55 protein-coding genes and 1 pseudogene (1 of these 56 running past the window's edge) are annotated in these 57,671 nt (G+C 38.2%); 39 read left to right on the top strand and 17 right to left on the bottom strand.

The features are described 5' to 3' along the window. From B3P17_RS00750 to B3P17_RS00715, 8 genes are all read right to left on the bottom strand, one after another. Nucleotides 1-1,422: the 5' portion of a TonB-dependent receptor gene (locus tag B3P17_RS00750; RefSeq protein WP_252637226.1), read on the bottom strand. Its footprint begins 966 nt before the window's first position; the window shows 1,422 of its 2,388 coding nt (coding positions 1-1,422); it begins with the start codon at nt 1,420-1,422; its stop codon lies beyond the left edge, outside the window. Between the two features lie 143 nt (nt 1,423-1,565). Beyond that, nucleotides 1,566-2,255 carry a ComF family protein gene (locus B3P17_RS00745; RefSeq protein ID WP_252637228.1) on the bottom strand — a complete coding sequence of 230 codons (690 nt, stop codon included), beginning with the start codon at nt 2,253-2,255 and terminating at the stop codon, nt 1,566-1,568. Next, nucleotides 2,236-2,721, bottom strand: coding sequence for a regulatory protein RecX (locus B3P17_RS00740; RefSeq protein ID WP_252637230.1), 486 nt, complete (start codon nt 2,719-2,721; stop codon nt 2,236-2,238). Before B3P17_RS00740 ends, B3P17_RS00745 begins: the two co-directional genes overlap by 20 nt. Nucleotides 2,722-2,810: 89 nt before the next feature. Further along, nucleotides 2,811-3,650: a peptide chain release factor N(5)-glutamine methyltransferase gene (gene prmC / locus B3P17_RS00735; protein ID WP_252637232.1), complete on the bottom strand. Its 840-nt coding sequence runs from the start codon at nt 3,648-3,650 to the stop codon at nt 2,811-2,813. A gap of 26 nt (nt 3,651-3,676) precedes the next feature. Next, nucleotides 3,677-4,897, bottom strand: a complete 1,221-nt coding sequence (hflX, locus tag B3P17_RS00730; RefSeq protein WP_252637234.1) for a GTPase HflX — start codon at nt 4,895-4,897, stop codon at nt 3,677-3,679. Nucleotides 4,898-4,928: 31 nt separating this feature from the next. Next, a complete protein-coding gene (locus tag B3P17_RS00725; RefSeq protein ID WP_252637236.1) occupies nt 4,929-6,968 on the bottom strand; it encodes a glycoside hydrolase domain-containing protein in 2,040 nt (679 codons plus the stop codon). A 148-nt stretch (nt 6,969-7,116) separates the two neighbouring features. Then, nucleotides 7,117-7,479 carry a 50S ribosomal protein L19 gene (gene rplS / locus B3P17_RS00720; protein ID WP_135106807.1) on the bottom strand — a complete coding sequence of 121 codons (363 nt, stop codon included), beginning with the start codon at nt 7,477-7,479 and terminating at the stop codon, nt 7,117-7,119. 143 nt (nt 7,480-7,622) lie between these two features. Continuing rightward, nucleotides 7,623-8,531 carry a phosphatase PAP2 family protein gene (locus B3P17_RS00715; RefSeq protein ID WP_252637238.1) on the bottom strand — a complete coding sequence of 303 codons (909 nt, stop codon included), beginning with the start codon at nt 8,529-8,531 and terminating at the stop codon, nt 7,623-7,625. A gap of 224 nt (nt 8,532-8,755) precedes the next feature. Here B3P17_RS00715 and B3P17_RS00710 point away from each other — a divergent pair, with 224 nt between their 5' ends. Genes B3P17_RS00710 through B3P17_RS00695 form a run of 4 tightly spaced genes read left to right on the top strand, consistent with a single transcriptional unit; the run spans nt 8,756 to nt 14,072 of the window. After that, nucleotides 8,756-11,803 carry a glycoside hydrolase family 3 N-terminal domain-containing protein gene (locus B3P17_RS00710; protein WP_252637239.1) on the top strand — a complete coding sequence of 1,016 codons (3,048 nt, stop codon included), beginning with the start codon at nt 8,756-8,758 and terminating at the stop codon, nt 11,801-11,803. Then, nucleotides 11,775-12,620: a hypothetical protein gene (locus tag B3P17_RS00705; RefSeq protein WP_252637241.1), complete on the top strand. Its 846-nt coding sequence runs from the start codon at nt 11,775-11,777 to the stop codon at nt 12,618-12,620. The genes B3P17_RS00710 and B3P17_RS00705 overlap by 29 nt, the downstream gene beginning before the upstream one ends. Further along, on the top strand, nt 12,607-13,299 hold the full coding sequence (locus B3P17_RS00700; RefSeq protein ID WP_252637242.1) for a M15 family metallopeptidase: 693 nt from the start codon (nt 12,607-12,609) through the stop codon (nt 13,297-13,299). The genes B3P17_RS00705 and B3P17_RS00700 overlap by 14 nt, the downstream gene beginning before the upstream one ends. Before the next feature lie 53 nt (nt 13,300-13,352). Next, nucleotides 13,353-14,072, top strand: a complete 720-nt coding sequence (locus tag B3P17_RS00695) for a hypothetical protein (protein ID WP_252637243.1) — start codon at nt 13,353-13,355, stop codon at nt 14,070-14,072. A gap of 176 nt (nt 14,073-14,248) precedes the next feature. Here the strand turns inward: B3P17_RS00695 and B3P17_RS00690 are convergent, their stop codons facing one another. The 7 genes from B3P17_RS00690 to B3P17_RS00660 form a co-directional block, all read right to left on the bottom strand. Continuing rightward, nucleotides 14,249-14,962, bottom strand: coding sequence for a CDP-alcohol phosphatidyltransferase family protein (locus B3P17_RS00690; RefSeq protein WP_291102564.1), 714 nt, complete (start codon nt 14,960-14,962; stop codon nt 14,249-14,251). Nucleotides 14,963-14,966: 4 nt separating this feature from the next. Further along, nucleotides 14,967-15,632, bottom strand: a complete 666-nt coding sequence (locus B3P17_RS00685; RefSeq protein WP_252637245.1) for a phosphatidylserine decarboxylase family protein — start codon at nt 15,630-15,632, stop codon at nt 14,967-14,969. 148 nt (nt 15,633-15,780) lie between these two features. Then, nucleotides 15,781-16,719 carry a ribose-phosphate pyrophosphokinase gene (locus B3P17_RS00680; RefSeq protein ID WP_135106823.1) on the bottom strand — a complete coding sequence of 313 codons (939 nt, stop codon included), beginning with the start codon at nt 16,717-16,719 and terminating at the stop codon, nt 15,781-15,783. Nucleotides 16,720-16,800: 81 nt separating this feature from the next. After that, nucleotides 16,801-18,492: an alpha-amylase family glycosyl hydrolase gene (locus B3P17_RS00675; RefSeq protein ID WP_252637246.1), complete on the bottom strand. Its 1,692-nt coding sequence runs from the start codon at nt 18,490-18,492 to the stop codon at nt 16,801-16,803. A gap of 14 nt (nt 18,493-18,506) precedes the next feature. Further along, a complete protein-coding gene (locus B3P17_RS00670; RefSeq protein ID WP_289781677.1) occupies nt 18,507-19,331 on the bottom strand; it encodes a patatin-like phospholipase family protein in 825 nt (274 codons plus the stop codon). A gap of 151 nt (nt 19,332-19,482) precedes the next feature. Beyond that, nucleotides 19,483-21,057 (bottom strand): Rne/Rng family ribonuclease, encoded by a 1,575-nt coding sequence (locus B3P17_RS00665; RefSeq protein ID WP_252637248.1) that lies wholly within the window; start codon nt 21,055-21,057, stop codon nt 19,483-19,485. A gap of 307 nt (nt 21,058-21,364) precedes the next feature. Next, nucleotides 21,365-21,640, bottom strand: a complete 276-nt coding sequence (locus B3P17_RS00660) for an HU family DNA-binding protein (protein ID WP_006841412.1) — start codon at nt 21,638-21,640, stop codon at nt 21,365-21,367. A 158-nt stretch (nt 21,641-21,798) separates the two neighbouring features. On the opposite strand from B3P17_RS00660, the gene mutY reads away from it, so the two are divergent. The 20 genes from mutY (at nt 21,799) to B3P17_RS00555 (ending at nt 41,677) form a co-directional block, all read left to right on the top strand. Further along, a complete protein-coding gene (gene mutY / locus B3P17_RS00655) occupies nt 21,799-22,857 on the top strand; it encodes an A/G-specific adenine glycosylase (protein ID WP_291102557.1) in 1,059 nt (352 codons plus the stop codon). Between the two features lie 67 nt (nt 22,858-22,924). Then, nucleotides 22,925-23,851 (top strand): glycosyltransferase family 2 protein, encoded by a 927-nt coding sequence (locus B3P17_RS00650; RefSeq protein ID WP_252637252.1) that lies wholly within the window; start codon nt 22,925-22,927, stop codon nt 23,849-23,851. A 203-nt stretch (nt 23,852-24,054) separates the two neighbouring features. After that, nucleotides 24,055-24,408 (top strand): NADH-quinone oxidoreductase subunit A, encoded by a 354-nt coding sequence (locus tag B3P17_RS00645; RefSeq protein WP_252637254.1) that lies wholly within the window; start codon nt 24,055-24,057, stop codon nt 24,406-24,408. After that, nucleotides 24,399-24,974 (top strand): NADH-quinone oxidoreductase subunit B, encoded by a 576-nt coding sequence (locus B3P17_RS00640; protein ID WP_291102552.1) that lies wholly within the window; start codon nt 24,399-24,401, stop codon nt 24,972-24,974. The genes B3P17_RS00645 and B3P17_RS00640 overlap by 10 nt, the downstream gene beginning before the upstream one ends. Nucleotides 24,975-25,033: 59 nt before the next feature. Continuing rightward, nucleotides 25,034-26,665, top strand: coding sequence for an NADH-quinone oxidoreductase subunit D (locus B3P17_RS00635; RefSeq protein WP_252637256.1), 1,632 nt, complete (start codon nt 25,034-25,036; stop codon nt 26,663-26,665). A gap of 111 nt (nt 26,666-26,776) precedes the next feature. Further along, a complete protein-coding gene (nuoH, locus tag B3P17_RS00630; protein ID WP_252637258.1) occupies nt 26,777-27,883 on the top strand; it encodes an NADH-quinone oxidoreductase subunit NuoH in 1,107 nt (368 codons plus the stop codon). Between the two features lie 19 nt (nt 27,884-27,902). Next, on the top strand, nt 27,903-28,490 hold the full coding sequence (locus tag B3P17_RS00625; RefSeq protein WP_252637260.1) for a 4Fe-4S binding protein: 588 nt from the start codon (nt 27,903-27,905) through the stop codon (nt 28,488-28,490). Nucleotides 28,491-28,513: 23 nt separating this feature from the next. Then, complete coding sequence (locus tag B3P17_RS00620) at nt 28,514-29,017, top strand: NADH-quinone oxidoreductase subunit J (protein ID WP_135106841.1); 504 nt, start codon at nt 28,514-28,516, stop codon at nt 29,015-29,017. A gap of 20 nt (nt 29,018-29,037) precedes the next feature. After that, nucleotides 29,038-29,382, top strand: a complete 345-nt coding sequence (nuoK, locus tag B3P17_RS00615) for an NADH-quinone oxidoreductase subunit NuoK (RefSeq protein WP_006841403.1) — start codon at nt 29,038-29,040, stop codon at nt 29,380-29,382. A 21-nt stretch (nt 29,383-29,403) separates the two neighbouring features. Continuing rightward, nucleotides 29,404-31,341: an NADH-quinone oxidoreductase subunit L gene (gene nuoL, locus B3P17_RS00610; protein ID WP_252637262.1), complete on the top strand. Its 1,938-nt coding sequence runs from the start codon at nt 29,404-29,406 to the stop codon at nt 31,339-31,341. 23 nt (nt 31,342-31,364) lie between these two features. Next, the gene (locus tag B3P17_RS00605; RefSeq protein WP_252637263.1) at nt 31,365-32,843 is read left to right on the top strand and encodes a complex I subunit 4 family protein; all 1,479 of its coding nucleotides are present in this window, start codon (nt 31,365-31,367) and stop codon (nt 32,841-32,843) included. 41 nt (nt 32,844-32,884) lie between these two features. Next, nucleotides 32,885-34,309 (top strand): NADH-quinone oxidoreductase subunit N, encoded by a 1,425-nt coding sequence (locus B3P17_RS00600; RefSeq protein WP_291102544.1) that lies wholly within the window; start codon nt 32,885-32,887, stop codon nt 34,307-34,309. 89 nt (nt 34,310-34,398) lie between these two features. Then, a complete protein-coding gene (locus tag B3P17_RS00595; protein WP_252637267.1) occupies nt 34,399-35,106 on the top strand; it encodes a MotA/TolQ/ExbB proton channel family protein in 708 nt (235 codons plus the stop codon). A 31-nt stretch (nt 35,107-35,137) separates the two neighbouring features. Next, nucleotides 35,138-35,557, top strand: coding sequence for an ExbD/TolR family protein (locus B3P17_RS00590; RefSeq protein WP_135106850.1), 420 nt, complete (start codon nt 35,138-35,140; stop codon nt 35,555-35,557). A 118-nt stretch (nt 35,558-35,675) separates the two neighbouring features. Beyond that, a complete protein-coding gene (locus B3P17_RS00585) occupies nt 35,676-36,224 on the top strand; it encodes an RNA polymerase sigma factor (RefSeq protein ID WP_006841397.1) in 549 nt (182 codons plus the stop codon). A 2-nt stretch (nt 36,225-36,226) separates the two neighbouring features. Continuing rightward, the gene (locus B3P17_RS00580) at nt 36,227-37,489 is read left to right on the top strand and encodes a hypothetical protein (protein WP_252637269.1); all 1,263 of its coding nucleotides are present in this window, start codon (nt 36,227-36,229) and stop codon (nt 37,487-37,489) included. Nucleotides 37,490-38,442: 953 nt separating this feature from the next. Then, nucleotides 38,443-38,961: a mechanosensitive ion channel domain-containing protein gene (locus B3P17_RS00570; protein ID WP_252637271.1), complete on the top strand. Its 519-nt coding sequence runs from the start codon at nt 38,443-38,445 to the stop codon at nt 38,959-38,961. A gap of 62 nt (nt 38,962-39,023) precedes the next feature. Next, nucleotides 39,024-39,488, top strand: coding sequence for a single-stranded DNA-binding protein (locus tag B3P17_RS00565; protein WP_252637272.1), 465 nt, complete (start codon nt 39,024-39,026; stop codon nt 39,486-39,488). 127 nt (nt 39,489-39,615) lie between these two features. Beyond that, complete coding sequence (locus tag B3P17_RS00560) at nt 39,616-40,179, top strand: hypothetical protein (RefSeq protein WP_252637274.1); 564 nt, start codon at nt 39,616-39,618, stop codon at nt 40,177-40,179. A 7-nt stretch (nt 40,180-40,186) separates the two neighbouring features. After that, nucleotides 40,187-41,677 (top strand): glycosyltransferase family 39 protein, encoded by a 1,491-nt coding sequence (locus B3P17_RS00555; protein WP_291102531.1) that lies wholly within the window; start codon nt 40,187-40,189, stop codon nt 41,675-41,677. Between the two features lies 1 nt (nt 41,678). Here the strand turns inward: B3P17_RS00555 and B3P17_RS00550 are convergent, their stop codons facing one another. Continuing rightward, nucleotides 41,679-42,494 carry a hypothetical protein gene (locus B3P17_RS00550; RefSeq protein ID WP_252637277.1) on the bottom strand — a complete coding sequence of 272 codons (816 nt, stop codon included), beginning with the start codon at nt 42,492-42,494 and terminating at the stop codon, nt 41,679-41,681. 223 nt (nt 42,495-42,717) lie between these two features. Continuing rightward, nucleotides 42,718-43,350: an ExbD/TolR family protein gene (locus tag B3P17_RS00545; protein WP_252637279.1), complete on the bottom strand. Its 633-nt coding sequence runs from the start codon at nt 43,348-43,350 to the stop codon at nt 42,718-42,720. 133 nt (nt 43,351-43,483) lie between these two features. Between B3P17_RS00545 and B3P17_RS00540 the strand changes: the two genes are divergently transcribed. The 15 genes and pseudogenes from B3P17_RS00540 (at nt 43,484) to B3P17_RS00470 (ending at nt 57,571) form a co-directional block, all read left to right on the top strand. Further along, nucleotides 43,484-44,602: an LTA synthase family protein gene (locus B3P17_RS00540; protein ID WP_291102524.1), complete on the top strand. Its 1,119-nt coding sequence runs from the start codon at nt 43,484-43,486 to the stop codon at nt 44,600-44,602. Between the two features lie 29 nt (nt 44,603-44,631). Continuing rightward, nucleotides 44,632-45,288, top strand: coding sequence for an LTA synthase family protein (locus B3P17_RS00535; RefSeq protein WP_291102521.1), 657 nt, complete (start codon nt 44,632-44,634; stop codon nt 45,286-45,288). Nucleotides 45,289-45,383: 95 nt separating this feature from the next. Continuing rightward, nucleotides 45,384-45,854 (top strand): DUF4251 domain-containing protein, encoded by a 471-nt coding sequence (locus B3P17_RS00530; protein ID WP_252637283.1) that lies wholly within the window; start codon nt 45,384-45,386, stop codon nt 45,852-45,854. 123 nt (nt 45,855-45,977) lie between these two features. Then, complete coding sequence (lpxD, locus tag B3P17_RS00525; protein ID WP_252637301.1) at nt 45,978-47,018, top strand: UDP-3-O-(3-hydroxymyristoyl)glucosamine N-acyltransferase; 1,041 nt, start codon at nt 45,978-45,980, stop codon at nt 47,016-47,018. A 14-nt stretch (nt 47,019-47,032) separates the two neighbouring features. After that, nucleotides 47,033-48,418 (top strand): bifunctional UDP-3-O-[3-hydroxymyristoyl] N-acetylglucosamine deacetylase/3-hydroxyacyl-ACP dehydratase, encoded by a 1,386-nt coding sequence (locus B3P17_RS00520; RefSeq protein ID WP_252637285.1) that lies wholly within the window; start codon nt 47,033-47,035, stop codon nt 48,416-48,418. Nucleotides 48,419-48,428: 10 nt separating this feature from the next. Next, nucleotides 48,429-49,214, top strand: coding sequence for an acyl-ACP--UDP-N-acetylglucosamine O-acyltransferase (lpxA, locus tag B3P17_RS00515; protein ID WP_252637286.1), 786 nt, complete (start codon nt 48,429-48,431; stop codon nt 49,212-49,214). A 96-nt stretch (nt 49,215-49,310) separates the two neighbouring features. Then, nucleotides 49,311-51,112 (top strand): annotated as a pseudogene (gene typA / locus B3P17_RS00510) (translational GTPase TypA). 313 nt (nt 51,113-51,425) lie between these two features. Next, nucleotides 51,426-51,974: a DUF1599 domain-containing protein gene (locus B3P17_RS00505; RefSeq protein WP_252637290.1), complete on the top strand. Its 549-nt coding sequence runs from the start codon at nt 51,426-51,428 to the stop codon at nt 51,972-51,974. Nucleotides 51,975-51,982: 8 nt separating this feature from the next. Beyond that, entirely contained in the window at nt 51,983-53,326 is a 1,344-nt protein-coding gene (locus tag B3P17_RS00500; protein ID WP_252637292.1) for a BT_3928 family protein, read from the top strand. Nucleotides 53,327-53,358: 32 nt separating this feature from the next. After that, nucleotides 53,359-54,105, top strand: a complete 747-nt coding sequence (gene tpiA / locus B3P17_RS00495; protein ID WP_252637294.1) for a triose-phosphate isomerase — start codon at nt 53,359-53,361, stop codon at nt 54,103-54,105. 78 nt (nt 54,106-54,183) lie between these two features. Further along, a complete protein-coding gene (locus B3P17_RS00490; RefSeq protein WP_135106883.1) occupies nt 54,184-54,690 on the top strand; it encodes an SPOR domain-containing protein in 507 nt (168 codons plus the stop codon). A 15-nt stretch (nt 54,691-54,705) separates the two neighbouring features. Continuing rightward, nucleotides 54,706-55,269 (top strand): GTP cyclohydrolase I FolE, encoded by a 564-nt coding sequence (folE, locus tag B3P17_RS00485; protein WP_006841378.1) that lies wholly within the window; start codon nt 54,706-54,708, stop codon nt 55,267-55,269. A 74-nt stretch (nt 55,270-55,343) separates the two neighbouring features. Beyond that, nucleotides 55,344-55,997: a TatD family hydrolase gene (locus B3P17_RS00480; RefSeq protein ID WP_252637295.1), complete on the top strand. Its 654-nt coding sequence runs from the start codon at nt 55,344-55,346 to the stop codon at nt 55,995-55,997. Nucleotides 55,998-56,040: 43 nt separating this feature from the next. Beyond that, complete coding sequence (locus tag B3P17_RS00475) at nt 56,041-57,105, top strand: asparaginase (RefSeq protein ID WP_252637297.1); 1,065 nt, start codon at nt 56,041-56,043, stop codon at nt 57,103-57,105. Then, a complete protein-coding gene (locus B3P17_RS00470) occupies nt 57,092-57,571 on the top strand; it encodes a YkgJ family cysteine cluster protein (RefSeq protein WP_252637299.1) in 480 nt (159 codons plus the stop codon). Before B3P17_RS00475 ends, B3P17_RS00470 begins: the two co-directional genes overlap by 14 nt. Nucleotides 57,572-57,671: the final 100 nt, after the last annotated feature.

Below are 57,671 nucleotides of genomic sequence, written 5' to 3'. Positions count from 1 at the left end.
ATTAGCCAATACATCAATTGTATCTACGAGCATTGAGCCCAGGTTTGTTGTAGTGGCATCCGCAATTCTGTAGTCGAAGCCGACCTGGAATGTATGTTTTATAGAACCTGTGTATACATCCTTTCCAACAAAATCTAATTGGAAGGTTGAATTTTTATCGTCACGCAAATTACGTGAAATAGTCCGTTGTTTGATGTTGTAATCTGTAGGGCGACTTTTAACGGCACTTAATCCGGTGGAGGTGTTATCCACATTATAAGATGAATTGAAATAAGCAGCCCTTAAACTGATTTTATCAGCTAGTTGACGAGTGATACGTGCAGCATAACTTAAAGTTTTGCTGTTGGTATTATCTTCACTAAATCCTAAAAACTTACTGTAAGGCATATCATACAGAGCTTCTTTGTCCGCTCCTGCAAGATTTACTGTACTTGTTACCGGAGTTCTGTTTTCATTCATATAATCCAGTTCCAATGTTACAGTTGTTTTGTCATCCGGTCGCCATTCTAACGATGGATTGATATATACCTTGTTTGAAGATACTATTGCTCTGTAATTATCATCACGCTCATAAGCTCCGTTCAGACGGAAAGCGATTGTGTTTTTACTATCTAGAACAGTTTGTACATCGAATGTAGGACGAACCTGTCCCCAGCTGCCTACACGTACTCCAACTTCACCTCCATTTACAAATTTAGGTGTTTTAGTAACTACGTTTATAACACCTCCGGCATTACCTAAGTCAGTTATAACTCCTTGGGTGATAGCTGCAGACCCTTTTATCACTTGTATGCTTTCCACACCCATCATGTCAGTCTGTATCGAAGCGGTTTGGAACTGAGAGTCTGTTCTTACACCGTTCTTCAGAACCGGAATTCCGCGAAACCCGCGAAGTGACATACTTTCTTTTACGCCACCGTAAGAACCAAACAGTGTTACACCCGGCACATTTCTTACCGCATCTGTAATGGTAAGGGCTCCTTGTTCAGCAATTACCTTATCGGAAATTACAGATATACTTTGTATCTGTTCGCTAGGGCGCAATGGCATACGTGTGATAGCATCCAGCTTTTCAGGTTGCTTGTATCGTTCGCCGAATACTTCAATCTCGCTTAGGTTTGCATTCGAAATCATATCAAACTGGATATGAACTTCTTCATTATTTTTTAGGTCTACTTTCTTTTCATTGTTATTGTATCCTACAAAGCTTACTACCAGAGTAAGTTCCCTTTTAGGGAGGTTTGTAAATCTAAATTTTCCTGATTCGTCAGTAGATACGCCTTTTTGTAATTCTTTGATCGCTACAGTAGCAGATGCTATAGGATCTCCATTTTCGTCGAGTACCCTTCCTTTTATAACTTGAGCACTAACAATTGTAATGCCTATGATTAGAAAAAGAAATAGAGTAATGATCTTCTTCATAGTTGATATATATATAGTTTATACGTTAATAGATAAAATTATTCGAGGGCAAAGGTCTTTATAATTGTACTCTCGCACAATCACAATATATAATGAAATTTTAACCTGTATATAACAATAAATAGGGATTGAAGGCTCTGGGGCTAGTTGGCAGTTCCAACACTATAGATACTTATTTTACTATTTGTGCATTTCAAGATCTCTTTAGCACATGACTCTAGGGTCGAGCCTGTTGTAATAATATCATCCACTAATAGGATGTGTTTGTTGGCGAAGGTTTCCGGGGTTACCACGTGGAAGATGTCTTCTACATTCTTCCAGCGGTCGAAGCGGGCATTTTTTGTTTGTGAAGGATTATTTACTTTTCGTAGCAGAGTATCACTATTAATAGGTATCCCGGTAATGAGTGAAATCCCTTCGCATATTTCAAGCGATTGATTGTAGCCTCTTTCTTTTTGGCGCTTCGGATGAAGAGGAACGGGGACGAGCATATCTATAGAAGAAATAAAATCGCTGTTTTTTATATTTTCTCCACATAGCTCACCGATAAATCTGCCGATGTGAGGGTTTCGATTGTATTTCAATTCGTGAATAATATGCTGTATGCTGCCTCCTTTTACAAAATAGGCAAAAGCGGCAATATATTGGAAGGGAAAGCGTCCGGCAAAAAACTGTTCCAGGCGATTGTTGGGTTGCAGGTGGAAATTCGTTTTGGGTATGAGCAGCAGGCAGTCGGTGCAAATGTGCTGCTCCCCTTCGCTCAATCGCTCTTTGCAGACAACACAGAGGCTGGGGAAAAAAAGATCGAGAAAATTATGAAAAATTGTCATCATAAGTACCGCCTAAGATTTCATCTACACATTTAATACACAGATCCATTGAAAAGCCTCGTCCCAGAGCAAAGCGTATTAGCTTGGTTCTCTTATCATAGTCATTTTTTGCATTTACTGATTTCTCTTTTATGGAGAGGATGTGCATTAGTTGTTTTTCGAACTCGTCTCCCGCAAGGTCTTCCAAAATCGGGTTGTAGATAGATTCTGGAATATTAAGTTTTCTGAGTTCGAAAACAATTTTGGTCTTACCCCATTTGTTGAACCGTAATTTATCGTTGATAAAGCTTCTTGCAAAACGTGTGTTGTCAAGGTATTTCTCTTTCCTTAGCCTGTCCATGATTCGTTCTATAGCATCGGAGGATAATTCCCATGCAAGTAATTTTTTGCGTACGGAAAATTCAGATCGTTCGGCTCTGGAACAATAGGCTGCGACACGGTTGAGTGCTTGTGGTTCGGATAACTTCAATTTCTCTTGTTTTTAGAATAACACTCAAAAGTAGGAAAAATATTATCCTGAACGTAGTAAAGTTTTTTGTTTTGATAGAATCTAGTACATTATCTGTCTAGCTCTGCTCTTACCATCCTGTCGTTTTTGTTTAAATCTTGAAATAGGCAAACGTTTATAAAACCTTTGCTTTTGACTAATTGTACTGTATCCTCTCCTTTTCTCTGATTTATTTCAAAGTACAATTTACCGTTTGGTTCGAGTAAATCTAAGGCGATATCTGCAATTCGGTCATAGAATAAAAGCCCATTACTATCGGGGACGAATAGTGCGGTGTGTGGTTCATAATCCAAAACATTCTGATCCATTCTGGATTTTTCTTTTTCCAAGATATAAGGAGGATTGCTGACTATGATATCAAATTTAGTGTCTGTAGGATAATCTTTTAAAACATCCACATTTCTGAAAGTTATATCCACAGCATTTGATTCTGCGTTGAAGGTCGCAATCTTTAATGCCTCTTCTGATATATCCCATGCTTCGATATCTGCCTTTTCTAAATGCTTTGCTAATGCTATTGCAATAGCTCCGCTACCTGTGCCGATGTCGAGTACTTTTAGTCCAGATTTTTTGTTTTCGTTCAAAATTAGTTCCACAAGCTCTTCCGTTTCGGGGCGGGGTATCAATACATCCTTCGTCACATGGAAAGGAAGTCCGAAAAATTCGGTTTCACCAATAATATACTGTATTGGTTCGAACGTTTTTAAGCGATCTAGTATAGAGTGCAGCAGGATTGTTTGTTCTTCCGTCAACTTTGTGTCTGATATCACAGCCTGAGGATACGAACGCTTGGTTGTATGTTCTATTATAATACGTATAAATCCCGAAATTTCACTTTCGGGATAATACGCTTTTAGATATTCTTTTATATAAGAAATTGTTTTTTGCATCAGGCTGTACTATTTTCTTTTCTTCCTTATTCCATTTCTTCATCGTACTTCTGAAAGAGGAAATCGTTGTAAGGGTAGCGTTCTATATGGATCGCTTTTATCCTCTCATACAACTTTTGTTTCAACTCCTCGATATTCAATTTCTCTGTAGCCGAAATAAAAATACAATCGTTGTGCATTTTGTTCATCCACGAGTTTTTGAGTTCCTCCAAAGAAATGTTTTCCTTTGTTTTAGGAGTCAAGTCATCTTCATCTTTGGGTTTATAAGAAAAAGAGTCCACTTTATTAAAAATCAATATAGTTGGTTTTTCCTCTTTGTCTATCTCTAGTAATGTTTTATTCACTACCTTTATTTGTTCTTCGAAGTTTGGATGAGAAATATCCACTACATGTAATAACAGATCAGCCTCTCTTACTTCGTCTAATGTAGATTTAAATGATTCGACCAGATGAGTAGGCAATTTGCGGATAAATCCTACAGTATCCGACAATAGAAATGGGAGGTTATCGATAATAACCTTTCTTACGGTCGTATCCAGTGTCGCAAAAAGCTTGTTCTCCGCAAAAACTTCCGATTTGCTTAGCAGCGTCATGAGGGTTGATTTTCCCACATTGGTATATCCTACTAAGGCAGCACGTACCATTTTACCTCTGTTTTTTCTCTGAGAAGCCATTTGTTTGTCAATACCTTTCAGCTCTTCTTTTAGGAATGCTATCTTGGTAAGAATGATACGGCGGTCGGTCTCCAACTGAGTTTCCCCCACACCACGCATCATTACACCTCCCCCTCGCTGACGGTCTAAGTGAGTCCATAAACGGGTCAAACGTGGAAGCAGATATTGATATTGTGCCAGTTCTACCTGTGTCTTCGCATAAGCAGTTTGGGCACGCATGGCAAATATATCGAGAATAAGGCTTGTGCGGTCAAGAATTTTCACTTGTAATTCCTTCTCTATATTCCTTATCTGCTTGGGAGAAAGTTCATCGTCGAAAATGACTAGACCGATCTCATTTTCCTCCATATATTGCTTTATTTCCTGTAATTTTCCTGTCCCTACGAAGGTAACGGGATTTGCCTTTTCAAGCTTTTGTGTGAATTTTTTTACAGGAACGATACTCGCCGTTTCGGCAAGGAATGCAAGTTCGTCGAGGTACTCTTTTACCTGTTCTTCTGTTTGGTATTGAGTGATAAGCCCTACTAGAACTGCTTGTTCGTTTTTTGATTCTGATATAATAAAGTCTTTCATATAATCTTTTAATCTCTAAAGATTTTAAATCCTATTTGTACTCTAACTCCAAAGTTCCACCTTTGAGAATGTCATTGTGGTTTATTCTGAAATCGGAGATAATTTTTCCGTTATACTTCACCTGTCTAATTATAGCATCGGGTGATTTACGGTTCTTAGTTGTAATGTTTAATTTTTTCCCGTTATCCAACTGTATGGTAATATTATCATAAAGCGGAGAAACGATCTCGTACCACGGTTCGCCTACTACCAGAGGATATAATCCTATCGTAGAGAATACATACCATGCGCTCATTGTACCATCGTCTTCGTCCATTTCAGGCATGTATCCTTTCGGTTCTGTCTTAAAAGGCTTGCCATAATAAGGTGTCGGATATTCGGCATTCCCTCCATACAGGTGGTTCAAATCTTCTTTTATGATGCGTCTTACATTCGCCTGAGCTTTATCGTATTGTTGCAAGCGATTGAAAATATACGGAGCATGTATTCCCGGTTCGTTTCCTTGATTAAACAGATTGTTGTCAAAGAAATAGGTGAGCTGCTTCGCTAAGATGTCTTGTCCTCCTGCACTGTCAGCCATTTCGTTCAGGTATTGAGGCAGAGCCCAGCGGTATTGCCAGCGTGTACCTTGATAAAGCCCGCTGCCTCGCATCTTTGTAAAAGAATCGTCAATGTTATTAAAATCTGTATTCCATGTTTTTATAAATGTGCTTTTTGCTTTGTCGCTATAGTAATTAGCGTCATCCGTTTTGTTTAGTATCTCAGCTATCTGAGCCATAGCCCACCAGTCGATACAGCTTTCCAGTGTCTGATCGGGACGATTGGTAGGGAGATTGTCCATTTCCTTTTTTATTCCATTGTAAGCTTTAGCTAAATTGATATTGGTGATCCCTTTCTTGTACGCATCCAGTAACACAACTTGTGAATGCTCGGTACGCACTGTCGGGGTTGATTCGAAGTCTGTAGCCCAATCTTTTTTGCCGTATATATACAGATTACACAAAGAGTTTGCAATATCTCTCATCGATTTCGAATCGAGTAGGGTGATCAACGGAAATTTGGTGCGATATGTATCCCACATAGACCAGCAACTGTAATATGTATAATCCTTTTTTTGCTGTACTTCTCCATTTGTAGCCAAATACTTTCCGTCGATCGACGTCGTATTTGCCGGACTAAGAAATACTCTGTACAGAGAGGTGTAGAATAGTTTCTTTTCGTCTTCGCCAGCTCCTTTTATTTCTATTCGCGATAAGATATTTTCCCAAACATTACTGGCTTGTGATTTTATTTGTTCAAAAGAAAGGCTTTTTATCCCTTCGTTTTCTAAACGAGCTGTTTCTGTGCTAATCGGAGAAAGTGCAACTCTTACTTCTATCGGTTGATTATCAGTTCCCTCAAACGCCAGCTCTACATCTTGCTCATGCTTTGCATTTACTGTAAAGGGTTTACTTATGCTTATGTTGAAGTATAGTTTGTAAGCTCCATGATCGCATGTGTTGCCAGCATGTATATATCCTTGTATTTCCTTGTCTGAAACAATTTTGTAATCACAGCCTAATACTCTGGTGAAAGATGATGCAAAATTTATTGACATCTTTTGCGCCTCTCCCTTTGGGTAGTGATAACGTTCTATGGCTACATTGTGAGTTGCTGTCAATTCCGCTTTTATTCCATTGGTAAGAGTGGTGGTATAGTAACCCGGAGTAGCAGATTCCAGCTCTTTATTCATACTGATGCTAACGTCTTTCGCTACGGGTTTGATGCTTAAATTGCCTCCTGCGCCACTACACCCGATACCAGATATACGATTGACCGAGAACCCGGAAATCTTACTTACATCATAATCGTATCCGACATGAGTTCTGGGATCAGAATCGGGACAAACCCTCGCCATACCGTATGGAACACATGCGGCAGGATCTACTTGTCCGTTATCTCCGGCTGTACCCATAAAGAGATAAACATATTCGTTCTTTGACTTTCCTTGTTGAGCAAAGAGATTATTTGTATTTATTAGTGTCGAGCAGAATAGAATAATCAGAATGAGCGATGGTTTATAGAATCTCATAATTAAAGTTTTTCGCACAGAATTTGGTATAATGGGCTAAAGGTAAGAATAATCTGTAAGAGGTAGCAGTGCATAGATATTAAAAAAGAGCCTGCATTGTAGGCAGACTCTTCTGTATCTTTTTCGTACTTTGTTGTAGGATAAAGAATTAAGCTTTGTTAGACACAACTCTTTTTTCTTTGATTCTAGCTTTCTTACCTGTAAGACTACGAAGGTAATACAATTTAGCACGACGAACTTTACCCACTTTGTTTACAGTGATACTGTCAATAAATGGTGATTCGATAGGGAAAATTCTTTCTACACCGATGTTGTCAGACATTTTACGAACAGTGAAACGTTTTTTTGTTCCGTGTCCTGCAATTTTAATAACCACACCGCGGTACTGCTGAACACGTTCCTTGTTACCTTCTTTGATACGGTAAGCAATTGTCACTGTGTCACCACTTTTGAATTTAGGAAACTCTTTTCCTGTAGCAAATGCTTCTTCTGCAACTTTAATTAAGTCCATGATTATATATGGTTTTGTTGTTAATATACGCAATATACACGAGCACCTCCCGTCAGAGATTACGCAAAGCGGATGCAAAGATAACGATATTTCCGAAAATTGCAATACCTTAACCTCTATTTTTGAAACTATTAGGATGGGCGTCAGAAGGTGTATTCCATTCCTATTCCGTAGCAGTTATCTCCTATATTTGGAGCTATTGCCAGAGTATGTTTTGAATTTAAGTGATTCGGGTATAAAATTTTATTGATTGTTGGCAATAAAAGATAACTGGCTTCGACACTGAATATGCCTATACCGGCTCCCATTAAAACATCACTTACCCAATGCCTTTTGTTAAGTACACGCAATGCGCCTGTTGCAGAAGAGGCTATATATCCGCTAAAAGCTATGTAGGGTGATTTGCCTATATATTCACGGAACAGTATGTGTGCACCGACAAAACTTGTAGCTGTATGACCCGACGGAAATGAATTACGTGTCGATCCGTCCGGTCTAAGTACTCCGGTGCTGTTTTTTAGAATGTTCACAGTTCCCGCCATCAGAAGGTGAGACATAGCCATTATGATCGTTACATCTTTCAGATCGTGATTTCCTTTAATTCCCGCAAGATTTAGTGCATATACAGAAACGGCAGGGGCAAACTGTAGATAATCATCATATATCATCTTATTCTTAAAGTGCTCGCCTACCTCATTGTTTGTGCTTTTGTCCAGATCTTTAAGCATATGATTCTCGTGTGCCATGATGCCATAAGCAATAAATAGAGTAGGGGCTATTAATCTGGGATACGTTGAGTTAAAGCTTATTTGTTCAATATTTAATTCTGGAATTTTGTTTTCCCATTTGTCGGAGTCGATATTTAAAGGAACCTGAGGTGATGCAGATAAATCTATTTTAGGAAATAATGTCTTGTCGGGCAAAGAGCTGCTTTGTAATAATTTCGGTTTGGATGTAATTAACGGCTTATATTCTTGGGCATACAAGTATATAATACCTGTCTGCGTGAATAGTATAATGATAAAAAGACTTACTTTTCTAAGCGCATTCATATATGTCAAATTTGATAGTTTATTGATGATAAATATATAACGAAGAAGTTTTTATTTCGTTATTTGGTGGATATATTTTAAGGTTAAATAATCATAACACAAGGTATTATATCTTTGTTAATCTATGTTTAATTAAAGTTTTTTATTGGTTTTATAAGGCTTATTCGTTATACTTTTGTATGTATACAGGAGAAAAAGCCTTTTAATTTATTATCAAGTATAAAATGAAAATAAAATATATAGCAGCTGCAACTGCATTTTTTGCAACGATATGCCTCAATGTTGCTGCTTTAGGAAGTAAAACAACGACTCTCTACGATACGGTCGATAAAGAAAAAATGGGACATTGGGTCGACTCGGTTTATAATCAAATGTCGCTGGATGAGCGTATCGGGCAGCTTTTTATGCCTATTGTCAGCGGAGATAATACAGAATCGAATAAAACCACAATAAAAAACCTGATAACGAACCAGTATGTCGGCGGAATTTTGTTCTCTAAAGGCTCTCCCCAAAATCAAGCGGAACTCACCAATTATGCGCAACAAACAGCTAAAACTCCTTTGATGATCTCGCTCGATGGGGAATGGGGCTTGTCGATGAGGTTAGATAATACAACGCAGTTTCCTCGCAATATGATGCTAGGTGCAATTCAAAATGATTCCCTGTTATATTATTATGGTCTCGAAGTCGCTCGTCAGTGTAAGTTGATAGGCGTGCAAGTAAATTTTGCTCCTGCGCTCGATGTTAATAGCAATCCCAATAATCCTGTGATCGGGAACCGTTCGTTCGGTGAAGACCCCGATCGTGTGGCCCAACTTGGTGTTATGTATTCGAAAGGCTTGGAAGCAGGTGGGGTGATGGCCGTAGCGAAACATTTTCCGGGACATGGCGATACATCCACTGACTCTCATAAAACTTTGCCTACCATTACACATGACAAAGACAGGCTTGATGATTTTGAGATAAAGCCTTTCAGAAAATACATTGATGCAGGTTTGTCGGGAATGATGATCGGGCATTTGAATATTCCTGCTCTCGATCCCAAAAGGCAACCCAGCTCTCTGTCTGAACCTATCACTACGAAGCTGTTGCAAAACGATCTTGGCTTCTCGGGATTGATCTTTACAGATGGCTTACAGATGAAAGGAGTTTCAGGTGAAGATAACTATTGTGTGAGGGCTTTGTTGGCGGGCAATGATGTTCTTCTCGGGCCCGTTAATACAGCAAAAGAATTTAATGCGGTAAAGAAAGCGATAGCAGATACCTTACTCACGGAATCACAAATAGAGGTTAAGTGTAAGAAGGTATTGGCGTATAAATATATCCTGGGTTTGAATCATGTCACGACTATAGAAGCTTCGGGTCTTATTCAAAGCCTGAATAATACGAATGCCGAGTGGATAAACCGAAATCTGCATCGGGATGCGATGACATTGATAAAAGATGATGATAAAATCGTTCCGCTAAAGGGACTTGATAAGAGAAAAATTGCAGCGATATCAATAGGCGCTTCGGTGGACAATACATTTCATAATATTTTGAAAATGTATGGAGATGTTACCTGCTTCAATGTTTCGGATAGCGATGCTCTTCTGCAACTGAAAAAAGTCCTTGAGCCATATAATACAATTATAGTATCGGTGCACACTACAAGAACAAATTTTAGTACTGCTATACAAAATGTAATACAAGGAAAAGAAACTGTACTGACCTTTTTCATTAATCCTTATCGGGTAGCAGCTTATGCCTCTACAGTCAAAAATGCCGATGGAGTTTTGCTGGCTTATGAAGATACCGATCTCGCTCAGAACTATGCGGCTCAAGCTATATTTGGCGGAAATGCTATTACAGGAAAAGCTCCTGTGACAGTGAAAGGAGTGTTTAAAGAAGGAAAAGGGATCAATACTAAAAAAATAAGACTAAGCTATACTGTGCCCGAAGATGTAGGCATAGTAACAAGCCGACTGGATGGTATAGAGACTATTGTACAGGAAGGGATAAAATCTCAGGCTTTTCCGGGCTGTCAGATATTGATAGCCAAAGATGGAGAAGTTATTTATAATAAATCATTCGGTTCGTTCGAATATGATGGCAAGCAAAAGGTAACGAATACCGACTTGTACGACCTTGCCTCCATGACGAAGGCTACGGCTACCGTTCCTGCCGTGATGAAATTGTATGACGATGCTAAATTGAAACTCAATACACCTATCAGCAACTATGTATCTGCACTGAAAGGTACGGATAAATCGGATATAACAGTCCGCGATGCTCTCTTGCACGAAAGCCGACTTCCTGCCTTTATACCTTATTATATGAATGCGATAGACGATGATAGCTATGAAGGTAAATTATTCAATCGTACGCAGACTTCTCTTTATTCTGCTCAGTTTGATGCGAATACATGGGCTCGTACAGATTATAAATTTAAACCTTCGATAGTGTCTCAAACTCCTAAAGCAGGTTTCTTACCTTTGGCCGAGGGGTTTTACATCAACGAAACTTATTCAGATACTATTATTTCTGAAATTGCGAAGTCAAAATTGTCTAAAAGAAAACAATATGTATATAGTTGTCTCAACTTTATGCTACTGAAAGAAGTCGTAGAAAAAATATCGAAAGAGGATTTGAATACATTTGTACAGGAAAACTTTTTCAGCAAGCTCGGTGCTACAACCACCACTTACAAGCCCTTGACAAAATTCGATAAGCAGAGAATTGTCCCTACCGAGAAAGATGATTTTCTACGCAAACAACTCTTGCAAGGCTATGTACATGACGAAGGTGCAGCCTTTATGGGTGGAATATCGGGTAATGCAGGCTTATTTTCGGATGCGAATGATATTGCCAAGCTGTATCAGATGTGGCTGAATATGGGTACGTATGGCGGTGAGGAGTATTTGTCGCCAAAAACTTGTCAACTGTTTCTTCAAGCAAAGAGCGGAATTTCACGTCGTGGGCTGGGCTTTGACAAGCCGGAAACAACCACCGGCAAATCGAGTCCGACAGCGTTAAGCGCACCTGCCAGTACATACGGGCATACAGGATTTACAGGAACTTGCTTCTGGGTTGATCCCGATAATAATTTAATTTATATATTTTTGTCGAACAGAGTGAACGATAAGCGAACTCATAATGCGATATCTACTTTAAATATACGTACACGTATTCAGGAAGAGATATATTCGGCGATGAAAAAAGGAACTGTATCACAAGAAACAAATATAACTAATACTAATACCAATGACAAACAAAAGACTGACGCTGAATGACGAATTGAAACCATTTTTTAGTACCGAAAACCAGCTAATATGGGATTTGATAATAGAAAACAAAACCGAAGAATTGCACCCGATATTATCGGAAGAAGATGAGCATATAAATAAAATACTTGCCGAACTTTTTACAGAGGGTAAGAGCAATACACTTGATACATACGATTTTGTAACGATCAAAGAGCCGAATAGTCGTTTATTCAGAGATTTGGTTCGTTTCGTTTTTGCATCAGATATCAATGGGAATTATGATGAAATAAAAGAATCGATCTTGAATAAGATTTTCGATTTTACACCCGATATGATTGAGCAGTTGCAAAAGGAGACTCAAGGATATCCTATGAGGCCTGTTTCCGAAGTTGTAATCAAAGAAGCTTCATCGATTCGTATGTCATTGAATACATTGGCTTATTATTTTCGTGAAAAGGAAGATGTTGAAGGACTGCACTTTGCCACGGTTATGAGAACCAAGCTTACGCTGTCTATCATGAGTAACTACAAAAATATAGTGGGGCATGATATGATAGAAGCTGCTAAAATAAAGGAACGGGTGGGAGAGACTGAAGCCGCTCTTGTTTTTTATAATGCTGCCCGTGAGAACCTGAAAAATGAATTGCATTGGTTTGTTGAAAGTCCGGAGATGGGAGCTAGCGAAGATGATGTGATCATGCTGCAATCTCTTAAAGAAGCATATCAGTCTATCGACAGATTAAAGAATACAGAGGAGTTTGTGCAAACATGTGAAATTATCGACGAAATATTGAGCAGGGAATATGTTGAGTATGACTTCGATGAAGAGGATGAGGAAGATTAAAAAATATATATTTCTATATTGCTGTCTTTTGTTGTTGCCTTGTGCTTTATTTGCTCAGCAGCAAAAGACAGCATCTATTAGTCTCGAAGAATATTTGCAAACGCAGGAGCTGATAAATGTCAATGCTTTAGACAGTAGTATTCGTGTAGATCTAAAGTATGCAACAACAGATAACTTTACAAAAACAATCCTTTACGATTCGTTGGCAAATATATATCTGCATCCTTTGGCTGCAAAAAAGCTGGTGGCTGCACAGAAGTATTTGAAAACACTCCACCCTGATTATAGTTTATTGGTTTATGATGCCGTACGTCCTTTGAGTGTGCAGCATAAGATGTATCGGGTGGTGCAGAATACCAAATATGCGGCTTATGTCGCAAACCCTTCACGTACAGGTCTTCATAATTATGGAATGGCAGTAGATCTTACTATTTGTAATAAAAAAGGTGTACCTTTGGATATGGGCACTCCCTTCGATTTTTTTGGTGGTGCTGCGGGTATCAATAAGGAGGCTGAATTGGTGCAACGAGGGGTTCTTACAAAACAGCAAGTCGCAAATCGTGAATTATTGCGCAAAGTGATGAGGCATGCCGGTTTTTTGACTATACGTGGCGAATGGTGGCACTTCAATGCTGTACACCTTATAGAAGCCCGCAAGTTGTATAAGGTTATTGAATAAGGACTTTTCTTTTTCTTTCGAAGGATATTTTGTAACTCTATAATAATAAGCACATGAAAAGGATTTACACAGTTTTACTTGTATCATTTATTTTGAGTATGTGCGCACAGAACGTTAACGCACAATTTGTGGTGGCGCAAGACACCGTTCGCGGACGAATTGACTTTTGTCCTCGTCTTGGCGATTTGCATAATGCTGTAGAGATTCCCAACGATTCTGTTTTTTATATGCTGCCTATAGATCAGAGTACAGATCCATGGCGTCAGGTCTATCGCTATATGCCTGATAGAAGCGTGAGCGGCGGATATATACATGGAAGAAAACTGATGCGGGTGGATGATTATGATATAGTAGAAGTAGAACGTCTATCGGCTCATGGTAGTATATCGTTCAAGAATGCTGATGTGCGTGTTGTTGTTTCCATTGCACCCATCGGTTCAAAAGATACTTCAGTGAAAAAAGGTGCTGACGGTACCTACATGGTAAACGGTAAGAAGGCTTACGGTGTCTCAAGGTGGTCTTCTCCTCAGTTGCACTATAAATCTATTACGGTGTCTATAAAAGGACGGAATATTCCTGTTCCTCAGAAGATATTCGAGCATTTGCTTGAGCCAGATATTGAAGATATGGTTGTGTATTATAATCCCCGCAAACAAATCGTTTATATGCAAGTCAATAATGGTGGCACATCGGCATCTTATACCGCATTGTTTACTATTTCGACTCGGGGAGCTCTAAGTCCGTATATATTTTATCCATCTATGAATAGGTAAGAGCAGATTGATAGTCTTTTTATCCTTCTCTCCAATTTGAAAGATTTGAGTATATAGATAATTTCTTTTTTAAGAATTTATCTTATAACAAAAGGTCTTTGAAATGATTGTATGTTGATTTTGTAGTGTGCAGCAAAAAGTGACACAGCAAAAGAATGCGAAACCTGTTACTTTTGTTACTTTTNNTTTAATATTCCTGTTTGTTGAAAGATCGACAGAGTGATATATAGCAATATTCCTGCTGCTATTCCAAGCACTCCGATTGTTATTGTGGCTACGATAATGAATGCCGCAAGAAAATAACGGTACTCGTTTCCTTTAAACTTGATGTTTTTTATCTTTAACGAGAACATTGGAATTTCCGATACCATGAGTAATGAGAATACTACAATGGCAACCAGAAAAGTATATATCAACGATGGAGTAATCATCGGAACTTTGTACGCAAGACCATAACAGAAGCTAACCCAAAACATGGCATTAGCCGGAGTATTTAACCCGATAAAAGACTCGCTTTGCCTTTCGTCTACATTGAACTTTGCTAAGCGCAAAGCTGAGAATATAGCGAGTAGAAATGCTATATATGGTAGATATTCTATTATGATCGGATTCTGAGATATGCGTATTGTGTTGTCTGACAGGAAGCGGAAGGCTGCAATGCTGGGGGCTAATCCAAAACTAACCATGTCGGCCAAAGAGTCGAGCTCTTTGCCTATTGGGGAATAGGCCTTCAGTAAGCGAGCGGCAAACCCATCGGAGAAATCGAACAGGGCTGCGATGATAACCCATACTACTACCCATGTGTATTCTCCCTGAAATGCCATAACGGTGGCTATCGATCCTGAAAACAGATTGAGAGAAGTGAGTGTATTTGGGATATGCTTTTTCATCTTCTTATGCTTGGAACTTCGCTATTACAGTCTGGTTTCCGGTTACCTTTTGATCCATTTCTACAAGTATCTCAGTGCCTAACGGTAGATATACATCAACCCTTGATCCAAGTTTGATGAAGCCGAGGTGTTCGTCTATGCTGCCTGTTTCTCCAACCTGCGCATAGGTTACAATCCGTCGGGCCATAGCTCCTGCTACCTGACGCAGCAATATTTGGTTTTTACCGTCTTCGGTTTCCATGACTACAGTCGATCTCTCGTTTTCTGTACTCGATTTTGGCAGGTATGCTGCCATAAAGCGTCCATCATGATGCTTAGACATCAATACTTTTCCGTTGATCGGATACCAGTTTGCATGAACATTGAATGGAGACATGAATATAGATACGATAATACGTTTGTCTTTAAAGTATTCGCCTTCATACACTTCTTCTATGGCTACTATCTTTCCATCGGCAGACGCTACCACAACACCGTTGCTGTCGCCTTTGAATTGCCTATACGGGCTCCGATAGAAGTTGAGCACTATGCCGAAAAAAACAAGTGATGCTCCACCTGCGAGATAGGATAAAAATGTGTGACGGAAGAAATACCAAAGTATCCCGTTTAATATAAACAGGATTATAAAATATGTTGTTAAAACGTCTCGTCCTTCGTGATGAACCTTCATTATTTTGTGATAAACATATTTAATGTAAGGTGCAAAAGTATCTTTATTTGGCGATATATACAAATTTGGAATCTGAATTTTAGTACAAAAGAAAAAAGAGATGAATGAATCACCTCTCTGATGTATCTATTTTATATCTGTTTTGTATTTATAGGATATATAGTGAGCTGATAGATTCGTTGCTTAATACCCTGCGAATGGCGTTCGCAAACACATCAGCTACAGATAGAATAACTACCTTTTCGCACTTCTTAGAGTAAGGGATGCTGTCTGTAAATACCATTTCGGTAAGTCCCGATTGGGTTACTCTTTCCGATGCAGGGTCAGACATCACCGCATGACTGGCTATAGCTCTCACCGATCTCGCTCCACTGGCTTTCATTATATCGGCAGCTTTTGTTATTGTACCTGCTGTATCCACAATGTCATCTACCAACAGTACGTCCATTCCTGTAACGTCCCCGATAATTTGCATTTCGGATATTTCGTTTGCTTTCTTGCGAAGTTTATAGCATATAACCATTGGCAAACCAAAGTATTTGGCGTACGAGCTTGCACGTTTTGTACCACCCACATCCGGTGTTGCTATCACTAGGTTGTCGGTATCTAATGTCTTAATATAGTCTACAAATATGGCAGATGCATATAAGTGGTCTACCGGAACATTGAAGAATCCTTGTATCTGGTCGGCATGCAAATCCATAGTTATTAGTCTGTTGATGCCTGCTGCACTAAGCATGTCCGCAATAAGTTTAGCACCGATAGAAACACGAGGTTTATCTTTGCGGTCTTGGCGAGCCCAACCGAAGTATGGTATTACAGCTATTATAGATGAGGCAGACGCTCTTTTTGCTGCATCAATCATCAATAGAAGTTCCATAAGATTATCTGAAGAAGGGAATGTGGACTGTATTAAAAAAACCTGACACCCCCTGATTGACTCTTCGTATGAAACAGAGAATTCTCCATCAGCGAAGCGTTCAATTTTCATTTTACCCAAAGGGCATCCAAGGCTAGTACATATTTTTTCAGCTAAGTAACGAGAATTAGTTCCCGAGAAAATTTTGAAAGGTAGATTATTGTCCATCTCTTCTTTAATTTTTTAATCTTTATGGAAAGTTTTTTAATAGATTTATATGAGACTGTAAAATTAGGAAAAACAACACAATTAGCTCATAGAAAATTTAATTATTTTCCCAGAATATTCTTCTATGTTTAAAAACAGGTTCCGATCCCATTGTGGGCTTAATGTGAAATTCTTTTTAGAAAGCAGTTCTTTCGCCTTTTTTATTTCGTGCGGTTTTATTTCCATGTATTCGAAAGCATGAAAAGGGATGTGAACGGAAATATCCACAGGTTTGGAGTCAAAATTAGCAACTACAATCAAGAATTCATCTTTGGCAGACCTCAAAAAAGCGTATTGCTTTGTAGAATCGAAGGCCATGTTGCTATAATTAGCATACATCAGATCAAAGAATTTACCTGTTCTGATTGACTGTTCTTCTTTTGCTATTTTTAGCAGTTGAATATAAAACTTCCGTAGTTTGATCTGTTCCTCATTTAGTCCGCTTTCTGTGAATGTTCCTTTGTTCCTCCAGCTTCTTATAGAGTCTACCGACCAATAATCAAAGATGGTTGTACGTCCATCTAGTCCGCTAAAACCTTCTTTATCCATTCCTCGTTCACCCAGTTCTTGTCCGAAGTAGATCATTACAGGATTGGTATTCATTGTTGCAGTTACAATCATTCCCGGAATGGCTTTGAATGGATTGCCTGCAAAGAAATCTGATGCAATGCGCTGTTCATCATGGTTTTCCAGAAAGTTTAGCATTTTGGTTTGTAGTCCGTCAATGCTTTGCCAAGAAAAGGTAATGTCCGACGAAGGTTGTTGGTGATTGATTATATTGCGTAGCGTGTCATACAGCCCGACTTTGTCGTACAGATAATCAAACAGTCCCCAATCTACATATTTGTGATACAAGTCGGGGTTATATACCTCTGCAATGAAGATGAGTGTTTTGTTTTTTGCTTTTACCCTTGGTATTACCCAATTCCAAAATTCGACAGGAACCATCTCCGCCATATCACATCTAAATCCGTCTACCCCTTTGGCTACCCAGAATAGAAGAATGTCTTTCATCTTTAGCCATGTGTCTGGTGTTGGGATAAAGCAGCTTGTCCTGTTATTGGTATAGTCTATTCCATAATTCAGCTTAACCGTTTCGTACCAATCTGTTACCGATGGCTTATTGCTGAAGCAGTCATTGCCTGTTGCTTTAGCCGGATATTCTATGTATGCGTTTTCTCCTTGTTGAGTAGGGAATTGCAGTTCTAGTTTCTGATTGGGTATATAATAGAAATTGTTATCCGGGTCGAACGCTACATCTTTATTATCATCTGCTCCCAAGTCTTTTATTTTCTTCGGTTTTGCATCAGAGTGATATTGTCGTGCAACATGATTGGGTACAAAATCAATAATGACTTTCATCCCATTTTTGTGCGTACGTTCTATCAGGTCTTCAAATTCCTGCATTCTATTGTCTACATCGTCAGCCAGATCGGGAGAAACATCATAATAATCGCGGATGGCATAAGGCGAACCTGCTTTTCCTTTTATTACATCGGGATGATCTCTTGATATTCCATTTGCTGTGTAGTCGGTAGTAGAGGCATGTTCAAGTGTGCCGGTATACCAGATATGGGTAAATCCCATTTTTTTTATTTCTTTCAACGCCTTGTTGTCGAAGGCTGAGAACTTGCCTACTCCATTTTCTTCTATGGTGCCGCTTTCCTTATTTGTGCTGTTGTCGTTGCCGAATAATCGGGGAAGTACTTGGTATATAAAAATCTTTTCTGCCATAGCTGCTAATTTTATTATTGTGCATGTGTTATGCATGTAAGGTTGATATGTGGAAAATCTTTTGTTAAGGCTTCTTTTTTATCTTCAAAAAATTTTGTCGTTAGGTTATATCCTGCCCGATATATTTCTTCAACATGTTCCAGATCAAACATTGAATACTGAGACAAAGATGTCGACTCTATCAGGTAGTCGCATAAGTTTCGGTCTAATAAGGTGTTGGAGCCGGACATGTAGTGGAAAGACCTTTCTGCTATATATTTAATGGAGCTCCTGAATTCTGCTTTTATAATCGGGCTAACATTGACTCCTATAATTTTAGCGCAATCTTTGCGTATCGTGGAAACTGGGAAGTTCTTAAATAGACCTCCGTCAACATAATAATGTTCGTTGATTTCCACAGGACGGAAAATGATAGGTACTGAACATGATGCAATAACGGCCGGTATCAAAGCTCCTGTAGAAAATACCTTTGTTTCGCCATATTCTATATCAGTAGCGACAGTCCGCAGGGGTATTTTCAAATCCTCAAAGGTCTTGGCTCTGAGGTGTTTTTTTAGAAATGAACGAAATCCATCACTTTTGAAAAAGCCGCCATGTGGTATCGTAAATTCTGCGAACTCTCTGAATACTTTCTTTTTGAAGAATGATAGTATTTCCTCAGGAGTATATCCATCCGCATATAATACTCCGGCAAAAGCTCCTGCGCTGGTTCCGGATATAATTTGAGGATAAAGACCAATTTCATTTAGTGCTTGCAATACGCCTAAATGAGCAAAACCTTTGGCACCACCTCCGCTAAGGGAGAGACCTAGTTGATAAATGTTTTTTTCCGGACTCATGCGTTTTGTATCAATATACAAATTTAAGGATATTCTTCTTATTTGCTAATTTGTAGGTATAATAATAGTTACGACGGTGTATGTGAATAATAAAAAAAAGAGCTGTTTTTAATTATTAAAAACAGCTCTTTTCATATATTCTGAGTAATTGTTACTTTACTTCAAAATCTTGTTTCATATCAATTTCTTCTCCATTTTCATCCATAAAATGATATTCGAGGAATGCCAGATTCTGGTTTGGGATTATCTTTACTCCCATGCCATAACGCCATTTCCATTGCCACTTTAATGAAGGAAAACCTTTATTGATAAATGCTGCTACATACGGATGTATATAGAGTTTGAAATTCTTTACTTTTAGATCTTTTACCAGATAGCTTATCTTCATGCGCAGTGTATCTGTAAACAGTATGGATGGTCTTATTTCTCCTTTTCCAAAACATGTAGGACATGCTTCGGTGGTTGATATCTCCATCTCTGGACGTACACGCTGACGTGTGATCTGCATTAGCCCGAACTTGCTCAGTGGGAGTATATTATGCTTTGCCCGATCATTCGCCATCAGCTCCTGCATTTTGGCCATTAGTTGTGCTTTGTGCTCACCTTCCGTCATATCTATGAAGTCGATTACGATGATTCCCCCCATGTCTCGTAATCTCAATTGACGTGCTATTTCTTCTGCTGCTGCGGAATTCACTTCCCATGCATTATTCTCTTGTCCTGCTTCAGGATTCTTCGACCTGTTGCCGCTGTTCACATCTACAACGTGAAGGGCTTCGGTATGTTCCAAGATAAGGTATGCGCCATTACGGAATGTAACTGTTTTTCCAAACAAGGCTTTTACCTGTTTCGTTACATTGAAATTATCAAAGATAGGTAACCCGCCATCATAACTTTTTACAATGTTTTTTTTGTCGGGTGCTATAAATGATATATAATCCTTAATCTGGTTGCAGGTATCTAAATCATTGACATGGATTTCCTGAAAGGTAGGATTGAAGATGTCTCTCAGTAAGGCCACAATACGGCCTGTTTCTTCAAAAACGAGGGTTGGAAGTTTATTTTTCTGAATCTTAGGAAGATTATCCTCCCAACGTTTTACCAATGTTTTCAGTTCTGTATCCAGATCAGCTACCTTTTTTCCTTCAGCTACGGTTCTTACTATTACTCCGAAGTTTTTTGGTTTTATGCTTTGTATAAGTTGTCTTAACCGTGCACGCTCCTCTTTCGATTTAATTTTCTGAGAGACAGATACTTTGTCGTTGAATGGAATGACAACTAAAAAACGGCCGGCCAGTGAAAGCTCGGCTGTGAGGCGGGGGCCTTTTGTTGATATAGGTTCTTTGGCTATTTGTACCAGTATTTCTTGTCCTGGTTTGAGAATGTCGCTGATAGACCCATTTTTGTCTATGTCTGCTTCCATTTTCATCTTAGAGATGTTAGGAAACTTTTTCTTATCAGCTAAAGCCTGTTTGTAAAACTTATCAACGGATTTGAATTGAGCACCTAGATCTAAATAGTGAAGAAAAGCGTCCTTTTTGTATCCTATGTCTACAAAAGCAGCATTTAATCCGGGCATCAGTTTTTTAACTTTGCCGGCATAGATGTTTCCTACCGCGTATGAAGCGTCTCTTCCTTCTTTTTGCAGTTCGACAAGTTTCTTGTCTTCCAAGACTGCTATTGAGACTTCATTGGGCTGAACATCGACTATTAGTTCGCTATTCATAACTATGTTTTATAATTAAAAATAAGATTTAAATTCCCTATTTAAATCTGATAGTAGAGTTTACTTCTTTATGTATCAAGAAGCTTTTTCATTAAATACACAAAGAACAAACTTAGAAATTCAACAATTTGTAAGTTTGTTCTCGTATATTTCATTAAATAAAAGAATTACAGATTATTTTTTCTTTTTGTGTCTGTTCTTTCTTAATCTTTTTTTGCGCTTGTGCGTAGACATTTTATGTCTTTTTCTTTTCTTTCCGCTTGGCATGTTATTTATATTTAGAAATTAATTTAATAAAAAGTCGAAATTACTTTCTCACTTGAGTTATGAATGTCTTGGCAGGTTTGAATGCCGGAATTGAGTGAGCAGGTATGATGATAGTCGTATTTTTAGAGATGTTACGAGCTGTTTTTTGAGCTCTTGTCTTCACTATGAAACTACCGAAACCTCTTAAATAAACATTTTCATTCTTGCTTAACGAGTCTTTTACAACATCCATGAATGATTCAACTGTTTTTAATACAGTAGCTTTGTCTATTCCTGTATTTTTCGCAATTTCGTTAACGATGTCAGCTTTTGTCATTTTCTTATCTTTTTAAATTCGAAACAATTAATTTTTTGGACTGCAAATATATAGCTTTTTATTTACCTTTGAAACAAATAATTATCATTTTTTCTCCTAGATAAAGAAATTAACGTTCAACTATAGCTTGTTTTGAGCGTATATTAATGTGTTCTAAAATGAATATGGAAAAAGATTTAAGACTAAGCTCTATATTAATAAGGTGGTATGAAGCTAATAAGAGAGATTTGCCATGGCGCAATACGTCCGATCCGTATGCAATATGGCTTTCAGAGGTTATCTTGCAGCAGACACGTGTAGATCAAGGTTACTCCTATTGTAATAAGTTTATACAAAAATATCCGAAAGTGGATATGTTGGCAATGGCTGACGAGGATGAAGTTTTGAAGCTTTGGCAGGGGCTTGGTTATTATAGCAGGGCGCGAAACCTTCAGGCGGCGGCAAAGTCGATAGTGAAAGATTATAATGGTGTTTTTCCTCGCGAACACAAAGATGTTTTGAAGTTGAAGGGGGTGGGCGATTATACTGCCGCGGCTATAGTTTCCATCTCTTACAACGAGCCTTATGCTGTGGTAGATGGTAATGTGTACCGGGTGCTGTCGCGTATTTTTGCTATTGACGAACCCATCGATAGTGGCAAAGGTAAAAAAGTATTTGCAGAATTGGCTCAAGAGTTGCTCGATGATGCTAATGCGGGCTTGCATAATCAGGCAATAATGGAATTTGGGGCATTACAATGTATGCCTGTTTCGCCTCGTTGCGATATTTGTCCGGCATCCTCGATATGCTTGGCGTATGCTCAAAACAAAGTAGCACAATATCCTAAAAAAGCGGGTAAGCAAAAAGTGCGGAATCGTTATTTTAATTATTTTGATATCCGACATGGCGAATCTATGTACTTGCGCAAACGAGGGGATAAAGATATCTGGCAGAATTTATACGAATTGCCCCTTGTGGAGACGGAAAAAGAACTGACGATTGAGGAATTGCAAAAAGATGAAAAATTTAAACCGTTGTTTGAGGCTGCTTCTGATGTTAAAATACAATACATCCGGCAAATAAAACATGTTTTATCGCATCAAATTATTTATGCAATATTTTATAAAGTAGAGGTGTCGGAAATTCGATTGGGAAAAGAATATCTCAAGATCGGAGTTGGCGATGTTGACGATTACCCGGTTTCGCGATTGGTGCATAAATATCTGGAACAGTTGTGACTTATATATTCTGGGGCTTGTGTAAGATCGAAAAAAAATTAACTTTGTAATCAAATAATAGAGCGATATGGATAAAATATCATTGATTGTCCCTTGCTACAATGAAGAACAAGCTCTTCCGTATTTGTATAAAGGAGTAGTGAAACTTGCGGAAGAAATGCCTGATCAGGAATTTGAATTTATTTTTATAAATGATGGTTCGAGGGACAAAACCTTAACAGTAATTAAAGAACTAAGAGAGTCGGACGAAAGAGTGCATTTTGTGTCTTTTTCCCGCAATTTCGGTAAAGAAGCAGGTATATATGCCGGCTTGCAAGCAGCTACCGGAAATTATGTATCGTTAATTGATGCAGACTTACAAGACCCGCCGTCCTTGATAAAGGAAATGTATGAAACCTTGAAAACAGAAGACTACGACTGTGTGGCTACTCGCCGGGTAGACCGAAAAGGAGAGCCGCCTATCCGTTCGTTTTTTGCCAAACAGTTTTATAAGCTGATAAATAAGATATCAGATACTGAAGTTGTAGACGGAGCTCGTGATTTTCGTCTTATGACGCGGCAGATGGTTGATTCTATATTGGAAATGGGCGAATACAACCGTTTTTCGAAAGGTATTTTCGGATGGGTCGGATTTAAAACAAAATGGATTGCCTTTGAGAATGTGGAACGTGTGGCCGGAGAAACAAAGTGGTCATTTATTGGTTTATTTTTGTATTCTCTGGAGGGTATAATTGCTTTCTCAACCCGCCCGTTGATTATTGCATCCGTTTTTGGCATTCTTTTCTGTATAATAGCATTCATTATGATATGCTTTATTATCTTCAAAAAGATATTGTTCGGTGATCCGGTGCAAGGTTATGCATCTACTCTCTGTATCATTTTCTTTATAGGAGGAATCCAGTTATTTTGCCTTGGTATCTTGGGGCAATATTTATCAAAAACATATATGGAGGCAAAAAAACGGCCTATTTATATCGTAAGAGAGCGGGCTTAATTCCCTATTTTGCAATCTATAGTTGCCAAATTTGCATAATTTGGCGTTTTATTTTTTGTGTTTCTGAAATAAAAGATTAATTTTGCGCCGATTGTCAGGAAGGCTCTAACCGAGTCTGTGTCTCATGCCTGTAGCAAAACGCTATGAATATTATCAAAAACTAAAGACAATCGATAGAAAAGTCTTAATTTTAATATAAAAATATGAGTTCTTCCGCTCTTTTTTTAGTAGTTTTCTTAACTGGAATCACACTCGTTTGTGCCGGATTAGGCATGGCCTTACTGTTATCACCAAAATCATTCAATCCTCAGAAAGGAGAACCATACGAATGTGGTATCCCTACGCATGGAACTTCCTGGATGCAGTTTAAGGTAGGTTATTACCTGTATGCAATTCTTTACTTAATGTTCGACGTTGAGGCTATATTCCTTTTCCCTTGGGCTACAGTTGTAAGGCAATTGGAAATACCCGGTCTGATTAGTATATTGTTTTTCGTAATAATATTGGGTCTGGGCTTAGCTTATGCCTGGAAGAAAGGAGCATTAAAATGGAAATAAAGAAAATATATATAAAAGGTATTCCTAACGAAGAGTTTAAAGACAATGAATACCTTGAGGATTATGTCAAAGAGCTCAACGAAGGCGGGGTTCCTGTTGTAGTAGGTAAGCTTGATGACCTGATCAACTGGGGACGCTCAAACTCAGTGTGGCCATTAGCTTTTGCTACAAGTTGTTGTGGTATTGAATTTATGGCTTCAGCAGCAGCTCGTTACGATTTGGCACGCTTTGGGATGGAGGTAACTCGTAACAGTCCACGTCAGGCCGATACAATGGTGGTGGCCGGTACGATTGTGCATAAGATGGCTCCGCNNGTATATGATCAGATGGCAGAACCAAAATATGTAGTTGCGATGGGTAGTTGCGCTATTTCGGGAGGTCCATTTGTAGATTCATACCATGTTGTGAAGGGTATTGATGAAATAATTCCTGTAGATGTATATGTGCCGGGATGCCCTCCGCGTCCGGAAGCTTTATTTTATGGTTTGATGCAATTGCAACGTAAGATAAAAGTAGAGCGTTTTATGTTCCGTAAAGGACACAAGAACATCAAACGGGATAAATAAGAATAATATAGAACTGAGATCCCTTACTTTTCCCCAAAAGACTAAGAAACAAAGAGACAATGGAAAATATCAAGAAGGTAATACTCGAAGCTGTACCTGAAGCGGTTATTGAAGATAAAACACCTTTAACTGTAACTGTAGAACCTAACAAACTACGTCATTTAGTAAAAGCGCTTCGCAACTATGCTGAAATGCCTTTCGATTACTTGGCAATGTTAACAGGGACTGATGAAGGAGAGATGCTGATGGTAACTTATTTGTTGTGCCCTTCAACAGATTTGTCGAAAGAAATAGCAGTAAAAACAGGAACAGCAGATCGCGTAAATCCATTATTGTATACAGTTACCGATATCTGGGAAACTGCACACTATAATGAGCGTGAAGTTTTTGCCATGCTGGGTATTCGCTTTATCAACAACCCTGATATGCGCCGTTTCTTTCTTAACTCAGACTGGGTTGGTTTTCCTTTGAGGAAAGATTATGATGCGAGTCCTGTAAAGAATCCCGTATCGATAGAAAGTAAGGATATTATAGATACTGCTCCACGTATTGTAGAAACCCCTGACGGAAAACTAAAAGAGGAGCGGGTAGATATTTTCGAAAAAGACGATTATATAATAAATATAGGACCACAGCATCCATCCACACACGGAGTAATGCATTTTCGTGTAGCATTGGAAGGTGAGATCGTGAAAAAGATCGATGTGCATAGTGGTTACATTCATCGCGGAATAGAGAAGCTGAGTGAGAAACTCACTTATCCGCAAATACTACACTTTACAGACCGCCTTGATTATCTTTCTGCCAACATAAACCGTCATGGATTGTGTATGTGTGTAGAAAAGGCTGCTCAGATAGAAGTTCCCGAAAGAGCTCAATATATACGTACTATCATGGATGAGTTGAATCGTATCGATTCTCACTTGGTTGCATGGGGTACGATGTGTATGGACTTAGGTTCTACCACAGCCTTTATATACGGTATGCGCGAGAGGGAAGATATCCTTAAGATATTTGAGAAAAACACAGGAGGTCGTCTGATTATTAACTACAATGTCCTTGGTGGTGTGATGTTTGATATACAACCTGACTTCCAGTCGGATGTAAAAGCATTTATACCAGTAATGCGTAAGGCTTTGGTTGAATATGATAAACTATTCACCGGAAATGTGATCGCAGTAGGCCGTATGAAAGGATTGGGACTTCTGTCGAAAGAAGAGGCCATTTCGTATGCTGTTACAGGACCTGCAGGACGTGCATCGGGATTCTCTTGCGATATACGTAAACATATACCTTATGCGTTGTACGATAAGGTTGGATTTAATGAAGTTATCCGCGAAAATGGAGACTCTTTCGACCGATATTTGAATCGCCTTGACGAAATAGAAGAATCTTTAAAAATCATAGAACAACTAATCGATAATATACCTGACGGAGACTATCTGGCAAAAACAAAAGCGATAATAAAACTACCTGAAGGTGAATATTATCAGCGAGTAGAAGCCGGACGTGGAGAGTTTGGAGTATATATAGAAAGCCGTGGAGATAAAACTCCTTATCGTCTCAAGTTCCGTTCTCCTTCTATGGCTGCTGTTTCGGCTATGCCATTGATCTGTGCGGATGAGAAGATATCAGACTTTATCGGTATCGGTGGATCTATGGACTATGTGATTCCGGATATCGACCGTTGATCAAGAGCGTTTTAGGGTAGCGATAGGAAAGGCACGGTTTATACTGCTTTTGCCAAGTTACACCCGATGACTAATTAATTGAATATTTATTTCATCAATATAAGAAGATATATGTTGTTATTTGATTCTCAAGTAGTAGAAGTATCATATTGGCTTAGCCAGTTCGATGTATTTCTGACTAAGAATTTACCTACATGGGCGGTCTTGGCTATAGAGTTTGTATTGGTTGCTGTCGCATTGCTGACTTTATACGCAGTATTAGCCTTGATTCTGATATATGTAGAACGTAAAATCACAGCTTTCTTTCAGGCTCGTCTCGGTCCTAACCGTGTCGGTAAATATGGATTAGTTCAGAGTGTTGCCGATATGGTAAAAATCCTTATCAAGGAAATTATCCATGTAAGACAGTCGGACAGATTCCTGTTTTTTACAGCACCTTTCTTTATGATCATAGCATCTATGCTTACATTCGGTGCTTTGCCTTTTGGTAAGGGGTTGCAAGCTGTAGATTTTAATATTGGAGTGTTTTATGTTGTGGCTGTATCTTCACTTGGTATTATTGGAGTTTTGCTGGCCGGATGGTCTAGTAACAACAAGTACTCGATGATCGGTGCTATGCGAAGCGGTGCACAATTTATAAGTTATGAATTGTCGGCAGGTTTTGCTTTGATGACCATGGTGGTGTTGTCGGGAACAATGAGCTTTTCTAAAATAATAGAAGGACAAACATATCTTCATCAATGGAATATAATTGCAGGACACGTTCCGGCACTTATTGCATTCATTATTTATCTGATTTCGGGACATGCTGAAACAAATCGTGGACCGTTTGACTTACCCGAGGCCGAATCGGAGTTGACAGCCGGATATCACACCGAATATTCGGGACTACAGTTCGGTTTCTTCTACTTGGCAGAATATCTGAATATGTTTATCGTAGCCGGTATTGCCACTACAGTATTTTTGGGAGGATGGATGCCTATTCAGATTCAAGGATGGGATGCCTTTAATGAGGTTATGAATTACATACCATCATTCTTGTGGTTCTTCGGAAAAGCCGGATTCCTTATCTTCCTTAGCTTGTGGGTAAGATGGACATTCCCTCGTTTGCGTATCGACCAGTTGTTGAATCTGGAATGGAAATATTTACTGCCTATCAACCTGTTCAATATTTTGTTGATGGTAGTTCTTGTCGTATTTGGTTTGACTCTGAAATAATAAATTATAGTATAAGAAAATGAGTTCAGTTTCAGAATATTTTTCAGGATTATTTGGAGGTATTAAATCTCTTCTCACGGGGATGAGAGTTACATGGGGTGAGCTGTGGACTAAGAAGATCACAGAGCAGTACCCTGAGAATAGGGCAACCCTTGTTATTCCCGATCGCTTTCGTGGAGAATTGACTATGCCTCACGATGAAAACAATGAGCATGCTTGTACTGCTTGTGGTATTTGCCAAATGAATTGTCCCAATGGAACAATACAGGTAATATCGAGATCGATAGAAACAGAGGATGGCAAGAAAAAGAAAGTTCTTGACAAGTATATATACGACTTGGGATTATGTACATTTTGTAACCTGTGTGTGATTACTTGTCCGTCTGATGCTATCAAGTTTGCGAATACGTTCGAGAACTCACTGTTTACACGTAGCAAGCTGATAGAACAATTGAATAGGGATGGATCTAAACTTCGTGAAAAGAAGAAAGAACCAAAACCGGTAGTGGATAAGCCTGTGGCAAAAGCAGAAGTTGCTGTTGACAGTGCTGCTCCTGCACCTGCTCCATCAGCACCTGTTCAAGGGGTAAAAGAAGACAAAGAATAAACATATACGATAATCAATAGATTATGGCAGAACAAATTATATTTTACATTTTAGCAACAATCATTGTGTTTTCTACTATTATGGCAGTTACAACACAAAAGATTATTCGCTCGGCTACATTCCTGTTGTTTGTACTTCTTGGTACTGCGGGCTTGTACTTATTGTTGGATTATCATTTTCTGATGGCTGTGCAGATTGCTGTATATGGCGGAGGGGTGATGGTACTGTTTATATTCGCTATTTTGCTCACTCACGAGCCGGGAGTAGATGTTAAGTTCGAGAAGCCGGGCAGGATATTTATTTCTGCTTTAGCTGCATTGGCAGGTTTGGCTATTTGCGGACACATTATATTTTACAATGTCAACAAGTTTTATACCTACATCACGCAGAAAGAATTGAATATGCAGGATATAGGTATGGGAATGATGGGAACAGACAAATATCAATATTTGCTGCCATTTGAAGCAATAAGTATATTGCTCCTTGCTTGTATCATTGGAGGAATCATGATTGCTAGAAAAAGATAAGAAAAAGAAAGATATAAGTTATGGGTGAGTTTATAACAAATTTTCTGTCCGGGCCGGTGCCAATCGAAGCATATCTGGTTGTGAGCACCATCATGTTTTTTGCAGGAGTATATGGTTTCCTGTCTCGTAAAAATATGTTGATGGTACTGATATCCGTTGAGTTGATGCTGAATGCTACCGATCTAAACTTTGTGGTGTTTAACCGCTATTTATATCCGGGACAGCTTGAGGGATTCTTCTTCACATTGTTTGCAATAGGTATTGCTGCGGCAGAAACAGCTATTGCTATAGCTATTATCATCAATATATACCGTAATGTGAAAAGTATATATGTGGATGAGAATATAACTAAAATGAAAAACTAAGCAGGGAAATAGTAATAAGATATGGAACATTTTGATTTTACATATTCGATACTGATAGTTGCTTTGCCGGCTATTATGTTTGTTATACTCGGACTGGGTGGAAAATACATGAAACCTGTTGTTGCCGGAATACTGGGCACAACTTCTCTGAGTGTAATGACAATACTATCTTACTTGACGGCATATCAATATTTCTTTGTTGTGGGTAAGGTAGACGGAGCCTATCAGGCGATTCATACAGCGGTAAGATGGCTTACATTTACCGATAAACTGCATATTGATTTGGGTGTTTATCTCGATCCTATTTCGGTAATGATGCTTGTGGTAATCACTACAGTATCATTGATGGTGCATGTATACAGTTTAGGTTATATGAAAGGAGAAAAAGGCTTTCAACGTTATTATGCCTTCCTTTCACTGTTTAGTTTTGCCATGTTGGGACTGGTTGTTGCAACCAATATTTTCCAGATGTATATTTTCTGGGAGCTTGTGGGGGTATCGTCCTTCTTGCTTATCAGTTTCTATTATATCAAACCGTCTGCAGTGGCAGCTTCGAAGAAGGCATTCATTGTTACTCGTTTTGCCGACTTCTTTTTCCTTATCGGAATTTTATTGTTATCATATTTCTCAGGCTCGTTTGATTTTACAGATATAACAGCTCAGGGTGCACCGTTTATTGCTACCATGCAAGGTTCATCGTTCTTAGGCTTGTCGATTATATCGTGGGCGATGCTACTTATATTTATGGGTGGAGCCGGAAAATCAGCGATGATGCCATTCCACATCTGGTTGCCGGATGCTATGGAAGGTCCTACACCTGCTTCGGCGTTGATCCACGCCGCAACGATGGTTGTAGCGGGAGTATTCCTTGTTGCACGTTTGTTCCCTGTGTATGCGTTCGGAGCACCTGATATATTACATTTTATTGGTTATGTAGGTGCGATAACCGCATTGTTTGCAGCTATTGTAGCTTGTACACAGACCGATATAAAGCGTGTATTGGCATTCTCTACCATATCTCAAATCGCATTTATGTTAACCTCTCTTGGGGTTTCCGAATATGGAGGTCACGAAGGTTTAGGATATATGGCCGGTATGTTCCATTTGTTTACTCATGCATTCTTCAAAGCATTATTGTTCTTGTGTGCGGGTGCTATTATACATGCAGTTCATAGCAATGAGATGGACGACATGGGAGGATTGTGGAAAAAATTACCAATTACAGGTGTTGCCTTTGCTGTAGCTTTATTTGCGATAGCAGGTATTCCTTTCTTCTCCGGATTTTATAGTAAAGATGAAATATTAGCTGCGGCATACGAACACAATAAGGTTATATACTTTATACTATCTTTCGCTGCCGGTCTTACAGCATTCTATATGACTCGCTTGTTCCTTCGTATATTCTTCTACGAAAAGAAACACTATCATCACGAACCGCATGAGGCTGGTCCTGCAATGGCTATCCCGTTGATTATACTAGCCATTTTTGCATTCGGAGCAGGGTATGTCCCTTTCAGCCATTTTGTGACTTCAGACAGAATGCCATACGATGCGCATATTAATATGCAGGTGGCTATAACAAGCGTTGTGATCTCACTGATAGGAATGGGTATAGCATTTAAACTATACTATAAGAAAAATGAAATACCGGATAAAATTGCAACAAGCATCAGTACGTTGTATACATGGGCTTTGCATAAGTTCTATTTCGATGAACTGTGGTTGTTTGTAACCCGTAGCATTATATTCAAGCGTATATCTAAGCCTATTGCATGGTTTGACCGTAATGTTGTAGATGCCTTTATGGACTCTTTGGCAAACGTGACTCAGGCTGCTGCCCGTTCTATCAAAGGACTACAATCGGGCTATATTCAGCAGTATGCATTGGCATACTTGTTGGGAGCATTGATTTTGGTTGTGGGTTTTGCCGGATGGCTGATATGTTTTATTTGTAAGTAAGATATAGATTAAAATATAAAACAATGAATATTCTTTCATTATTTGTTCTTGTACCTGTCTTGATGTTGTTAGCATTTATACCATGCCGCAACATTAAACAAATCCGTACCGTAGCGGTAATCGGTGCAGCCATTGAAATAGTATTGGCAGTTGCTTTACTCTTTATGTTCTATGCAGAACGCAGTGCCGGCAATACAGCCGAAATGTTGTTTACTTATGATAAGGTTTGGTTTGCGGCGTTGAATATCCATTACGCTATCGGTGTTGATGGTATTTCGGTGTTGATGCTTTTGCTTACCTCTGTTATCATATTCACCGGAACATTTGCGTCATGGAATATGAATCCGCTGCCTAAAGATTTCTTTATGTGGTTGACCTTACTTTCGGTGGGGGTATATGGGTTTTTTATCTCATTGGATATGTTCACGATGTTTTTCTTCTATGAGATTGCTTTGATTCCGATGTATCTGCTTATCGGACTTTGGGGAACAGGACGAAAAGAATATTCGGCAATGAAACTTACCCTGATGCTGATGGGAGGCTCTGCTTTCCTTGCAGTTGGTATATTCGGTATATATTTCAACTCTTCAGCAACGGGAGATTATACATTTAATATGCTTGAGGTAGCTGCAAACAATGCAATACCTGTAGCTGCTCAATATTGGATATTTCCACTTACATTCTTAGGATTTGGAGTATTAGGTGCTCTTTTCCCATTCCATACATGGTCTCCTGATGGTCACGCATCTGCGCCTACAGCGGTGTCTATGCTTCATGCCGGAGTATTGATGAAACTAGGAGGATATGGATGTTTCCGCATCGCAATGCGCCTGATGCCGGAAGCGGCTCACGAGCTTTCATGGATATTTATTATACTAACAGGTATCAGTGTTATCTACGGAGCACTGGGAGCTATTTCTCAAACTGACTTGAAATACATCAATGCATACTCTTCGGTGAGTCACTGCGGACTAGTATTGTTTGCAATATTGATGATGAATCAGACTGCGATGACAGGTGCTGTGATGCAGATGCTTTCACACGGATTGATGACAGCCCTATTCTTTGCTCTGATAGGCATGATATATGGTCGTACTCATACACGTGATATTCGACAGATGGGAGGGCTCATGAAAATTATGCCATTCCTTAGCGTGTGTTATGTTATTGCTGGTATGGCTTCTTTGGGACTTCCGGGATTGAGTGGATTCGTAGCAGAGATGACAATCTTTGTAGGTTCATTCCAGCATAGCGATCTTTTCCATCGTATTTTCACGATTGTTGCAGTTTCTTCAATTGTTGCGACAGCAGTTTATATATTGAAAGTGGTTGGAAAAATTTTATATGGACCAGTACAAGATCCTCACCACTTGGAGCTGACAGATGCAGTATGGCATGAAAAAGTTGCTACAGTAGGGTTGATTGTTTGTGTTGCCGGAATGGGATTGTTTCCGAGTTGGATTTCCGATCTTATCAGTGCGAGTTTGGCATATATAAAATAAGTAAGGATAAATAGTAAACATTGTAATTTTAAGATATAAAGATGGACTTAAGTAATTATTTGTTGATGAAGCATGAGCTGTCACTTGTTGTGGCGTTCCTCTTACTCATTTGTTATGATTTATTTGCTTCAGACAACGCTAAGAAATATTATTTTCCGGTAGCTTGTGGCATATTCCTTATACATACAGTTTTTTGTTTCTTTATCAAAGACGATGGAAGCTCTTTTGCCGGAATGTATGTTACAGGCCCTGCTTATCTTACGATAAAGAATATTCTTAATATAGGCGTCTTCCTTATTTTCTTGCAAGCAAACTCATGGCTTAAGAAACCTGATTCGATTCTGAAACGTGGAGAGTTTTTTATGCTCACAACTCTTACTCTGATTGGGATGTACTTGATGATATCTTCAGGAAACTTCTTGTTATTCTACATCGGACTCGAAACAGCATCTCTGCCTATCGCAGCTTTAGTTGCTTTTAATAAATACAAACAAGAATCGGCCGAAGCCGGAGCAAAATATATCTTTAATGCTATATTCTCTTCAGCAATCATGACATTCGGATTGTCTTTCTTATACGGAGCTTGCGGAACTCTTTATTATACAGATATAGCTGCAAATATCTATTCTACACCACTTGTGGTTATGGCAATGGTGTTTGTTATGAGTGGATTGTTCTTCAAGATATCTTTGGTTCCTTTCCATCTTTGGGCACCGGACACATATCAGGGAGCACCTACTAATGTGACTTTGTATTTATCTACCATATCGAAAGGCGCGGCTGTGTTTGCTCTTATGACTATCTTGTTTAAGGTATTCCCGGCATTGCAAGATGTATGGCAAAATATAATCTGGATTGTAATCCTTGTTACCATTACTGTTGGTAACTTATTTGCTCTTCGTCAGAAAAATATGAAACGCTTCCTTGCCTTCTCATCTATTTCGCAGGCAGGATATATTATGCTGAGTGTATTTACCGGAACATCGGCAGGTATGGCAGCAACTATATTTTATGTCTTTGTTTATATCTTTTCCAATCTTGCAGCCTTTGGCGTTATCTCAGCAGTGGAAGATAAAACAGGTAAAGTGAATATGGATGACTATAACGGGTTGTATTATTCAAATCCGAAATTAGCGTTGGCTATGATGATCGCCATGTTCTCTCTTGGAGGAATTCCATTTGCCGCAGGGTTTTTCAGTAAGCTGTTTGTCTTTATGGCAGCTATGGAACAAGGACACACTTTGTTGGTTTTCTTAGCGTTCCTCAACACTGTTATATCACTCTTCTATTATTTGTTGGTAGTGAAGGCAATGTTTATAAAGAAGGCAGATTCTCCTATCGAATCGCTAGATACAGATAAGTATATGAAAGCTTCTTTAGTAATATCAATGATCGGTATTTTTGCCGTAGGTGTAGTAAGTTACTTCTATGAGTATATAGCACACGTTAGCTTTGGTATATATTAAAGAATATTAAAGAATAAAAATAATTCGACAGAAGGCCTTATCTTTGGGACTTCTGTCGAATTTTATGTAATAATAAGGAATCAATATATATGAATTTATTCATTTTACTACAAGCAGCAAACCCAGTGATCGAAATGGCAGATCAAGCTGCACAGACTGCACCTGAAGAAACTTATTTTAGTCTTGTCCTGAAAGGTGGGTGGGTACTTCTACCTATATTTCTTCTGTCGTTACTCTCCATTTATGTTATAATAAACAAATGGCTTGTAATAAGTCGTCTGGGAAAGAAAGACTCTATTTGGCTGTCTCGCGTTATCGAGTTGGTGAATGAGGGTAAGATAGATAAGGCCTTAAAATTCTGTATAGAACGTCCTTATGCTTCGGCGAAAGTTATTGCAGCCGGATTGAAAGAATTTGAATTCAGCGAAAAAGAAATAGAAGAGGCGATGGAGGTTGAAGCACGCCAACAGGTAAATATCCTTGAAAACCAAATGAACTGGTTGGGAATTACCGCTTCTATTGCACCTATGCTTGGATTTTTAGGAACAATATTTGGAGTTATAAAGATATTTTATGATATTGCACGTACAAATGATCTCGCTATCGATACTATTTCTACCGGATTGTATCAAAAAATGATATGTTCGGCAGCCGGTTTGTTAGTAGGTATTGTTGCATATTCAGGTTACTACATACTCAATGGACGTATTGATAAAGTAGTTGTAAACATAGACAAAGACTCGAACGAAGTGCTTAAAGCTATACGTGCATCTAAGAAGGGAACAATAGTAGCATAATATTTGTTTTGAGTAAAGACATTGAACAGAAATGAAGATAGAACGAAGAAAAACAAGAACAGCCGAGGTATATACTGCATCATTGAATGATATAATGTTCTTTTTATTATTATTCTTTCTTATTATATCCACGATGGTGACACCGGCTGCTATCAGAGTGCTACTTCCCAATGCTGCAACCTCGGAAAAGGTAGTGACAAAGAAAAATATAAACGTAATCATAACAAAAGATTTACGATATTACATTGATGACAAAGAACTACAAAAAAGTGAATTAGAGTCTGCATTGGGTGCTGTCCTGGCAAAGGAGAAGGCTGATAACCCAAATGTAGAAATGAACGTTTTGCTACAAGCCGATAAGTCGTTGAGCTTACAGGATGTTGTAGATGTTATAGATATAGGAAATAAACTTCAGGTGAAGATGGTTCTATTCACTCAAAAACCTGAATGATTTATACTCAATAATCTTTATATTATAAAGTTTTAAAAAGAGGTGATATAATTTTTTTATCACTGAGAGATGCAACACTTCCACAAAAAATGCATCTTTAAAGTGAGGCTTAGCCAATATGAATGAACTGCAAATGATAGCAGGCTGTAAAGAACAAAAGCGGGACGCACAAAAAATGCTCTACGAAACTTATGCTCGTAAGATGTATAGCATATGTCTCCGTTATAGTTCGGATCAGGATGCTGCGCAGGATCTTTTACAGGATGGCTTCATGAAAGTTTTTTCAAATATCGGTTCATATCAGGAAAGAGGTTCTTTTGAAGGATGGATGAAACGCGTATTTATAAACCTTGCTTTAGAAAACTTAAGAAAGAAAAAGTCGATATTTCATTCTTCTGAGGATATCCAAAATCTCCCGGAGGTCGTTGATGAATCAACAGAAGACGATCAGATGTACAGGATATCGGAAACGGAACTATTGAAAATGGTACAAGAATTGCCGAAAGGTTACTCTACTGTTTTTAATTTGTATGCTATAGAAGATTATTCCCATAAAGAAATTGCTGATATGCTTGGTATAAGTGAAGGAACTTCTCGCTCACAGTATGTGAGGGCCAGGCAAATATTGCAGGATAGGGTAAAAAAATATGTAAACGAGAGAGTGTAAAGATGATAGAAGATAAAGACAAAATAAAGGATCTATTCTCCTCAAAGTTGAAAGACTTTGAGCCGGAAGTGCCTGCATCCCTATGGGGTGGGTTAGATCAGCTTTTGTCTCAGCAGGCAGCACCTGCTGACCCATCTTCTGCGTCTAGCTCCACCTCTTCTTCTTCGGGTTCTTCTGTTGCAACAGCCTCTAAGGTATCTCTAATAAAGACTGCATTGATAACAGTAGGTGTTGCTGCGGCAGTTGTTACCGGTGTATTACTTATTCCGAAAGGTAGTAATTTGGTTGTACCCGAAGAGCCAAAAGTAGCTACAATAGAAGAAGCTATTCAGGATACAATCAAGCTTGATGATACAACATTCGTGATTTCTCCACGACCTGCGATAAGACCTATTATAGCAAGAGCCGAGCTGCAGGAGAAGAACGCAGTTGTTGATGTGCAGGTTTCAACTCCTTCACAAGATCCGGATAAAGAATCGATTAAACCGGAAAAGAAAGAAGAAGTAAAAGAGAAATCTTTGCGCAGTAGTGACGATCATAAGGTGGTGCAACTCTTGCCGAAAAAGAAATCGGGTCCAGGTCTTTCTGTAGGGTTGTCTACTAATTCAGCTTTATTTGGGCAAGATATCAGTCAAAGTGGTGGACGTTTATTATTCTCTTATCCTACCAGAGGCAGATCTTTCAATGATGCCCTTGCTAAAGAAAATAAAGAATTTAAGTTGCAACATAGTTTGCCGATTTCATTCGGATTGAAGGTTTCTAAAAGCATTACTCCTAATTTATCTTTAGAAACAGGTATTGTCTACACTTATCTTTCTTCTAAGATAACGTCAAATAGTGCCTTTAATATTCGAGAGAATCAATACTTCCATTATTTGGGGGTACCATTAACGTTGAATTATAAATTCTATGAATTGGGTAAGGCTAAATTTTATTTATCTGCCGGAGGGATGGTGCAAAAAGATATTAAGGGGCAGTATGAAAGTAAGATAGCGTATACAGAATCTACCCTTATTGTTATGGGGCTCCCTCGAGATCTGTATTATTCAGAGCCATACTATATAAAAGAATCAATAAAACAGGCTAATCCTCAATTTTCTGCAAATGTAGGGATAGGAGGTGCATATCCTATTTATAAAAAATTGTATCTTTACGGAACGATTGGAGGTGCTTATTATTTTGATGCCGGAAATAAGTACTCCACAATATACTCAGATCGAAAAATTCAATTGGATTTTAATCTGGGTGTTAAGTTCGATTTTTAATATTTACGAATAATTAATTTAAAACATGAAAACATCAATACTAAAATTGATCTGTGGGGTATTTGCTGTAGGGCTTTTATTTTCTTCTTGCCTTGGAGACAGCGATAATAAGATAAATATTAACAATGACTATGTTTTTGTAACCACCAANNAGAACAGCATGAAAGTAGCCGCTGTAGCAAGTTACAGAACATGGATCGTTACGGATCAGGTAAATGCCTCGAATACTATCGAAGGACAGTACTATACGATGGGTTATTCTATAAATACTTCTCAATCATTGGGTAATGGAGTTTATCAAGGAACCGATTATGGCCAACCTTTGGTTAGAATAGAACAAACCAGTGTAGCCGTTAAAGCTCCGGATAGAGTAGATGACTTTAACCCAACGACATTCGCATCTCCATTTCCTTATCCGATAAAAGATTTTTTTGGAGACGGATGGGTTTTTGGAGCTCAGGCACAATTGAAGGAAGGAACTGTTGCAGATATGTATTTTTATTATGACCCTTCTAATCAAAAAGAAGAAGTCAATGGTGTAGTTCAAGAAATAGGAAATAATAAGATAATTATCGATGTTAGATTTGGAAAAAGACTTGAAGGTAATGGAGCTCTAGGTAGTAGAGCTGTATTATATGTAGCGAAAATGACGCAATTAAGATCGTATTTCCAATATCAGAGTGGAAAATTCAGCTTCAATAATGAAAAAAGCGTTGCTATCCCTATAAAATTCCGTTATAACAAGACCGTTACAGAAAATGGGCAGGATGTTGTAAAAGAAACATTAGATGGAAATTGGAACACCGACTCATCTGCCAAATATCTCCTATACTTTGAGTCAGCATCCTGATAAATAGTATATGATGAAATATATGAGAAGGCACAACAATCAAAAAGTTGTGCTTTTTTGTTATAAATAAGTTTTATATTAATATTAAAAAAGACGATAAGGAATGATTGAAGTTGTAGAAGAGTATTTACCTCAGATTATAGCGTCAGTTTTTATTATATTACTAACGCCACTATCTAAATATGTATCAAGAAAGATAATAATAAAATATGGACAACTAACCTTAAAGGCTGAAGCCCGAATATTTCAAATAATACAGGTAATCAATATACTGATTAATTTTGTTTGTGTTGTTGCGCTTGCAATTATATGGGGAGTACAACCTCAGAATATGTTGGTTGCAGTTTCTTCTATATTTGCTGTTATTGGGGTTGCTTTGTTTGCGCAATGGTCTATCCTTAGCAATATTACGGCTGGCATTATAATTTTCTTTTCGATGCCGTTCAGAATAGGTGACAAAATACATATTCTTGATAAGGATACCCCGATAGAGGCTATAATAGAAAATGTACTTACTTTTCATACATACCTCAGAACAATGGATGGAGAACAGATTATAATACCTAATTCTTTATTTCTTCAAAAAATAGTATCGGTTGGTAAACCGAAAGAAGAACAATGAAATAACAACAAGCGATTTTTTTTCTATATTTGTGTATCTATAGTTAAAAAATATTTCAAGATATGTCGATAAATAAAGTAATACTGGTAGGAAATGTAGGGAAAGACCCCGATGTAAAATATTTTGATAACGGAAGCGTTGTTGCTAACTTTACGTTGGCTACTACCGAAAGAGGCTACACTGCTGCAAACGGAACTCAGATACCTGACCGTACAGAGTGGCATAATATTGTCTGCTGGCGTGGCTTGGCTAAAGTCGCAGAGCAATTTGTGAGAAAAGGGACTCAGGTATATGTTGAAGGGAAAATTCGTTCGCGTACTTACGATGATGCCAATGGAGTGAAGCGTTACGTTAATGAGATATATGCAGACAATCTTGAACTATTGGGAAGTCGTAAACGTGAAGGAGGAGACTCTCCTGCCGGCTATGGTTCATCTACGGGGTATGGTTCGGATAACACACCGACAGAGAATACAGGGTATCAAACCCCTCCAATGATGGCAGAGGAGGATGACCTGCCATTTTGATTTAGTAGATACTGAAAGATATGTGTAATGCTTCCTTAGAGGAAGTGTATAGAATAAAATATAAAACTGAACAGATTAAGTAAAATAGTAGCCACTGTTTGATTAATCTGTTCTTTGTATTGTTACGATGAAAATATTAAGTATTCTTTTTTTTGTTTTTACATTTACTTTAAGTTCCTGTAGCGAATATACTCCTAAGCCTATTGGATATGCTCGTATAGAAAAGGTGGCGGCTGACACTGTTAGGTTACAAGCTTCCGACTTCTCTTTTCTATACTCCTCACTCGCAAAAATAGAATACTTGAATCCCGAAGTTAAAAATGAGGTTTGGTTCAATATTTATTATCCGACATACAAAGCAAAAATTTATTGTACCTATATTCCTACTAATAATAAAGAATTACCTAAGATGCTTGACGATAGTCATCAATTGGCATATAGCCATGCGGTAAAAGCGGAGAGCATATCACAAACTCTATTTTCTGATTCGCTAAAACATTTATCAGGCTTGATATATGATATAAAAGGCTCTGTTGCATCTCCTGTCCAATTTTATGTGACCAATAACTCTTCAAAATTTATGAGAGGTGCGCTATATTTTGACGATGCTGTAAAATCAGACTCAATCGCCCCTGTCGTTGCTTTTTTGCGTGACGATATTGTTCGCATGATGGAGTCGCTGCAATGGTAGTACGGTAATGAAATTTAGAAATAAAAACCGGAAAGTTTCTTCTGTTTATATCTTGCTTTTTGCGATAGGTATTAGCCTGTTTACTTACCTCGACTTCGCCGACTTGACTATACCTTATGATAATGCATACTCCATATTTATGGTGAAATCGTCATACTCCGATATCGTAAAGATTACCGCAAAAGATGTTCATCCACCCCTCTACTATTGGGGACTCAAAGCATTCAATGCGATCTTCGGAGACACAATCTTTTCATTAAGGCTCTTTTCCGCGTTGGGCATATTTGCTACATTCTTGCTAGGGTACTTTCTTATAAGAAAGCACTTTGGAGAGAGAGTGACACTTGTATTTATCTCCCTTCTCATCATGTTTCCCGTTACGCAATATTTGGTAACAGATATACGGATGTACTCATGGTCTATGTTTTTTGTATTGGCTTGTGCTATTTGTGGCTATAAAGTATACTTGGAGGGGTGTTTCCGCAATTGGGGGGTGTTTCTAATAACCGGACTTTGTGCTGCCTATTTGCATAACTATGGACTGCTGAGTGTTGTGGGCATTTATATTTTCCTACTTGTATTTTTAGTACAGAAAAAGAAGGAGTGGAGGCGTTTGATTTACTGTGGAATAATATTCTCTGCTTTGTATGCTCCTTGGCTTTTACAACTGATATGGCAGTTTTCGGATGTAGCTAACGAGTATTGGATAAAACCGCTGACATTAAACGATCTGTTCTTAAACATCTATTATTTTTATTCTCCTAAAGAGGTTTGGAGGCCATTTACCGATTTTTCTAAAATACAGATGATGATAGGACTCATTATTGTGATGGGTATCCAACTGCTAATAACACTTAAGGTGTTATGCTCGGGGATTAAAAACAGAGATGAAAAGACTTATCTGGCGATCATTTCTTTTTTGGTATTCCTTCTTCCTATTTTAATAGCGGCTCTGATTTCAATATTATATGTGCCAATATTGGCGAGCCGTTATATGACATGTTCTTTCGGCCTTTTCGTTTTAAGTATGGCATTTGTTTTTGACAAGGCATACGAGTATCCGATTTACAGACGGTTGACGAATGTATTTTTTGTATTATTGATTTTTGTAGGAGGCATTCGGGTATATTCAGGGGTGAAATATTACAACGAAACAGAATCTTTATATCATAAAATACGTGAGTTTACTGCCAGCAATCGAGAAAAGTCGATTCTTCTCGCCGCTGATTCTTCTTACTCGGTAATGCCAAGCTTGCAGATTATTGTTCCCAACAATCATTTTTATATCTTGAATAGAGCTGTTGATAATGATTTCAGCCCTTTTGTATTTCAAAAAATAGATTCTATACCTCTTTGTGATTTTATATTGGTGCACCATGAGCCTAAAGAAATTAGTGCAGACTTTAGGAAATATCAACATCAGCTATCAAAACGCTATATTTTTTCAGATAGCATAAACGCTCTTGATTCTTATCTTTATAAGCTAAAACTGAGATAGATTAATAGTCATCATAGTAGGTGGTTTTCTCTGGTTCGCCATATATGACACCAACCACTATTAGTCCGGCTCCACCTATAATGCCTAATGTTGTATATAAGGCATCATTATTGGCGGGTTTTTCTACATAGAATAGATCCCCACGATCTAGTAATTGATTAAACATCTCAGAAGGTTTTGCTTCTGTTCTTATCAGGCTCGATAAATAGAAGTCTTGCTCAAAAACCATCGGTTTATCGGGTTGAGAATAAATGGTCAAATAACTTTTAAAAGCCAATGGAGTATCGGTTTGATCAAAGTCTCGTCTTCTGATTTTTAAAGCGACGTCTCCTTGCCCTCCCATTGTTGCATTCTTATAACTTTTCTTATTTATATGATCAAATTTGGGGCTTAAGATTAAAGGTATTTCACTTACCATAGTTTGTGGAGGAATAAAACTTACACTCTTTGGGAGCGATGCTGCCCCACTAAAGCTGCCCCATGAAGATGAGCTATTGTTAGCAACACTATCCCAATCTCCAGAGTAATTAATTTCTTCTCCCGAATACGTTGTCGCTACATTATCTATGATAAGTGCAGATTTGCCCCAGTCTACATATAGTGGCTTGTCAGATTTATTGAATACCGTGATTTGTACCGGACCATCCTGTCCCTTAAAACAATAAGCAATCCACAGACTATCCGTTTCTAAAAGAAAATCTCCATTATCTACTTTTTCTACGTACTCGTTAGGTGTGTTTAGGGTAGAGTAGAAAAATGTAGAACTACATGATGTGAAGATTAAAATTGTAGATAATGTAAAAAACAAATATTTCATCTAAGTCTATTTTTTGTATTCATTATTGGTATCAAAAGGTTATTAGAGAATGGCTGCTCTCTTTGAGATAAAGGTACAAAAGATATTAACACAAGCAATATGTTTGAAAAAATATTAGCAGGTACTTTTTTCCTTTTCTAACATCTGCTTTTTCTGAAAAAAGAGGTTGCAGCTATTTACTGCAACCCCATACTGATATTATATATATATGTGTAAGGAAGAATTATTCAGGTCTGTCGGCCATGGCGGTTAATTTACCCTTTGTTTTCAGGTTTTCCATCAGTACTTTATCGCCATCTTCAAGATCTACAATTGTGTATTTCCCAACTCCGCATATTTGCATTTCATCGAGAGCGTCTACCAGATTTTTATAATTGGATTTTTCTGTTGGCTTTATCAAAACAATAAGCCCATCCTTTGATTTTTTTACATTGCTAGACATTTCTTTAAATTCCTTTTCAGTGATTTGTTTTTTATAACGTTTTTGTCTCAACTCTTTTATCTTAGACATGTTTGCGTTGTTTCGGGTTAGCAACATATTGCGTAAACCAAGAGTGTTTGTTTCTTTCAATGATGTATAATCTTCATAATTTGCTAAGCCTTCATAATAGTAAACCTTATCATTCTCTCCCAAAATCACTGTTACAGATTTTGAGTCGGGCACAGGTTGTTCTCCCTTATCTGTTGGCATAGCTACATCCATTATTTGAGGAATGCTTAATGTTGTGCAAAACATGAAGAATGTAATCAGTAAAAGATTCATGTCTACCATCGGAGTAAAGTCTACTCTTAATATCTTGCGTTCAGGTCTGCCTTTTTTAGTTTCGCTCTTACCTGTAGTATCTATGTTAGCCATAATATTTATTCTTTAAGAGGTTAAACATCTATTTTTACTTAATAGAGATAACAGATGTTGAATTTCCATAAATTACTATGACTTTTTTTTTAGATAAATTATCTTTGTGCCTCATCTAATCTTTTAGATCCAAATGAAGCAAAGAATAATCCTATATTTGACTGTATTTTTCTATTTCGTTCTTCTGTTCCTTATCGGCAAAATTCTGTTTACTTTTATACATGCCTCTTTGGGAGGGGGTGTTTCGGCAAAAGATATGCTTGATATACTGTATAATGGTTTGCCTCTCGATTTGTCGATGAGCGGATACCTCACAGTACTTCCTGCACTTATCCTTATTGCGTCTATTTGGATCAAACCTCAAATCATAGCACGAGTATACAATATTTACTTTGGGATTATATTGTTGTTGATAGTAATAATAACGGTTGTCGACCTTGTTGTATATCCATATTGGGGATTTCACTTCGACTCTACGGTTTTTCTTTATCTGAAAAAGCCAAAAGAAACTTTTGCAAGTGCCTCTGTTCTCGACTTCGTATTTGGCATACTGGGTATGGCTATATATTTTGTAGTATCTTACCTAGGATATATGTATATTATAAGAAAGCAAGTCCTTAATTTTACGGTTCCAAAGAGTATCGCTAAATCTTGTATTATGCTCGTCGTTCTGCTGGCGGCACTCTTTCTTCCTATCAGGGGTGGGGTTACTGTATCTACTATGAATATTGGTCAGGTATATTATAGCGACAATATGTTCTTTAATCATGCGGCTATCAACCCCGAATTCAACCTGATGGCGTCATTCTTTAAATCTGATAATTTTGCTTCGCAATATCAATTTTATGATAAAAAAGAGGCTGAAAAGGTGTTTGCTCAACTAAATTTTCAGCCTAAAAGTGATAGTGTTCCTAGACTATTGAAAACAGATAGACCTAATATCATATTGTTTATTCTCGAGAGTTTTTCTGCAAATGTGGCTTTAGATTCTGTTGTGGCTCCTAATATGAGTCGCTATGCGAAGGAAGGCGTGTTCTTCAAAAACTTCTATGCAAACAGCTTTCGCACCGATCGGGGACTTGTTTCTATTCTGAGCGGTTATCCTGCACACCCTACTGTGGCTATAATGAAATATCCGCAAAAGACAGGAACGTTAGCTACTATCCCCAAAGCATTGAAAGATGCAGGCTATAATAATCTCTCTTTTTATTATGGTGGTGATGCTGATTTCGCTAATNNGAATGCGGAATAAAAGACATTGTCTCTGATAAAAAATTTCCTTTGAGCGAGCGCCTTACCAAATGGGGAGTTCCTGATAAGTTTTTGATAAACAGGCTGCACGAAGATCTACTCTCAAAAGAGCAAAGTGAACCTTACGTCAAAGTTGTGCTTACCCTTAGTAGCCATGAGCCATTCGATGTGCCCCGAGCTGGATTCAAAGAACCGTTTCTTGATGCAGTACATTATACTGATGAGTGTCTGGGCAATTTCGTAGAACAATTGAAGAAAACAAAACAGTGGGATAACACCTTGATTCTCTTCGTTGCCGATCATGCAATGCAGTCGTATCCCAAAGGCTTGAGCAATAGCGATCCGGAGCGTTTTCGTATTCCTCTTATATGGATAGGAGGCGCTATAAAACAGCCGGTAACAGTTTCATCTTATGCTTCGCAAAATGATATAGCTACAACTTTGCTGTCTCAGTTAAACTTAAAACATGATGACTTTAAGTTCAGTAAAAATATCCTAAGTCCCGAAGGTAATAAATTTGCATTCTATTCTTATGTCAATGGCTTTAGCATGACAGACTCTACGGGAATGGTAACTTACGATAATGATAAGCAAAGCATTATTCATCATAAAGGCGATGTGACTGATTTGGAGAAAAAAGCCAAATCATTTTTTCAGATGATGTATCTTGATTTGGGTAATAGATAAGAGTTCTTGTTTTTTAGTTTGTTTATACTGAAATGTTTAAACAATATTTTATATCCAAGCGTTATTTATTATAAAATAAAATGGAGGGCTTTAACATGAGAACAATACTTGTACTGACCGCTATCGTTATTCTAGGATTTAGTTGTAAAGCGGGAGACAGCCTGACAAAGCAGCAAGCCATTACTAAGCTGACAGAAAAAATAGAATCTACAAACTATACTTTTGTCCCTCAAACGGCTTTGCCGATGAGTGGGAAATCAATAAGTTTGAATTACTCGTACTCTCTTAAAGTATCTAAGGATACTATAGATTCTTATCTGCCATATTTTGGCAGAGCATACACTGCGCCAATTTCACCAACGGATGGAGGAATAAAATTTGCAAGTAAAGATTTTGACTATTCTGTTACAAAGAATAAAAAAGGGATGTGGGATGTTTCTATAACTACAAAAGATACTCCACGCAAATACGCTCTCAGCCTCTCTATCGGAGACTCCGGATATGCTACCTTAGTAGTGAATGAAAATAATAGACAACCAATCTCTTTTTACGGAAAGATAGAATAATTAATAATATTTCGCTTTGATCAGCCGTTTTTTTAGCATAAAAGTAATATATTTGGAAAATTATTAGTTATTTCGCACCCTTAATAAGGGGTGCCAAATATTTTTTAGTCTATTTTTATGCAAATATCCTTCACTGCAAAGCAGATTGCTACAGTCTTAAATGGAACTATTGAAGGGGATTCTTCAGTTGAAGTGAATAATTTTTCACGTATAGAAGACGGTAAACCCGGGACATTGACATTTTTAGCAAATCCCAAATATACCCATTACATATATACAACAGACGCCAGTATCGTATTGGTGAATAATGATTTTGTAGCAGAACGTCCGATAAAGGCAACGCTGGTGCGTTGTTTTAATGCCTATGCAGCTCTTGCCATATTATTGGATATGGTAGAGAAAATGAAACCTCAGAAGAAAGGAATAGAAGCAATGTCTTTTGTTGCAGATACTGCTAAGCTCGGCGAAAATGTATATGTGGGAGCATTCTCATATATTGCAGAAGGTGCAGTAGTGGGCAATAATTCGAAGATATATCCACAATCTTATATTGGAGACAATGTTACAATCGGGGATAATACAATCATCTATCCCGGAGTGAAAATATATCAAGGATGTATTATCGGTAATAATTGTATCATACACAGTGGTGCGGTTATCGGAAGCGATGGCTTTGGTTTTGCACCCGAAGGTGAGATATATAAAAAGATTCCTCAGATGGGTATTGTACGCATTGAGGATGATGTGGAAATAGGAGCAAATACAACTATCGATCGCGCCGTGATGGATGCGACTGTTATACATAAAGGGGTTAAGTTAGACAACTTGATTCAGATTGCACATAATGTTGAAGTCGGAGATAATACAGTAATGGCGGCTCAGGTCGGCATATCCGGCTCTACTAAAGTCGGCAAACACTGTATGTTTGGTGGACAGGTAGGATTGGGCGGACATATTACCATTGGTGATAATGCGAATATAGGTGCTCAGTCTGGTATAATAAGCAATATTGCACCCGAAGCAAAAATACTTGGGTCCCCGGCAGTACCAGTGAAAGATTTCTTCAGATCAAGTATCATATTTCCTAAATTACCTGAAATGTACAGGCAGTTAGCCCAGTTACAAAAGGAGATTGATGCATTGAAAGCAAATAAACATGAATAATATATTTTAAAAAAATGAGCAAACAGCACACTCTGAAAGGCAGTTTTACATTGCAAGGAAAAGGGCTGCATACAGGATTACCTATAAACATAACATTTAATCCTGCCCCGGACAATCACGGATATAAAATAAAAAGAGTAGACCTGGAAGGTCAACCTATAATTGATGCAGTTGCCGAAAATGTAGGAAATACGCAGCGTGGTACTGTTCTTATAAAGGATAATGTGCAGGTGAGTACTATAGAGCATGCTATGGCTGCTTTGTATGCTCTTAAGATAGATAACTGTCTTATTGAAGTGAATGCTCCTGAGTTTCCGATATTGGATGGGAGTTCGATACAATATGTACAGGGAATATTCGGAGTGGGAACCGAAGAGCAAACAGAGGAAAGAGACTATTTTGTTGTTCGCAACAAGATGGAAGTGGTGGACGAGGAAACCGGCTCTAAACTGACTCTATTGCCTGACGATCGTTTTTGTATCAACTCGTTTATTGAATTCGAATCTAAATATATTCCGAACCAATCGGCTACTCTCGAAAATCTTGCTGATTTTCCTAAAGAAATAGCCAACGCAAGAACTTTTGTTTTTGTGCGTGAAATACAAAAGCTGCTTGAAGCCGGATTGATAAAAGGTGGAGACCTTGATAATGCAATCGTTATTTATGAACGCCAAATATCTCAGCAAGATCTTGATAGTTTAGCTGATTTGCTTGGTGTACCATATAAAGATGCTACAGAGCTTGGTTATTTGAATAACAAGCAAATAATGTATCCGAATGAGCCCGCTCGCCACAAACTATTGGATATAATAGGAGATATGGCCTTGATAGGAAAACCTATCAGAGGCAGAATTATTGCTACCCGTCCGGGACATAAGATCAATAATAAGTTGGCGCGTTTAGTTCGCAAACAGATTAAATTGAATGAAGTCCAGCCACCTGTATATGAGCCTAATAAGCCTGCAGTGTTTGATATAAACAGAATTAAAGAGCTATTGCCTCACAGGTATCCGTTTTTGATGGTGGATAAAGTGATTGAGGTAGGGCAAAAACATATTGTAGGTATAAAAAATATTACAACAAACGAACCTTACTTTCAAGGCCACTTTCCTCAAGAACCGGTTATGCCCGGAGTATTGCAGGTAGAAGCAATGGCACAGGTAGGAGGATTGTTGGTTCTTTCTCAGATTGATGAGCCGGAAAGATACTCTACCTACTTTCTGAAAATAGATAATGTAAAATTCAGAAGTAAAGTAGTGCCGGGAGATACGCTGATTTTCAGACTGAATATGATGTCTGAGATTCGCCGTGGAATTGCCAACATGAAAGGGTTTACTTTTATTGGTGACAGGTTGGTTTCTGAAGCTGAGTTTACCGCGCAAATTGTAAAAAATAAATAATTAAAGTATTATGTCAAACATATCGAATCAGGCTTATGTACACCCGGAAGCTAAAGTGGGTGAAAATGTAACAATTGAACCTTTTGCCTTTATTGACAAAAATACAGAAGTTGGCGATGGCACTATCGTTATGTCGGGTGCTAATATAAGAAACGGAGCCCGAGTAGGAAGTAACTGCCGCATATTTCCGGGAGCTGTAGTAGGCGGAATACCTCAGGATTTGAAATTCAGAGGAGAGGAAAGCCTTGCAATAGTAGGAGATAATACTACAATAAGAGAGTGTGTTACCATAAATAGAGGTACAGCTTCGAAAGGATATACTAAAGTAGGTAATAACTGCTTGCTGATGGCATATAGCCATGTTGCACATGACTGTGTGCTGAATGACAATATCATACTAGGTAATGCTACTCAGTTGGCAGGAGAAGTAGAGGTAGAGCATCATGCAATATTGAGTGGCGGAACACTTGTACATCAATTTACTCGTATCGGGGCACATGCCATGATACAGGGTGGAACCCGTTTAGGGAAAGATATTCCTCCGTATATTATTGCAGGACGCGAACCGGTTTGCTTTTCCGGAGTAAATCTTGTAGGATTACGCAGACATGCTTATAGCAATGAAAAGATAAATGAAATACAAGAAATATACCGTGTAATCTATCAGTCGGGATTCAATTTTTCTGATGCAATCAATAAGATTGAGAGTGAATTTGAAGAAACACCTGAGATGAGACTGATTGTTGATTTTGTTAAAGGTTCGCCACGAGGCATTGTCAGGGGTTATTTGGGGTAAGTATTGTAAAAAGAATAAATTGTAATCCATTTAGATGTTCTAAATGGATTATTTTTTTATAAAAATATTGTACCTTTGCACCCTCAATTTATATATATGCAAAATATTAGAAATATTGCGATTATCGCACACGTCGATCATGGTAAGACTACTCTTGTTGATAAGATGCTTCTTGCCGGACAATTGTTCAGAGAAAATCAATCTTCAGGCGAATTAATACTAGACAATAATGATTTGGAACGTGAGCGAGGAATTACTATCCTTTCTAAAAATGTTTCGATTAATTATAAAGGAACTAAAATCAATATAATAGATACACCCGGACACGCCGACTTTGGTGGCGAGGTTGAACGTGTATTGAATATGGCTGATGGTTGTTTGCTGTTGGTCGATGCATTTGAAGGCCCGATGCCTCAAACCCGTTTTGTATTGCAAAAAGCTATACAGATGGGGTTGAAGCCAATTGTGGTTATTAATAAAGTGGATAAGCCCAACTGTCGTCCTGATGAAGTGCACGAGATGGTTTTCGACTTGATGTTCAGCCTCGACGCATCCGAGGAACAGCTGGACTTCCCTACCATCTATGGATCTGCGAAACAAGCGTGGATGTCGGATGATTGGAGCAAACCAACAGAAGATATAACTCCATTGCTGGACGCTATTGTAAAATATATTCCGGCTCCTGAATATTTGGAAGGAACACCGCAAATGTTGATTACATCATTAGACTATTCTAAATATGTAGGACGTATTGCTATCGGGCGTGTACATCGTGGAGAACTCAGAGAGAATATGGATGTTTCTTTGTGCAAGCGTGATGGAAGTTTTGTAAAAACGAGAATAAAAGAAATAAATATATTTGAAGGACTGGGACGTATAAAAGTTCCGAAAGTTCAGTGTGGGGATATTTGTGCCCTGATAGGAATCGAAGGTTTTGAAATTGGCGACTCGATTGCCGACCTGGAAAATCCGGAAGCGTTACCGACAATCGATATCGATGAACCTACTATGTCAATGTTGTTTACCATCAATGATTCTCCTTTCTTTGGGAAAGATGGTAAATTTGTGACATCAAGGCATATTCACGACCGCTTGATGAGGGAGCTCGACCGCAACTTGGCACTACGTGTTGAAACAACGGACAACTCCGATTCGTGGATTGTTTATGGACGTGGTATTTTGCACTTGTCAATCCTTATCGAGACTATGCGTCGCGAAGGGTATGAGCTGCAAGTTGGTCAGCCAAAGGTTATCATAAAAGACATTGACGGACAAAAATATGAACCGGTAGAGCAATTGACTATCAATTTGCCGGAAGAATATTCAAGTAAAATTATAGACCTTGTGACACGTCGTCGTGGAGAATTGACGATGATGGGTAACAAAAAAGATCGTATCTATCTCGAATTCAATATTCCTTCACGTGGTATTATCGGGTTAAACAACGCTGCACTTACGCTCTCGGCGGGAGAAGCTGTTGTTGCACACCGATTCTTAGAATTCCAACCATGGAAGGGTGATATCGAAAAACGCATGAATGGATCTATTATCGCTAGCGAATCCGGTAATGCGTATGCATATGCTATTGATAAATTGCAAGATAGAGGTAAATTCTTCCTTGAGCCGCAGACAGATATCTATATGGGGCAAATTGTAGGAGAACATAGCAAAGAAGGAGATCTGGTTGTAAATCTTACAAAATCGAAGAAGTTGACCAATGTGCGTGCTTCGGGGACAGATGATAAGGTGAAGCTTGCTCCTCCTGTTATTTTCAGTCTCGAGGATGCCTTGGAATATATAAAAGGGGATGAGTACGTAGAGGTAACGCCGCATGCGATACGTTTACGTAAAATCTANNTCTGGATGAGAATGATCGTAAAAGAATGGCAAAAAAGTGATAAAATGTTCATAATAGATTGGGGGTTATCAGATTATTCTGATAGCCCCTTTTCTTTTTTATACTAAAATTATCTTATAAAGGAGAGCTTTGGTTATTAAGATGAAGGGGGAAACGTGATAGTGAAAAAGTGCGTAAAAGGTGTCACTTTTGTCACCTTTTCACTAAAAAAGGTTTTTTACAGTTTGTTATCATGGAAGCTTTAGAGCATTAAAACTTATAAAAAGTGAAGACAACTTATTATTGACAACTTATGAATCTTATCATTAAACAATTTTTCATACCTTTGCTTCCTTAAAAATAGAGAGATCCACATGGCCGATACCAAACAGCAATTTGAACATGTAATAGCAATATGCCGTACTCTTTTTGCCAAAAAGTTGAAAGATTATGGTGCTTCATGGCGTATACTCCGTCCCCAATCGGTTACTGACCAGATACTGATAAAAGCAAAACGTATAAGAAGTATCGAAGAAAAGGGCGTCAGCCTTATTGATGAAGGTATTGCTCCCGAGTTTATCGGAATCGTGAATTATGGTATCATTGGCTTGATGCAATTGGAATTGGGTTTTTCGGATAGTATAGATATTACCGAAGAGCAGGCTCTGGCATTGTATGATAAACATATGACCGAAACCAAAGAATTGATGTATGCCAAAAATCATGATTATGACGAGGCATGGCGCTCTATGCGGATTAGTTCATATACCGATCTTATTCTGACAAAGATATATCGCACAAAGCAGATAGAAGAAAACAAAGGCAAGACCATTGTTTCGGAAGGAGTAGATGCCAACTATATGGATATGGTAAACTATTCTCTCTTTGGCTTGATAAAGTTAGAATTTCCTGAAGAGGGATAATTAAATAAATGGGCAAAAAGAAGGATGTAATTATAAAGATTTTAGTAGAAATATCCAGAATTATACTGGGTGTGACCTTTATTTTCTCCGGCTTTGTAAAAGCTGTCGACCCTTTTGGTACGGCTTATAAAATCGAAGATTACTTTGCTGCATTCAATCTTACTTCGCTTTCTTTCTTGTCTATGACAGGTTCTGTTCTGCAAAGTGTTGTAGAATTTGCAATGGGGGCATGTATGCTGTTCGGCTTGTACCGCAAGTGGAACTCCCGACTGATGTTGCTGGTTATGGTCTTTATGACGGGGCTTACTCTGTATCTGGCTATAACAGATCCGGTAGAAGATTGCGGATGCTTTGGCGATGCACTGATAATTACCAATTGGCAGACATTCTATAAAAATATAGTACTTCTTATATGCTCTGTTATAGTATTCTTATATTGTGAGCGTATCAGTAATTGGTTTACAGGTAAAACATACTGGCTGGCATTCTTGTATATCTTTATTTTTATTGGTCTTTTCACTTTCCGCAATTATTTATACGATCCCTTGTTCGACTTCCGACCATACAAAATAGGAGCTAATCTTCCTAAATTGATGAATGTAGAGAGTGGAAAAGGGAGAGAAGAGAAGACAGTGCTTGTTTATGCGAAGGATGGAGTAGAAAAGGAGTTTACTGAAGAAAATTATCCTTGGGAAGATAGTACATGGGTTTTTGTGCGAATGGATAATCATGTTATACAGGAAGGAGAAAAGCCTGTTATTAATGATTTTTCTATAAATAAATTGGTCTTTAATTCGGATAGGACAGAGGTTGAAACGCAATTAGATATTACGCAAGAAGTGTTGTCGGATTCAAATTACGTTTTCTTGATGATAACACCTTCGTTAATTAATATGAGTGATTCTTATCTCAGCCGATTCGAGGATATAGAAAACTATGCAAAAGATCATAATTATCATTTCTTTTGTGTGACCGCATCGCCTACAGATGAAATAATAAAATGGTCGAAAGAGAATACGATAAATTTTGATTTCTGTACAGCTGACGGACGCATGCTAAAAACTGTAATTCGTTCCAATCCGGGGCTTATTCTGTTAAAAGAAGGTATTGTAGTCAACAAATGGGCGGATATAGATGTTCCTGCAGAAGAGTATCTTACAAAACCTTTGACTGATTTGCCTTATGGACAGATGATAGATACGAAGGCCGAAGACAAAAAGAACTTGATAGCTGTGTGCGTTGCATTCTTTTTACCATTGTTATTTCTGAAAGGATTGGATTTCCTGTTTTTCAGAAAGATGAAGAAAGAAGCCGTCGTAGAAGAAGAAAATGAAGAAGAAATTAAAGAATAATATATTAATCAATAAAAACAAATATTAAAATCATGAGAAAGAATATTGTTGCAGGAAACTGGAAAATGAACAAGAATCTACAAGAAGGTGTTGCGTTTGCTAAAGAATTAGAAGCTGCATTAGCCGGGAAAACATTAAAATGTGAAGTAATTGTAGGTACTCCATTCATTCATTTGGCAAGCGTAGCTTCATCTACTAAATTGGGTGTTGCTGCTCAAAACTGTGCTGATAAAGTTTCAGGCGCATATACAGGCGAAGTATCAGCTGCAATGGTAGCTTCTACAGGTGCAAAATATGTAATCCTCGGACACTCTGAGCGTCGTACATACTACGGAGAAACAGATGCTATCTTGAAAGAAAAAGTGCTATTGGCTTTAGCTAACGGATTAAGCCCAATTTTCTGCATCGGTGAAACAAAAGAAGAAAGAGAAACAAATGTACATTTCGATGTTGTAAAAAGACAAACAGTAGATGCATTGTTTAATCTTTCTGCCGAAGACTTCTCTAAAATAGTTATTGCTTACGAACCGGTTTGGGCTATTGGTACAGGTCTTACTGCTACATCTGCTCAAGCTCAGGAAATGCACGCTTTCATTCGTCAAACAATTGCTGAAAAATATGGTAAAGAAGTTGCAGATAACACTTCAATCCTATATGGTGGTAGCGCAAACGGAGGAAATGCAAAAGAACTTTTCTCATGTCCTGATATCGACGGCGGACTTATAGGTGGAGCTTCTCTCGATGTTGAGAAATTTATTCCTGTAATTGAAGGATTCTAAGAGATCGACTAAAGTTTATATATAATGTTGCGGATGAACCCTGACCGAATATCCGCAACATTTTTAAATAACACACATATGAAAAAAAGTTTTTATATTTTCTTTTTATTAGGATTGTTTTCGGCTTCTGCGATCGCACAAAACAGTCAGAAAACAATCATTGATGAACTGAACTCATCTAAATGGGGGCAAGGGGATGTAAAAGTTATGCAAGATGATGTGTTGCAGGGTAAAATAGCGGTTCGGAGTACCGAGCCCATAGACTCTCTCGGTGAACCTGAGCCGTCCACATCTTCGAATGCGAATGTAGCTCCCGGAACCAGAGTGAGAGAGTACAAGATTCAAGTTTTTATGGGAAATAATCAGCAACAATCCAAAAGGGAAGCTGAATCGAAGCAGGCACAGATAAGGAATGCTTATCCCGAGCTGAGAACTTCGGTTTCATTTCAGTCTCCATTTTGGCGTCTACGGGTAGGAAACTTCCGTACAAAAGAAGAAGCTGAGCAAATGATGCATGATATGCGCAAAACATTCCCTTCATTCGGACGAGAGATGACCGTCGTGTCGGAGGTCGTTAAACGATAATATATAATCTTCATAATGCAAGAAGAAAACAAAATGAACCTTCTGGAGGAGCACTATAAGAATGTAATTTCTTTGTTAGGCGAAGATCCGGAGCGCGAAGGCCTGTTAATGACACCTCACAGAGTTGCCAAGGCTATGCGATTTTTGACAAAGGGCTACAGTGAAAGCCCCGAAGCTATTTTAAATAAGGCTTTGTTTAAAGAAGATTACCGTCAAATGGTAATTGTAAAAGATATAGATTTTTATTCCTTGTGCGAGCATCACATGCTCCCATTTTGGGGTAAAGCTCATGTAGCATATATTCCCAACGGATATATAACGGGATTGAGTAAGATTGCCCGTGTGGTCGATGTGTTTGCACGTCGTTTACAGGTGCAAGAGCGTATGACCTTACAGATAAAGGAATGTATACAGCAAACTCTTAATCCTTTGGGGGTAATGGTCGTGATAGAAGCTCAGCATATGTGTATGCAGATGCGAGGGGTGGAGAAACAGAATTCGACGACTACCACCTCCGACTTTACAGGAGTATTTAATCAGGCTAAAACTCGGGAAGAATTTATTAATCTTATAAGATAGAGATGTTATAACAATATAAAAAATAACGAGATTTTTTCTGAACAGAAGATAATCTCGTTTTTTCATTTCGGACTATGTATTTATATAATATTCATACACATAAAGTAGATAACGCTTCATGCGAAGGGTATGAGGTGAAGTCTATTATGAATACCTATCCGGAAGATTTTTATGAGAAAAGAAATCAGCATCCTGATTGTTGGTTTTCTTGTGGGGTGCATCCGTGGAATGCCGAAGATTCTGATTCGCAACTCCGCATTTTAGAAGAAATTATTGTTGAGCCCAATGTCGTAGCCATAGGTGAAGCCGGTCTTGATAAATTAAGGGGTGCCGAAATGTCTGTGCAGATAGATGTATTTCGCAAACAGATAGAATTGGCTATGGATGTAAATAAACCTCTTATTATACATTGCGTAAAGGCTTGGGACGAGCTAATCCGATTGTATAAGGAATACAAAGGGAGTAACATCCCTTGGATTATTCATGGTTATAGAGGCAATCCCCTACAGACAGAGCAATTGAGTAAAGTTGGCTTCAAATTTTCGATAGGAGAAAAGTTTAATGCAGATTCGCTTAAGAATATTCCATTGACTGATATTTTTTGTGAAACAGATGAGTCTGATTTGACTATTTGTAAGGTGTATGAAAATATTTCAGGTGAAATGGATGTAAATAAAAATCATTTTGCTATTTTAGTGGCCGATAATGTAGGTCGAGTATTTAAATAATTGACAAAAGTATATTAGGTTATTAATTCTTTTCAGGTAAACTATGATTGATGTTAATGCTCACATATTATTAATTTATACAGGAGGTACAATCGGGATGGTCGAAAATGCTGCTACAGGTTCTTTAGAGCCTTTCGACTTTGCTCATCTGAACAATCATATACCTGAACTTCAGCGTTTCAAGTTTCATGTAGATCATATTGTTTTCGATCCTGTTATAGATTCTTCGGAGATTACGCCCGAACATTGGAAAAAGATGGTGCACATCATCGAAGATAATTATGACGATTACGATGGATTTGTTGTGCTGCATGGTACCGACACAATGGCGTATACGGCCTCGGCTCTCAGCTTTATGCTCGAGAACTTGCATAAGCCTGTAGTGCTTACCGGAGCTCAGCTGCCTATCGGTAAATTGAGGACAGATGCAAAAGAAAATTTGATTACCGCCTTGGAGATAGCCGCCGATAAGAATCAGTTAGGCTATCCAATTGTTCCCGAAGTATGTGTTTTCTTCCAGAACGATTTGCTTCGTGGGAATAGGAGTACCAAAGTGAATGCAGATAATTTTAATGCATTCAAGTCTTACAATTATCCTAATTTAGGAAAATCTGGTATTCAGATAAGGTATGAGAGAAAGGCTATTCATACGCCCGACTATGAGAAGAAAACGATCTTCCATTATCGATTAGATAATAGGATCGCTTCATTAAAGTTGTTCCCGGGAATTGACAAGCAAACCGTAGAGGCAATCTTGACATTGAAGAATATAAGAGCTGTGATTCTTGAAACCTACGGTTCGGGAAATGCTCCTCTCTCACCTTGGTTTCTTGATCTTATCCGCGAAACGGTGAAGCGAGGAGTTATTATAGTCAATATATCCCAATGTGAAATCGGACTTGTAAATATGCAGCGTTACGAGACGGGGCGTGAGCTTTTGCGTGCAGGTGTTATCAGTGGATTTGATGCTACATTCGAAGCCGCTTTAGCTAAGCTGATGTTTCTTATCGGGCATAAGTACGATAAAGAAGATATAAAGATACGAATGCGTGTGCCTCTAATAGGAGAAATTACAAGACCCGAAGACAGAGACAATGAAACAATATGAAAATTTGCAGGTATTAGCTGAGAAAGCGAAACCTCTGTTTCTTCAATATTATAAAAAGAATAAAAAGCGTCTTGGCAAAATGGATATCATTGTGCAGCAATTACACGATGAGGTTTCCGAAAAGATTGACTGCCTGACGTGTGCCAATTGTTGCCGGACATTAGGGCCGGCTATCTACGATAAGGATATTGAGCGGATGGCAAAGGCACTTCGCATAAAACCGTCGGAAGTTGTTTCTTCCTATTTGCGGATAGATGAAGATGGCGATTATGTATTCAAGTCTATGCCTTGTCCTTTTCTTATGGACGATAATTATTGTTCGATATACGAATCTCGACCGAAAGCTTGTCGGGAATATCCTCATACGGATCGGAAAAATTTTGAGCAGATTTATAAATTAACTGTAAAAAATGCGAGTACTTGTCCAATCGCATATGAAGTTCTTTGCAAATTAATGGACAAGTGATGTGCTTTTCTAAAATTAATCAATCGCTCCTTTTCCGCGTCCCTTCTTCTTTCTCGTCTAAAATTTTCAAAAAAGGTTTGAAAAAAAATATGTTTAACAA

Origin of the sequence: Dysgonomonas sp. UBA7630 (assembly GCF_002483985.1) — a bacterium.
Lineage (GTDB): Bacteria > Bacteroidota > Bacteroidia > Bacteroidales > Dysgonomonadaceae > Dysgonomonas.
The sequence above is the reverse complement of the archived record's forward strand: the minus strand, read 5'-3'. Positions and strand labels throughout refer to the sequence as shown.

Excerpts from the sequence above, each read along its gene's own strand:
- B3P17_RS00745 (WP_252637228.1), bottom strand. The coding sequence starts at position 2,255 with ATGATGACAATTTTTCATAATTTTCTCGATCTTTTTTTCCCCAGCCTC.
- prmC (WP_252637232.1), bottom strand. The coding sequence starts at position 3,650 with ATGCAAAAAACAATTTCTTATATAAAAGAATATCTAAAAGCGTATTAT.
- hflX (WP_252637234.1), bottom strand. The coding sequence starts at position 4,897 with ATGAAAGACTTTATTATATCAGAATCAAAAAACGAACAAGCAGTTCTA.
- B3P17_RS00725 (WP_252637236.1), bottom strand. The coding sequence starts at position 6,968 with ATGAGATTCTATAAACCATCGCTCATTCTGATTATTCTATTCTGCTCG.
- rplS (WP_135106807.1), bottom strand. The coding sequence starts at position 7,479 with ATGGACTTAATTAAAGTTGCAGAAGAAGCATTTGCTACAGGAAAAGAG.
- B3P17_RS00715 (WP_252637238.1), bottom strand. The coding sequence starts at position 8,531 with ATGAATGCGCTTAGAAAAGTAAGTCTTTTTATCATTATACTATTCACG.
- B3P17_RS00710 (WP_252637239.1), top strand. The coding sequence starts at position 8,756 with ATGAAAATAAAATATATAGCAGCTGCAACTGCATTTTTTGCAACGATA.
- B3P17_RS00705 (WP_252637241.1), top strand. The coding sequence starts at position 11,775 with ATGACAAACAAAAGACTGACGCTGAATGACGAATTGAAACCATTTTTT.
- B3P17_RS00700 (WP_252637242.1), top strand. The coding sequence starts at position 12,607 with ATGAGGAAGATTAAAAAATATATATTTCTATATTGCTGTCTTTTGTTG.
- B3P17_RS00695 (WP_252637243.1), top strand. The coding sequence starts at position 13,353 with ATGAAAAGGATTTACACAGTTTTACTTGTATCATTTATTTTGAGTATG.
- B3P17_RS00685 (WP_252637245.1), bottom strand. The coding sequence starts at position 15,632 with ATGAAGGTTCATCACGAAGGACGAGACGTTTTAACAACATATTTTATA.
- B3P17_RS00680 (WP_135106823.1), bottom strand. The coding sequence starts at position 16,719 with ATGGACAATAATCTACCTTTCAAAATTTTCTCGGGAACTAATTCTCGT.
- B3P17_RS00675 (WP_252637246.1), bottom strand. The coding sequence starts at position 18,492 with ATGGCAGAAAAGATTTTTATATACCAAGTACTTCCCCGATTATTCGGC.
- B3P17_RS00670 (WP_289781677.1), bottom strand. The coding sequence starts at position 19,331 with ATGAGTCCGGAAAAAAACATTTATCAACTAGGTCTCTCCCTTAGCGGA.
- B3P17_RS00665 (WP_252637248.1), bottom strand. The coding sequence starts at position 21,057 with ATGAATAGCGAACTAATAGTCGATGTTCAGCCCAATGAAGTCTCAATA.
- B3P17_RS00660 (WP_006841412.1), bottom strand. The coding sequence starts at position 21,640 with ATGACAAAAGCTGACATCGTTAACGAAATTGCGAAAAATACAGGAATA.
- mutY (WP_291102557.1), top strand. The coding sequence starts at position 21,799 with ATGAATATGGAAAAAGATTTAAGACTAAGCTCTATATTAATAAGGTGG.
- B3P17_RS00650 (WP_252637252.1), top strand. The coding sequence starts at position 22,925 with ATGGATAAAATATCATTGATTGTCCCTTGCTACAATGAAGAACAAGCT.
- B3P17_RS00645 (WP_252637254.1), top strand. The coding sequence starts at position 24,055 with ATGAGTTCTTCCGCTCTTTTTTTAGTAGTTTTCTTAACTGGAATCACA.
- B3P17_RS00635 (WP_252637256.1), top strand. The coding sequence starts at position 25,034 with ATGGAAAATATCAAGAAGGTAATACTCGAAGCTGTACCTGAAGCGGTT.
- nuoH (WP_252637258.1), top strand. The coding sequence starts at position 26,777 with ATGTTGTTATTTGATTCTCAAGTAGTAGAAGTATCATATTGGCTTAGC.
- B3P17_RS00625 (WP_252637260.1), top strand. The coding sequence starts at position 27,903 with ATGAGTTCAGTTTCAGAATATTTTTCAGGATTATTTGGAGGTATTAAA.
- B3P17_RS00620 (WP_135106841.1), top strand. The coding sequence starts at position 28,514 with ATGGCAGAACAAATTATATTTTACATTTTAGCAACAATCATTGTGTTT.
- nuoK (WP_006841403.1), top strand. The coding sequence starts at position 29,038 with ATGGGTGAGTTTATAACAAATTTTCTGTCCGGGCCGGTGCCAATCGAA.
- nuoL (WP_252637262.1), top strand. The coding sequence starts at position 29,404 with ATGGAACATTTTGATTTTACATATTCGATACTGATAGTTGCTTTGCCG.
- B3P17_RS00605 (WP_252637263.1), top strand. The coding sequence starts at position 31,365 with ATGAATATTCTTTCATTATTTGTTCTTGTACCTGTCTTGATGTTGTTA.
- B3P17_RS00600 (WP_291102544.1), top strand. The coding sequence starts at position 32,885 with ATGGACTTAAGTAATTATTTGTTGATGAAGCATGAGCTGTCACTTGTT.
- B3P17_RS00595 (WP_252637267.1), top strand. The coding sequence starts at position 34,399 with ATGAATTTATTCATTTTACTACAAGCAGCAAACCCAGTGATCGAAATG.
- B3P17_RS00590 (WP_135106850.1), top strand. The coding sequence starts at position 35,138 with ATGAAGATAGAACGAAGAAAAACAAGAACAGCCGAGGTATATACTGCA.
- B3P17_RS00585 (WP_006841397.1), top strand. The coding sequence starts at position 35,676 with ATGAATGAACTGCAAATGATAGCAGGCTGTAAAGAACAAAAGCGGGAC.
- B3P17_RS00580 (WP_252637269.1), top strand. The coding sequence starts at position 36,227 with ATGATAGAAGATAAAGACAAAATAAAGGATCTATTCTCCTCAAAGTTG.
- B3P17_RS00570 (WP_252637271.1), top strand. The coding sequence starts at position 38,443 with ATGATTGAAGTTGTAGAAGAGTATTTACCTCAGATTATAGCGTCAGTT.
- B3P17_RS00565 (WP_252637272.1), top strand. The coding sequence starts at position 39,024 with ATGTCGATAAATAAAGTAATACTGGTAGGAAATGTAGGGAAAGACCCC.
- B3P17_RS00560 (WP_252637274.1), top strand. The coding sequence starts at position 39,616 with ATGAAAATATTAAGTATTCTTTTTTTTGTTTTTACATTTACTTTAAGT.
- B3P17_RS00555 (WP_291102531.1), top strand. The coding sequence starts at position 40,187 with ATGAAATTTAGAAATAAAAACCGGAAAGTTTCTTCTGTTTATATCTTG.
- B3P17_RS00550 (WP_252637277.1), bottom strand. The coding sequence starts at position 42,494 with ATGAAATATTTGTTTTTTACATTATCTACAATTTTAATCTTCACATCA.
- B3P17_RS00545 (WP_252637279.1), bottom strand. The coding sequence starts at position 43,350 with ATGGCTAACATAGATACTACAGGTAAGAGCGAAACTAAAAAAGGCAGA.
- B3P17_RS00530 (WP_252637283.1), top strand. The coding sequence starts at position 45,384 with ATGAGAACAATACTTGTACTGACCGCTATCGTTATTCTAGGATTTAGT.
- B3P17_RS00520 (WP_252637285.1), top strand. The coding sequence starts at position 47,033 with ATGAGCAAACAGCACACTCTGAAAGGCAGTTTTACATTGCAAGGAAAA.
- lpxA (WP_252637286.1), top strand. The coding sequence starts at position 48,429 with ATGTCAAACATATCGAATCAGGCTTATGTACACCCGGAAGCTAAAGTG.
- B3P17_RS00505 (WP_252637290.1), top strand. The coding sequence starts at position 51,426 with ATGGCCGATACCAAACAGCAATTTGAACATGTAATAGCAATATGCCGT.
- B3P17_RS00500 (WP_252637292.1), top strand. The coding sequence starts at position 51,983 with ATGGGCAAAAAGAAGGATGTAATTATAAAGATTTTAGTAGAAATATCC.
- tpiA (WP_252637294.1), top strand. The coding sequence starts at position 53,359 with ATGAGAAAGAATATTGTTGCAGGAAACTGGAAAATGAACAAGAATCTA.
- B3P17_RS00490 (WP_135106883.1), top strand. The coding sequence starts at position 54,184 with ATGAAAAAAAGTTTTTATATTTTCTTTTTATTAGGATTGTTTTCGGCT.
- folE (WP_006841378.1), top strand. The coding sequence starts at position 54,706 with ATGCAAGAAGAAAACAAAATGAACCTTCTGGAGGAGCACTATAAGAAT.
- B3P17_RS00480 (WP_252637295.1), top strand. The coding sequence starts at position 55,344 with ATGTATTTATATAATATTCATACACATAAAGTAGATAACGCTTCATGC.
- B3P17_RS00475 (WP_252637297.1), top strand. The coding sequence starts at position 56,041 with ATGATTGATGTTAATGCTCACATATTATTAATTTATACAGGAGGTACA.
- B3P17_RS00470 (WP_252637299.1), top strand. The coding sequence starts at position 57,092 with ATGAAACAATATGAAAATTTGCAGGTATTAGCTGAGAAAGCGAAACCT.